At 69.9% G+C, this 55761-nt stretch carries 58 protein-coding genes and 1 pseudogene (1 of these 59 only partly in view); 29 read left to right on the plus strand and 30 right to left on the minus strand.

The features are described 5' to 3' along the window. A pseudogene (locus DR046_RS17955) lies at positions 1-647 on the plus strand (transposase); the annotation flags it as partial. A 119-nt stretch (positions 648-766) separates the two neighbouring features. Here the strand turns inward: DR046_RS17955 and DR046_RS17960 are convergent. Continuing rightward, positions 767-3343 carry an AAA family ATPase gene (locus DR046_RS17960; protein WP_115383760.1) on the minus strand — a complete coding sequence of 859 codons (2577 nt, stop codon included), beginning with the start codon at positions 3341-3343 and terminating at the stop codon, positions 767-769. Continuing rightward, the gene (locus DR046_RS17965) at positions 3340-4452 is read right to left on the minus strand and encodes a metallophosphoesterase family protein (RefSeq protein ID WP_115383761.1); all 1113 of its coding nucleotides are present in this window, start codon (positions 4450-4452) and stop codon (positions 3340-3342) included. Before DR046_RS17965 ends, DR046_RS17960 begins: the two co-directional genes overlap by 4 nt. A gap of 80 nt (positions 4453-4532) precedes the next feature. On the opposite strand from DR046_RS17965, the gene DR046_RS17970 reads away from it, so the two are divergent. The 4 genes from DR046_RS17970 to DR046_RS17985 are packed head-to-tail and all read left to right on the plus strand — an operon-like array spanning position 4533 to position 8761. After that, positions 4533-5516, plus strand: coding sequence for a membrane dipeptidase (locus DR046_RS17970; protein ID WP_209313614.1), 984 nt, complete (start codon positions 4533-4535; stop codon positions 5514-5516). Then, positions 5513-7168 carry a hypothetical protein gene (locus DR046_RS17975; protein WP_115383762.1) on the plus strand — a complete coding sequence of 552 codons (1656 nt, stop codon included), beginning with the start codon at positions 5513-5515 and terminating at the stop codon, positions 7166-7168. The genes DR046_RS17970 and DR046_RS17975 overlap by 4 nt, the downstream gene beginning before the upstream one ends. Next, entirely contained in the window at positions 7132-7755 is a 624-nt protein-coding gene (locus tag DR046_RS17980; RefSeq protein ID WP_167767168.1) for a DUF3726 domain-containing protein, read from the plus strand. The genes DR046_RS17975 and DR046_RS17980 overlap by 37 nt, the downstream gene beginning before the upstream one ends. Before the next feature lie 10 nt (positions 7756-7765). After that, positions 7766-8761: an Ldh family oxidoreductase gene (locus DR046_RS17985; protein WP_115383764.1), complete on the plus strand. Its 996-nt coding sequence runs from the start codon at positions 7766-7768 to the stop codon at positions 8759-8761. A 315-nt stretch (positions 8762-9076) separates the two neighbouring features. On the opposite strand, the gene DR046_RS17990 is transcribed toward DR046_RS17985, so the two are convergent. The 5 genes from DR046_RS17990 to DR046_RS18010 form a co-directional block, all read right to left on the minus strand. Continuing rightward, positions 9077-10087: a GGDEF domain-containing protein gene (locus DR046_RS17990; RefSeq protein WP_115383765.1), complete on the minus strand. Its 1011-nt coding sequence runs from the start codon at positions 10085-10087 to the stop codon at positions 9077-9079. Further along, complete coding sequence (locus DR046_RS17995; protein WP_167767169.1) at positions 10087-10671, minus strand: heme NO-binding domain-containing protein; 585 nt, start codon at positions 10669-10671, stop codon at positions 10087-10089. The genes DR046_RS17990 and DR046_RS17995 overlap by 1 nt, the downstream gene beginning before the upstream one ends. An 82-nt stretch (positions 10672-10753) precedes the next feature. Further along, positions 10754-12319 (minus strand): trimethylamine methyltransferase family protein, encoded by a 1566-nt coding sequence (locus DR046_RS18000; RefSeq protein WP_115383767.1) that lies wholly within the window; start codon positions 12317-12319, stop codon positions 10754-10756. A 98-nt stretch (positions 12320-12417) separates the two neighbouring features. Next, positions 12418-13131 (minus strand): HAD family hydrolase, encoded by a 714-nt coding sequence (locus DR046_RS23775; protein ID WP_167767170.1) that lies wholly within the window; start codon positions 13129-13131, stop codon positions 12418-12420. A gap of 26 nt (positions 13132-13157) precedes the next feature. Then, positions 13158-14042 (minus strand): transglycosylase SLT domain-containing protein, encoded by an 885-nt coding sequence (locus tag DR046_RS18010; protein ID WP_245190997.1) that lies wholly within the window; start codon positions 14040-14042, stop codon positions 13158-13160. Between the two features lie 275 nt (positions 14043-14317). On the opposite strand from DR046_RS18010, the gene gatB reads away from it, so the two are divergent. The 5 genes from gatB to DR046_RS18030 all read left to right on the plus strand — a co-directional run bounded on the left by gatB (position 14318) and on the right by DR046_RS18030 (position 17340). Further along, a complete protein-coding gene (gene gatB, locus DR046_RS18015; RefSeq protein WP_115383769.1) occupies positions 14318-15832 on the plus strand; it encodes an Asp-tRNA(Asn)/Glu-tRNA(Gln) amidotransferase subunit GatB in 1515 nt (504 codons plus the stop codon). Next, positions 15829-16065 carry a hypothetical protein gene (locus DR046_RS18020; RefSeq protein WP_115383770.1) on the plus strand — a complete coding sequence of 79 codons (237 nt, stop codon included), beginning with the start codon at positions 15829-15831 and terminating at the stop codon, positions 16063-16065. Before gatB ends, DR046_RS18020 begins: the two co-directional genes overlap by 4 nt. Beyond that, complete coding sequence (locus tag DR046_RS23780) at positions 16052-16192, plus strand: hypothetical protein (protein WP_167767171.1); 141 nt, start codon at positions 16052-16054, stop codon at positions 16190-16192. Before DR046_RS18020 ends, DR046_RS23780 begins: the two co-directional genes overlap by 14 nt. Positions 16193-16516: 324 nt before the next feature. Next, positions 16517-16819, plus strand: a complete 303-nt coding sequence (locus DR046_RS18025; RefSeq protein ID WP_115383771.1) for a DUF4177 domain-containing protein — start codon at positions 16517-16519, stop codon at positions 16817-16819. Positions 16820-16920: 101 nt separating this feature from the next. Then, positions 16921-17340 (plus strand): DUF4177 domain-containing protein, encoded by a 420-nt coding sequence (locus DR046_RS18030; RefSeq protein WP_115383772.1) that lies wholly within the window; start codon positions 16921-16923, stop codon positions 17338-17340. A gap of 4 nt (positions 17341-17344) precedes the next feature. On the opposite strand, the gene DR046_RS18035 is transcribed toward DR046_RS18030, so the two are convergent. Next, positions 17345-17602, minus strand: coding sequence for a BolA family protein (locus tag DR046_RS18035; protein WP_115383773.1), 258 nt, complete (start codon positions 17600-17602; stop codon positions 17345-17347). Positions 17603-17680: 78 nt separating this feature from the next. On the opposite strand from DR046_RS18035, the gene DR046_RS18040 reads away from it, so the two are divergent. Next, complete coding sequence (locus DR046_RS18040; protein WP_115383774.1) at positions 17681-18292, plus strand: J domain-containing protein; 612 nt, start codon at positions 17681-17683, stop codon at positions 18290-18292. Between the two features lie 6 nt (positions 18293-18298). On the opposite strand, the gene DR046_RS18045 is transcribed toward DR046_RS18040, so the two are convergent. Next, positions 18299-19501, minus strand: coding sequence for a T6SS phospholipase effector Tle1-like catalytic domain-containing protein (locus DR046_RS18045; protein WP_115383775.1), 1203 nt, complete (start codon positions 19499-19501; stop codon positions 18299-18301). A gap of 99 nt (positions 19502-19600) precedes the next feature. Continuing rightward, entirely contained in the window at positions 19601-20143 is a 543-nt protein-coding gene (locus tag DR046_RS18050; protein ID WP_115383776.1) for a fasciclin domain-containing protein, read from the minus strand. A gap of 205 nt (positions 20144-20348) precedes the next feature. Here DR046_RS18050 and cobS point away from each other — a divergent pair, with 205 nt between their 5' ends. Together cobS and DR046_RS18060 are read left to right on the plus strand one after the other, a co-directional pair. Beyond that, the gene (gene cobS, locus DR046_RS18055; RefSeq protein ID WP_115383777.1) at positions 20349-21335 is read left to right on the plus strand and encodes a cobaltochelatase subunit CobS; all 987 of its coding nucleotides are present in this window, start codon (positions 20349-20351) and stop codon (positions 21333-21335) included. A gap of 200 nt (positions 21336-21535) precedes the next feature. Beyond that, positions 21536-21898: a hypothetical protein gene (locus DR046_RS18060; protein WP_115383778.1), complete on the plus strand. Its 363-nt coding sequence runs from the start codon at positions 21536-21538 to the stop codon at positions 21896-21898. 12 nt (positions 21899-21910) lie between these two features. Here DR046_RS18060 and DR046_RS18065 read toward each other — a convergent pair whose 3' ends face one another. Together DR046_RS18065 and DR046_RS18070 are read right to left on the minus strand one after the other, a co-directional pair. Then, the gene (locus tag DR046_RS18065) at positions 21911-23182 is read right to left on the minus strand and encodes a TAXI family TRAP transporter solute-binding subunit (protein ID WP_115383779.1); all 1272 of its coding nucleotides are present in this window, start codon (positions 23180-23182) and stop codon (positions 21911-21913) included. Positions 23183-23307: 125 nt separating this feature from the next. Next, on the minus strand, positions 23308-24261 hold the full coding sequence (locus DR046_RS18070) for a hypothetical protein (RefSeq protein WP_115383780.1): 954 nt from the start codon (positions 24259-24261) through the stop codon (positions 23308-23310). A gap of 125 nt (positions 24262-24386) precedes the next feature. Between DR046_RS18070 and cobT the strand changes: the two genes are divergently transcribed. From cobT to DR046_RS18085, 3 genes are all read left to right on the plus strand, one after another. Then, entirely contained in the window at positions 24387-26270 is a 1884-nt protein-coding gene (gene cobT, locus DR046_RS18075) for a cobaltochelatase subunit CobT (RefSeq protein ID WP_115383781.1), read from the plus strand. Between the two features lie 364 nt (positions 26271-26634). Next, positions 26635-28422 (plus strand): aminopeptidase P family protein, encoded by a 1788-nt coding sequence (locus DR046_RS18080; protein ID WP_115383782.1) that lies wholly within the window; start codon positions 26635-26637, stop codon positions 28420-28422. A 162-nt stretch (positions 28423-28584) separates the two neighbouring features. Next, positions 28585-28926: a DUF427 domain-containing protein gene (locus tag DR046_RS18085; RefSeq protein ID WP_115383783.1), complete on the plus strand. Its 342-nt coding sequence runs from the start codon at positions 28585-28587 to the stop codon at positions 28924-28926. A 10-nt stretch (positions 28927-28936) separates the two neighbouring features. Here DR046_RS18085 and DR046_RS18090 read toward each other — a convergent pair whose 3' ends face one another. Then, complete coding sequence (locus DR046_RS18090) at positions 28937-30310, minus strand: FAD-binding oxidoreductase (RefSeq protein ID WP_115383784.1); 1374 nt, start codon at positions 30308-30310, stop codon at positions 28937-28939. Here DR046_RS18090 and DR046_RS18095 point away from each other — a divergent pair. The 3 genes from DR046_RS18095 to DR046_RS18105 all read left to right on the plus strand — a co-directional run bounded on the left by DR046_RS18095 (position 30309) and on the right by DR046_RS18105 (position 33877). Further along, on the plus strand, positions 30309-32033 hold the full coding sequence (locus DR046_RS18095) for a chloride channel protein (RefSeq protein WP_115383785.1): 1725 nt from the start codon (positions 30309-30311) through the stop codon (positions 32031-32033). The two genes, DR046_RS18090 and DR046_RS18095, sit on opposite strands and share 2 nt — an antisense overlap. A gap of 351 nt (positions 32034-32384) precedes the next feature. After that, positions 32385-33002, plus strand: coding sequence for a c-type cytochrome (locus tag DR046_RS18100; protein WP_115383786.1), 618 nt, complete (start codon positions 32385-32387; stop codon positions 33000-33002). A 14-nt stretch (positions 33003-33016) separates the two neighbouring features. Continuing rightward, on the plus strand, positions 33017-33877 hold the full coding sequence (locus tag DR046_RS18105; protein ID WP_115383787.1) for a DUF305 domain-containing protein: 861 nt from the start codon (positions 33017-33019) through the stop codon (positions 33875-33877). A gap of 83 nt (positions 33878-33960) precedes the next feature. Here the strand turns inward: DR046_RS18105 and DR046_RS18110 are convergent, their stop codons facing one another. Further along, on the minus strand, positions 33961-35274 hold the full coding sequence (locus DR046_RS18110) for a branched-chain amino acid ABC transporter permease (protein ID WP_115383788.1): 1314 nt from the start codon (positions 35272-35274) through the stop codon (positions 33961-33963). A gap of 116 nt (positions 35275-35390) precedes the next feature. On the opposite strand from DR046_RS18110, the gene DR046_RS18115 reads away from it, so the two are divergent. Continuing rightward, positions 35391-37061, plus strand: coding sequence for a calcium-binding protein (locus DR046_RS18115; RefSeq protein ID WP_115383789.1), 1671 nt, complete (start codon positions 35391-35393; stop codon positions 37059-37061). A 3-nt stretch (positions 37062-37064) separates the two neighbouring features. Here the strand turns inward: DR046_RS18115 and DR046_RS18120 are convergent, their stop codons facing one another. From DR046_RS18120 to DR046_RS18175, 13 genes are all read right to left on the minus strand, one after another. Further along, entirely contained in the window at positions 37065-38075 is a 1011-nt protein-coding gene (locus DR046_RS18120) for a branched-chain amino acid ABC transporter permease (protein WP_115383790.1), read from the minus strand. Beyond that, on the minus strand, positions 38075-38461 hold the full coding sequence (locus tag DR046_RS23295) for a hypothetical protein (RefSeq protein WP_135227330.1): 387 nt from the start codon (positions 38459-38461) through the stop codon (positions 38075-38077). Before DR046_RS23295 ends, DR046_RS18120 begins: the two co-directional genes overlap by 1 nt. A gap of 2 nt (positions 38462-38463) precedes the next feature. Next, positions 38464-39282, minus strand: coding sequence for an ABC transporter ATP-binding protein (locus tag DR046_RS18125; RefSeq protein ID WP_115383791.1), 819 nt, complete (start codon positions 39280-39282; stop codon positions 38464-38466). After that, positions 39279-40058 carry an ABC transporter ATP-binding protein gene (locus tag DR046_RS18130; RefSeq protein ID WP_115383792.1) on the minus strand — a complete coding sequence of 260 codons (780 nt, stop codon included), beginning with the start codon at positions 40056-40058 and terminating at the stop codon, positions 39279-39281. The genes DR046_RS18125 and DR046_RS18130 overlap by 4 nt, the downstream gene beginning before the upstream one ends. 63 nt (positions 40059-40121) lie before the next feature. Continuing rightward, entirely contained in the window at positions 40122-41312 is a 1191-nt protein-coding gene (locus DR046_RS18135; protein ID WP_115383793.1) for an ABC transporter substrate-binding protein, read from the minus strand. A gap of 102 nt (positions 41313-41414) precedes the next feature. Then, positions 41415-42242 (minus strand): ATP-binding protein, encoded by an 828-nt coding sequence (locus DR046_RS18140; protein ID WP_115383794.1) that lies wholly within the window; start codon positions 42240-42242, stop codon positions 41415-41417. Then, a complete protein-coding gene (gene tatC / locus DR046_RS18145) occupies positions 42239-43147 on the minus strand; it encodes a twin-arginine translocase subunit TatC (RefSeq protein ID WP_115383795.1) in 909 nt (302 codons plus the stop codon). The genes DR046_RS18140 and tatC overlap by 4 nt, the downstream gene beginning before the upstream one ends. Next, the gene (tatB, locus tag DR046_RS18150) at positions 43144-43641 is read right to left on the minus strand and encodes a Sec-independent protein translocase protein TatB (protein ID WP_115383796.1); all 498 of its coding nucleotides are present in this window, start codon (positions 43639-43641) and stop codon (positions 43144-43146) included. Before tatB ends, tatC begins: the two co-directional genes overlap by 4 nt. A gap of 25 nt (positions 43642-43666) precedes the next feature. After that, the gene (locus DR046_RS18155) at positions 43667-43894 is read right to left on the minus strand and encodes a twin-arginine translocase TatA/TatE family subunit (protein WP_115383797.1); all 228 of its coding nucleotides are present in this window, start codon (positions 43892-43894) and stop codon (positions 43667-43669) included. Between the two features lie 123 nt (positions 43895-44017). Then, positions 44018-45190: a M23 family metallopeptidase gene (locus DR046_RS18160; protein ID WP_115383798.1), complete on the minus strand. Its 1173-nt coding sequence runs from the start codon at positions 45188-45190 to the stop codon at positions 44018-44020. Between the two features lie 42 nt (positions 45191-45232). Continuing rightward, positions 45233-45853, minus strand: coding sequence for a protein-L-isoaspartate(D-aspartate) O-methyltransferase (locus DR046_RS18165; protein ID WP_115383799.1), 621 nt, complete (start codon positions 45851-45853; stop codon positions 45233-45235). Between the two features lie 24 nt (positions 45854-45877). Continuing rightward, positions 45878-46672: a 5'/3'-nucleotidase SurE gene (gene surE, locus DR046_RS18170; protein WP_115383800.1), complete on the minus strand. Its 795-nt coding sequence runs from the start codon at positions 46670-46672 to the stop codon at positions 45878-45880. A 40-nt stretch (positions 46673-46712) separates the two neighbouring features. Then, complete coding sequence (locus DR046_RS18175; RefSeq protein WP_115383801.1) at positions 46713-47495, minus strand: enoyl-CoA hydratase; 783 nt, start codon at positions 47493-47495, stop codon at positions 46713-46715. Between the two features lie 56 nt (positions 47496-47551). Here DR046_RS18175 and DR046_RS18180 point away from each other — a divergent pair, with 56 nt between their 5' ends. After that, entirely contained in the window at positions 47552-47968 is a 417-nt protein-coding gene (locus tag DR046_RS18180; RefSeq protein ID WP_115383802.1) for a PaaI family thioesterase, read from the plus strand. A 7-nt stretch (positions 47969-47975) separates the two neighbouring features. On the opposite strand, the gene DR046_RS18185 is transcribed toward DR046_RS18180, so the two are convergent. Next, entirely contained in the window at positions 47976-48278 is a 303-nt protein-coding gene (locus tag DR046_RS18185) for a hypothetical protein (RefSeq protein WP_115383803.1), read from the minus strand. 124 nt (positions 48279-48402) lie between these two features. Beyond that, a complete protein-coding gene (locus tag DR046_RS23785) occupies positions 48403-48630 on the minus strand; it encodes a DUF1127 domain-containing protein (RefSeq protein ID WP_167767172.1) in 228 nt (75 codons plus the stop codon). A 114-nt stretch (positions 48631-48744) separates the two neighbouring features. On the opposite strand from DR046_RS23785, the gene DR046_RS18190 reads away from it, so the two are divergent. The 8 genes from DR046_RS18190 (at position 48745) to DR046_RS18220 (ending at position 55426) form a co-directional block, all read left to right on the plus strand. After that, positions 48745-50181 (plus strand): aminotransferase-like domain-containing protein, encoded by a 1437-nt coding sequence (locus DR046_RS18190; RefSeq protein ID WP_167767173.1) that lies wholly within the window; start codon positions 48745-48747, stop codon positions 50179-50181. A gap of 246 nt (positions 50182-50427) precedes the next feature. Further along, a complete protein-coding gene (gene rplM / locus DR046_RS18195; RefSeq protein WP_115383805.1) occupies positions 50428-50886 on the plus strand; it encodes a 50S ribosomal protein L13 in 459 nt (152 codons plus the stop codon). A 4-nt stretch (positions 50887-50890) separates the two neighbouring features. Then, positions 50891-51391, plus strand: coding sequence for a 30S ribosomal protein S9 (gene rpsI / locus DR046_RS18200; RefSeq protein WP_115383806.1), 501 nt, complete (start codon positions 50891-50893; stop codon positions 51389-51391). A 93-nt stretch (positions 51392-51484) separates the two neighbouring features. Further along, positions 51485-51811, plus strand: coding sequence for a hypothetical protein (locus tag DR046_RS24375; protein WP_245190998.1), 327 nt, complete (start codon positions 51485-51487; stop codon positions 51809-51811). 73 nt (positions 51812-51884) lie between these two features. Beyond that, positions 51885-52739: an ABC transporter permease gene (locus DR046_RS18205; RefSeq protein ID WP_245190999.1), complete on the plus strand. Its 855-nt coding sequence runs from the start codon at positions 51885-51887 to the stop codon at positions 52737-52739. Next, positions 52739-53536, plus strand: a complete 798-nt coding sequence (locus tag DR046_RS18210) for an ABC transporter permease (RefSeq protein ID WP_115383808.1) — start codon at positions 52739-52741, stop codon at positions 53534-53536. The genes DR046_RS18205 and DR046_RS18210 overlap by 1 nt, the downstream gene beginning before the upstream one ends. Next, complete coding sequence (locus DR046_RS18215; RefSeq protein ID WP_115383809.1) at positions 53533-54603, plus strand: ABC transporter ATP-binding protein; 1071 nt, start codon at positions 53533-53535, stop codon at positions 54601-54603. The genes DR046_RS18210 and DR046_RS18215 overlap by 4 nt, the downstream gene beginning before the upstream one ends. Before the next feature lie 364 nt (positions 54604-54967). Continuing rightward, positions 54968-55426, plus strand: coding sequence for an SH3 domain-containing protein (locus DR046_RS18220; RefSeq protein WP_115383810.1), 459 nt, complete (start codon positions 54968-54970; stop codon positions 55424-55426). A 57-nt stretch (positions 55427-55483) separates the two neighbouring features. Here the strand turns inward: DR046_RS18220 and rnd are convergent, their stop codons facing one another. Further along, positions 55484-55761, minus strand: partial view of a ribonuclease D gene (gene rnd / locus DR046_RS18225; RefSeq protein WP_115383811.1) — the 3' portion only. It continues 883 nt past the right edge of the window; 278 of the gene's 1161 nt are visible here — the last part of the coding sequence; the start codon falls outside the window, past its right edge; the stop codon is at positions 55484-55486.

Here is a 55761-nt window from a genome sequence, read left to right on the forward strand (position 1 = left end):
AAGCCCGAGACCGATCCGATGCCCCAGCCCCGCCGCTCCAGCCGCAACGCCGAAGCCGGCTTCCGGCGGAAGAAGCGCTCGAACGGCGACGCATGTCTCGACCACGGACCCGGACGCGCGGGTCTACCGCAAGTCGGCCGGCACGGGCGCGGTGCTGTGCTTCATGGGTGAGATGCGGACGCAAAAGCACCGCTTTCGCAGCATCGAACGGGCGTAGCCCACCGCTGATGGAGAACCGCTCGGGCCTGGTTGTCCAGGGCGACCTGACGCAGGCCGACGGCCATGCCGAGCAGCGCGCCGCGCTCGGTATGATCCACGATCACTGCCCAGGCTCGACGCGGCGGCTGACCCTAGGTGCCGACAAGGGCTACGACAGCGCCGACTTCGTGCGCGACCTCCGCCAAGCCTGCGTCACCCCACACGTGGCGCAGAAGGCCCGGCACTCGGCCATCGACGGGCGCACCACCCGGCATGCGGGCTATGCGCTGTCGCAGAAGCATCGCAAACGGATCGAGGAGCCGTTCGGCTGGGCCAAGGCCGTCGGAGGCATAGCGCAAACCGTCTACCGCGGGCTCGAACGGGTCCGGTGCCGCTTCATCCTGACAATGGCCGCCAACAACCTCGCTCGGTTGCCCCGGATGCTCGCCGGGTGGTGCCGAAGAGGCGGATCGGGCGCCTTCGCCGAGAGGCAAAGAGTTCGAACGCACCGCCACGACATCTGAAAGACCGGGAAACTTCCCTCACGATTGGTTTCTTCAGCAGCCTGCTAGACCGGCTCGAACCGCAGCTGCGGCGCGCCCAGCTCGCTGAAGGCGCGCTGGCGGCAGCTCAGCACGACGATCTGCAGGTCGCCCGCCGCGCGGTGCAGCGCGTTGAACATCTTCTCGATCCGGTCGTCGTCGGAATAGACCAGCGCATCGTCCAGGATCAGCGGCGCGGGGCGGCCCGCGCGGGCCAGCAGACGCGCGAAGGCCAGCCGCACGAGGAAGGCGATCTGCTCCTGCGTGCCGCCCGAGAGGATGTCGAGCGGCTCGGTCGTGCCGCGCCGCCGCAGCGCCGTCGGCAGCAGCGTGTCCTCCGACCAGTCCAGCTCCGCCTCCTCCCAGAGATCGGCGAGCAGCGGCGCCAGCTCTCGCGCGACGGGGCCGAAATAGGCTTCCCGCGCCTCCGCCCGCGCCGCCTCCAGTGCATCGCGCAGCCGCCGCAGCGTGTCGCGCTCGAACAGCACCCGGTCGAGCGCCGCGCGCGCCTCGCCCAGCCGCGTTTCGGCCTCGGCCAGCCGTTCCTCCAGCCCCTCGTCGCTGCCCCGTTCGATGCGCTCGCGCAGCCGGGCGCGGGCCTCGCGCAGCGTGCCGATCTCGCGGCGCGTCTGCGCGTCCACCGCGGTCAGCCGATCGCGCCTGGCCGCGAGCGCATCGAGGTCCGGCGCCTCGGCGCGGAGCGCGGCATGCGCGGCCTCCGCCTCGGCCAGCGCCGAGGCCAGCGCGGAAAGGTCGGGGGCCTCCTGCGGCAGAGCCTCCAGGGAGCGCAGCGCGGTCGCCCTGCGCTCCCGGGCGGCGCGCAGATCGGCGGCCGCCTCGGCGGCGGCGATGCGTGCGGCTTCCGCGGCCTTCGCGGCCTCCGCCGCGGCCTCGGCGGAGCGATCCGCCTGCGCGCGCGCGGCGCCCGCCTGCGCCTCCGCCTCGCCGGCATCCGGCAGGTCATCCGTCTCGGGGACCACCTCGGGCAGCGCCGCAAGCGCTTCCTGCAGGGCGGGGATGCCCTCGGGTGCCAGCGCCTCGCGGGTGCGCCGCTGCGCCTCGGCCTCGGCCAGCGCCGCCGCCCGGTCCTGCGCCGCTGCGCGCAGCGCCGCCATCTCCGCCCAGCCGCCGGCGTCGAGCGCCTCGCGGAGCGCGCGCTCCGCCGCGTCGAGCGCCGCGCCCGAGGCGCCGGGGACCGAGACGCGCAGCCGCCCGAGGCCGGGCAGGCCGATCTCGCCGCCCGCAGGCAACGGCACCGCCCGGCCCGGCACCAAGGCCGCGCCGCCGAGCGTCACGGCGCCCTCCCCCTCGAATGTGACCGAGGGTGCGGCCGCGTCGCGCATACTTTGCTGCCGGTCGCGGGCGCGCAGAAGCTCCTCGATGCGCGCGACGGTCCTGTCGTCGGGGCCACGGCCCGCGCGGCCCGCCGCCGCGATCCGCGCCGCCTCTGCCGCCTGCGCCCTGGCGATCTGCTCCGAAAGCCGCGCACGCCGCTCGGCCGCCGCCTCCGCCTCGGCATGGCGGCGCACGGCGCGCAGCAGTTCCTCGGCCTGCCGCGCGGCCTCTCGGTCGGCCTTCGCCGCGGCCTCGGCCTCGGCCAGCGCCCTGCCGGCCCGTTCCGCCCCGTCCCGCGCCGAGTCGTCCGCCTCCAGCGCGAGACCCTCCGCCACCTCGGCCACCTTCGTCGCTTCTCGCGCCGCCTCGGCCCGGACCAGCGCCTCCCGCGCGGCGTCGCGGGCATGGCGGGCCATGCGTTCGGCACCCGCAGCCATGTCGACGCGGTCGGCGTGGCGCCGCGCCGCCTCCCAGGCCTCGGTCGCCTGCGCCAGGTCGACGCGGCGCGCGGCCTCCGCCTCAGGGTCCTCCAGCCGCGCAAGCGCCTTCCGCACCCGCTGCATCTCGTCGAGCTCGGCCCGGAAAGTCTCGACCTCGCCGCGCAGATCGGCCTCCCGCGCCTCCCAGCCGGCCAGCTCCGCCTCGGCCGCGGCCCAGGCGCCGCCGGCCTTCGCCTTGCCCGTCGCCGTCTCCAGCCGGCCCAGGTCCTCGCCCACGACCCGCAGCGCGCGGTCCATCCGCTCGCCGCCGGTGACGTCGTCCAGCGCGCCTGACACGGCGGTCAGCAGGTCGCGCCGCGCCGCCGTCTCCTCGGCTGCGAGGCCCTTGTCGCGCTTGTCGACATCCACCCGGACGCGCCCCTGACGGACCCAGAGCAGGCCCCCCGGCCCGCCCAGCGCCCCCGACATCCGCGCGCGCAGCCAGTCCTCGACCGCCTCGTCCTGATGCAGCAGCGCCCCGTCGCGCCAGAGCTGCGCCTTGCCCCCGCCGCGCTGCCACTGCTTGCGCAGCCGGAAGGGCAGGCCGTCGATCTCCAGCACGCATTCCACGGCCAGCGACCGCCCGCCCGCCTGCGGCAGAAGAGCCTGAAGTTCCTTCCCGAAGCTCTTGTATTGCTGGAAGAACAGCGCGTGGAGCGCATCGAACAGCGTCGACTTCCCCGCCTCGTTCGGCTCGCAGAGAAGGCTGACGCCGTCGCCCAGCGGGCCGATCTCGACCGGGTCCACGAAGCGCCGGACGTTCTCCAGCCGGATGCGGCGCAGCTTCATTCCACGGCCAGCGCGTGCAGGCGGCGCAGGGCGGCGGCCGCGACCGCGCGGTCACGCTCCGACAGGGCGGCGTCCCCGGCCGCCGTCGCCAGCCCGTCCCCCGCCCGGCGCAGCGCGCCCGAGGGGGCGATGGCGTCCAGGTCGACCGCCTCGACCTCGGTGCCGAGCCCCCCGTCCCGCAGCTCGAAATGCGCGAAGTCGGGCGCGAGCGCCGCCGCATGGGCTGCCAGCGCCGAGGCCTCGCGCAGGGGCACCCGTCCCCGCGCCTCGACCTGCACCATCGCGTCGCGCCGCGCGCCGCCGGGCAGCACCGCGTCCAGCCGCGCGCAGGCGTCGTCCTGCGGCACAAGGTCCAGCCCCACCCGCCGCCAGTCGAAGGCGCCGGTCACGACCGGCGTCACGACGGGCAAGGCCCCCGGCCCGGCGATCTCCACCGCGAGGCAGACGCCCGGGCCGTCATGACGGAAATCGGTTCGCTCCGGCGCGCCGGAATAGCGGACGCGCTCCGACAGCTCGATCATGCCGTGCCAGTCTCCCAGCGCTAGATAGTCGAGCCCCGCCCGCCGGTCCCGGTCGGGCGCCAGCACGTCGCCCGCCTCGCCCTCGCCGAAGGCGCGCACGGGCCCATGCGCCAGCCCGATGCGCAGCGCGCCCTCCGCCGTCGGGCAGCCGTCCATCCAGGCGGTCGGGTCGTCCACCCCGTGCCGTGTCGCGACCGGCGCGGGCATCAGCACGGCGTCGTCGCGCAGGGCCACCGGCCCCGGCGCGTCCAGCACGCGGACATTGGCATGGCCGCGCTCGGCGATCCCGTCCCAGGTCGCCCGCCCCTCGCGCAGGTTGTCGTGGTTGCCGGGCAGCAGCCACCAGGTCAACTCCTCCGCCTCGGCCATGACCGCCAGCGCCTGCCGCCAGGTCGCCGCGGCAGGATTGGGCGTCTCGAACAGGTCGCCCGCCACCAGAATCTCGGTCGCCCCGAACGCGCGCGCCGCGGCGACCAGCCGGCCCAGCACCTCGCGCCGGGCGACGCGCAGGCGGTCGGCCTCGGCATAGCCGCCGAAGCTCTTGCCGAGATGCAGGTCGGCGGTGTGAAGGAATCGCAGGGGTGCCATGGAAGCCCGATCGTGACGCGCCCGGCCCCGGACGCAACCCCAAGATTGACAGGGCCCGCCCTCCGCCGACAAGCTGCGGCATGATCGACGCCCCCCGCATCGACGCCCTGCAATACGCCAACTGGTCCCGGAAGGTCTTCGAGCAGATGCGCGCCGGCGGCCTGGACGCCGTCCACGTCACCATCGCCTATCACGAAAGCTTCCGTGAGGCGGTGCTGAACGTCGAGGCATGGCACCGCCTGTTCGAGCGCCACGCCGACCTGATCCTGCATGGCCGCGACGTCACCGACATCGACCGCGCGCGCGAGACGGGGCGCACGGCGATCCTCTTCGGCTTCCAGAACCCGTCACCCATCGAGGACGATATCGGCCTGCTGCAGGTCTGGCACGACCTCGGCCTGCGGGTGATGCAGCTCACCTACAACAACCAGTCGCTGCTGGCCTCCGGCTGCTACGAGGCCGAGGATACGGGCCTGACCCGCATGGGCCGCGAGGTGGTGGCCGAGATGAACCGCCTCGGCCTGCTGATCGACATGAGCCATTCGGCCGACCGCTCCACCATCGAGGCGGCGGAACGCTCGACCCGCCCCATCGCGATCACCCACGCCAATCCCGCCACCTGGCATCCGGCGCGGCGCAACAAGTCCGATGCCGTCATCCGCGCGGTGACGCAGGCGGGCGGGATGCTGGGCTTCTCGCTCTACCCGCATCACCTGAAGGGCGGCACGGCCTGCACGCTGCGGGACTTCTGCGACATGGTGGCGCGGACCGCCGAGACCTATGGCGTCGACCGTCTCGGCATCGGCTCCGACCTCTGCCAGGACCAGCCCGACAGCGTGGTCGAATGGATGCGCTCGGGCCGCTGGACGAAGGCGGTGGACTACGGCGAGGGCTCTGCCGACGCGCCCGGCTTCCCGCCGCAGCCCGGCTGGTTCACCGACAATCGCGACGTCCCGGGGCTCGCCGCGGGGCTGCGCGCCGTGGGCTTTTCGGCGGCAGAGACCGACGCGATCATGGGCGGCAACTGGTATCGCTTCTTCGCCGAAGCCTTCGCGCCCGCATGACCCTCGCGCTCCGCCCCCCGGCGCAGGTCATGCGGCTGGAGCGTCTGGGCGCGCTGCACCAGACGCGGCTGAGCTTCATGCGCCAGCTTACCCGCCGGATGGCCGCAGAAGGCTGGCGCTTCGCCCGGCCCGTCTGGCGGATCGGCGCGGACGGAACCGGCCACGCGGTCCTGACCGCCACCGGCCCGGCGCGGACCTATTCGCTCGTCGCCTTCGCCCACGACCTCGCCCCCGAGGCCCGCACCGACCGCGTGATCGCAGAAGCCTGGGACGCGACCTTCGCCCTGTTCGACGGCGTGCCCGGCGAGGCCGACATCGCCCGGCTGGCCCGCAACGTGCCGCTGCAGGAGGCGGGGCGCCTCGACGCGCGCTGCCTGACGCTGAGCCGCGCCAACCGCTCCGAACGCGCCTGGGACATGGTCGTGAGCGCGCTGGCCTCCGGGCGCCAGCCCGAGGCCGAGGCGCTGGCGCGGGTCGGCTATCTGATGCGGACGACGGCGGTCTACGGCTCCGGCAAGTTCGGCGCGGCCGACCGCGAGAGCTATGCCTACCGGCCCGAGCTGGCGGCGCCCTTTCAGGCCGAGATGCTGACCGTCTACCTGATCCGCGCCTTCGTCCGCGACCTGGCCGAACATGCCGCGCGCATCCGCAACCCGGACGCCCCGCGCCTCGACCCTGCGCTGGCCGAAACCCTCGGCATCGGCAACTCCACCGGGCTCGGCATGGCGCCGTTCCTCGTCAACCACCCGGGCCTGCTGAACAACTGGATCGCCGCTCGCGAGACGGCCATCGCCCGCATCCGCGCCCTGCCCGCCGCCGCGCCCGAGGCGCGTGCGCTGTTCGGCGACCTCCTGGCCCGCGCCCGCGCCGACCTCTCGCGCTGGACCACGGCGCATCCGCGGCAGGCGCCGCGCGTGGCCCGGCTCCGCCGCGACCTGACCTGGCTTTCACGCCAGCCCGACCCGCTGGGCGGCCCGGCCCCGTGGGACATGCTCTGCCGCCGCGCCGAAGGTCTCTCGCCCGAGGCCTGCGAGTTGGTGCATTCCCTGATCCTCGAACCCTATCCCGACCTCGTCGACGATCTTGCCGCGACCATGTCCTGCCCCGACGACGGGCAGGAGCCGCTCGAAGGCGCCATGCCCGTCGCGACCCTGCGCCGCCTCCTTCGCGAGACCCACGGGGACGCGCTCGACGCCGACTGGGACGCGCCCGAGGCGACCGCGCGGCTCTGGTACGTCTCCGAGGAAAAGCAGGAGCCCCGCCTCGCCGAGCGCGCCGACGAGCCGCTGGAGCAATGGGAGCAGCCGCTCGCCCCCCTGCGCGACGCCGCGCGCCTGTGGCGGGCCCTCTCGGTCCTCCCCGACGACCGCCCCGCCGCCCATCTCCTGCTCGACGCGCCGCAGCACCGCGCCGCGATCCGGCGGGTGCAGCTCGCCGCCCGCGCGCCCTATGGCGAGATCCGCGACAACACGCTGGCCGCCGGGATGGTCCCCGTCGACATGCTGCGCGCCAATCTGTCGTTCTTCGGCGCGACACGGTTCGACCCCCGCTCGGACCGCTGGCTGCGGATCTGCATGTTCGCGGGCGCGCCCTATCCCGAGGCGCTGACCGAGGCGTGCGCCGACCTCTGGGTCTACCCGTCGGCTCCGTGACCGGGCTGTCGCTCAACGAGGCCGCCGCGCTCGCGCGCAAGGCGGCGCGGGGCGCGGGGCACGACTGGGGCATGGCGGAGGAGGCCGGGCGCGCCGTGCGCTGGCTCTCGGCCCGGGGCCTGCCCGCGCTCGACGCGCTGGCTGCGATGCTGGCGGCGCCGGCCTGCGCGCCCCGCCTGCGGGAGGGGACGCTCGACGCAGATGGTCCGCTCTGCCCGATCCGCGCCGGCGCGGCGGTCTCGGACCTCGCCTGCCTGCCCGGCTTCGCGGGGCTGCGGCTCCGGCAGGTCCGGACCCCGCTCCTCGCCCTGCCCTTCGCCGCCGCCGCCGCGCGCGCCACCGGCCGCGCCGTCCGCCTGACCGGCGCCGGAGGAGCGACGACGGACGGCCATGCGCTCGCGCTCCACGGGGATTGGCTGGCGACGACCGACCTGACCCTGACGCTCTGTGACATCACCCTCGTGCCCGTGCCGCCGATCCATCGCGCGCAAGTCGCGCCCAGCGCCCTCGCGGCGCTCGATGCCCTCGCCGCGCGCACCTGCGCCCCTGCCACCGAGACCTCGCGCCGCCTCGGCGCCGGACCATGAAGGAGCCCCGATGCCCGTCCTGACCCTGCCCGAGATCGAGGCGCTCGCCTTCGACGCGCTCACCGCCGCCGGCACGACCGAGGCCAATGCCCGCCCCCTCGCCCGCGCCACCGCGCGGACCGAGGCCGAGGGCATCGCAAGCCACGGCCTCGCCTACATCCCCACCTATTGCGAGCATGTCCGCTGCGGCAAGGTCGACGGCGCCGCCACCCCCGTCGTCACCCGGCCCGCCCCGTCCATGATCCGCGTCGACGCCGCCACCGGCTTCGCCCATCCGGCCATCGAGGCGGGCCTTCCGCCGCTGATCGAGGCGGCGTGCGAGACGGGCGTCGCCGCCCTCGCCATCCGCGAGAGCTACAATTGCGGTGTGCTCGGGCTGCATACGGCCCGAATCGCCGAGGCGGGCCTGACTGCGTTGGGCTTCACCAACGCCCCCGCCTCGATCGCCCCCTCGGGCGGCAGCACGCCGGTCGTCGGCACCAATCCGATCTCGCTCGCCGTGCCGGACGGGGCGGGCGGCGCGGCGATCCTGATCGACCAGTCCGCCAGCGCCATCGCCAAGTCCGAGGTGATGAAGCACGCCCGCGAGGGCAAGCCGATCCCCGAGGGCTGGGCGCTCGACCCCGAGGGCCGGCCGACCACGGATGCGGAGCTCGGGCTCAAGGGCTCGATGGCACCCGCGGGTGGCTACAAGGGCGTCGGACTGGCGCTGATCGTCGAGACGATGGCCGCGGCGATGACCGGGGCGGTGCTGGGGCGCGACGCCTCACCCTTCTCGGGCCCGGCCGGCGGCCCGCCCCGGACGGGCCAGTTCTTCCTCGCCATCGACCCGGGGGCCAGCGGCGGCGACGCCGCCTGGACCCGACTCCGCGCGCTGGCCGAAGCCGTCCGCGCGCAGCCCGGCGCCCGCCTGCCCGGCGACGGCCGCGCCGCCCGCCGCGCCGCGGCCGAGCGCGACGGCGTCGAGGTCGCCCAGGCCACGCTGGACCGCATCGCGGCGCTGTAGGGTCCATTGCGTCTCCGCAGGATCGGCGCTACGGCGAAGGTTCGGCGCAGCACCGGATCCGGCTCCGCTGCACGCCGCGCACCGGCACCGCCGGTCGGTCGCCCCGTCATCGCCGGGCGCGACCCGGCGACCCGCCGGATAACCCACTCCCAACGGCCCGCAGACGGCTGCCCGGGTGAAACCCGGCGATGACGGGGCGCAGGGGTCCGGTTCAATCACCACCGCAGGCGCTCCCCCGCGCCCGGAGACGTCCCCAGAACCCAGCCCCCCGCGCGCAGGACGACCCGATCGGCCGATCCCCGGCTCCCCCCGCCCTCAATGCGCGGCCTGCGCAGCATTCCCGGGCCGCGCGACGCTGTAGCGCGCGCGGCCCTGGTGCTTCGACGCATAGAGCGCCACGTCCAGATCGCCAATCAGCCGCTGCGGGTCCGGGGGGTCGTAGAACCTCGACAGCGTGATCCCGATCGAGCCCGAGATCCGGCATTCGTGCCCGTCATAGAGGATCGGACGCTCCAGCTCCTCGATGATCCGGGCCGCGACCTGCTGCAGCAGCGCGAGATCGGTGCAATCCTCCAGCAGGATCATGAACTCGTCGCCGCCGACCCGCGCGACCATGTCGGCCTCGCGCACCTGCCGCGCCAGCAGGCGCGCGACCTCAGCCAGGACGTAGTCCCCCGCCGCATGGCCGAGCCGGTCGTTGATCTCCTTGAAGTAGTCGAGGTCCAGATGCATCAGCCCGAAGGGCAGCCCGTCGGGATCGTGCAGCTCCGACAGGCGGCGGTCCATCGCGCGGCGGTTGTGCAGCCCGGTCAGCTTGTCCGTCGCCGCCTGCCGCTCCGCCTCGGAGCGGGCGGCGCGCAGCCAGTCGCTGTTGCGCTTGTGCTCGGCCAGGACGACCTTGCGCGCCTCGAGAAGGAACAGCACCTCGACCGTCAGGTCGAACTGCGCGAAGTCCCGCGCCGTCAGCCCGTGCCGCGCGACGCCATCGGCCACCTCCGCCCCGAAGAACAGCACGAGGAGTGCGCCGCCCTCCTGCAGCGAATGGACGACGCCCCGCATCCGCATCGGCTGTCCGCCCGGGGGGATGTTGCGTTCCCGGCGCAGCCGCAGCTCCAGCCGCCGCCCGGTCTGGTCGATCAGCGCCTCGGGGCTGGCGATGTCGAACGGGTGGACGACCTCGATCGCCTCGAACACGCTGCGGCCCAGCGCGCCGGGGGCCAGCCGCTCGAAGGTGCGGCCGACATTCGTCACCCGCCCGGTCCCGTCGACCATCAGGTGCAGCGGGACCAGCGCGTCGAGCAGCGCGGCATCGACCCACAGGCGCATCAGGCGCCGCCCAGCGCGAAGGCGGCAGGCTCGTGGAAATGCTCCTCGAAGAGCTGGACCGAGATCGTCTCGCGCCAGCCGTCGCCCGCCCGCTCCGCCGGGCCGGTCTCGATCACGATCAGCGCGCCGTAGTCGCTGGCCAGCACGTGGAGGATGCCGCTCAGCACGCCGCCCGCCCCCGGGATCGACCAGTGCGACCGCACCTCGTAGCGATTCGCGCCCAGTTCCCGCAGGCTGTAGCTGGGCACGACCAGGTCGGGCAGCGCCATCCGGGCGCGGGCGTCGATCTCGTTGAGCGAGAACAGGAAGGTGCGGAAGGTCGTGCCGCAGAAGCGGAAGAGGCGGCGCACCGGCTCCAGCGGGGGATGGGTGCAGATCCAGGTTCCGACATCCTCCATCACCCCGGCGCAGGAGCGGTCGAGGACCTGCGACGCCGCCTCCAGCGTGCGGGCGAAGACGATGTCGTCGTAGATGCGCATCGTCTCGAAATGCGCTTCCTGCAGACCGGCGGTCCGGCGCACGCGGGCCCAGATTTCCGGCCCGTAGGTCGAGGTCAGGAACGCCTCGAGGGATTTGCAGATCATGCCGTGCATCGGGGCCGCGCGTGAAGGCTCTGGTCGCGACGGATGTGCCCCACAGGTCTTGAGATCCGGTTAATCGCGCGCCTCAAAAGTCGGTCGGCGCGCCGCCCTCCTCCTTCCGCCTGGCCACGAAGGCGGCCAGCTCCTCGCGGATGGCCGCGTCCATCGCGGGCGGCTCGAAGGCCCCGACGATGCGGCGCGACAGGGCGTGGGCCCGCTCTGCCGTCCAGGTGGCGCCGGCGGCGTCCCAGGCCTCCCAGTTGCGCCAGTCCGACAGGAAGGGCTGGTAGAACGCGGCCTGATAGCGGTCCTGGGTGTGCTGCGTGCCGAAATAATGTCCGTCGGGGCCAACCGCGCGCACGGCCTCGACGGCGATGTCGTCCTCGGTCGTGGCCCAGAGCGCGGGGTCGAAATAGCGCTGGATCTGCTGCAGCACCTCGCAATCCATCACGAACTTCTCGGGGCTGGCGATCAGCCCGCCCTCCAGCCAGCCCGCCGCATGATAGACGATGTTCGACCCGGACTGCACGGCAGCCCAGAGGGAATGTCCCGTCTCCCACATCGCCTGCCCGTCGGGCACGTTCGCCGCGCAGACGCCCGAGGATCGCAGCGGCAGCCCGTAATGGCGGGCCATCTGCCCCGTCATCTGCGTCGCGCGCATGTATTCGGGCGTGCCGAAGGCGGGGGCGCCCGACTTCATGTCCACGTTCGAGGTGAAGGTCCCGATCACGACGGGACAGCCCGGCGCGATCCATTGCAGCAGCGCGATCGCCGCCAAGCCCTCGGCCAGGCTCAGCGTCACCGCCCCCGCCATTGTCACCGGCGCCATCGCGCCCGCCAGCGTGAAGGGCGTCACGATCACCGGCTGGCGCCGGCGCGCGTGGATCATCGCGCCTTCCAGCATCGGGAAGTCGTGCTTCAGCGGACTGACGGAGTTGATGTTGGTGTACATCCGCGGCGTTGCCTCGAAGGCGTCATGCGAAAGGCCGCCCGCGATGCGCACCATCTCCATCACGTCCTCGACCCGCTCGCGCCCCAGCGAATAGGCGTGGACGACCTTGTCGGTCATCGTCAGCTTGTCGAACAGGCAGTCGAGATGGCGGACCGAGGGGTGGATCTCCACCGGCTCCACCGGATAGCCGCCGGCGAAGTGGATGCAGTTGAAATGCTGCGTCAGCTTGATGAAATCGCGATAGCGCTGCATCGAGCCCGACTGCTTGCGCGTATGGACGTCCCAGTAGTTCGGCGGGCTCGACACGTTGCCGAAGGCCATCCAGCCGCCGCCCACCCGCAGCGTGCGGTCGGGGTTGCGCGGGGTCATCGTGAACTCGGCCGGCGCGCGGGCCAGCATCTCGGTCACGAAATCCTCGTCCATGCGGATATTGGTGCCCTCCACCCGGCATCCCGCGGCCTTCAGATGGGCGACCGCCTCGGGATTGAGGAACTCGATCCCGATCTCCGAGAGGATGCGCATCGTGCCCCGGTGGATCGCCCGGACGCCCTCCTCGTCCAGCGGCTCGGTCGGGCGGTCCGGGTTGAAGGGCTGGCGGAAGGGCATCTGCTCGTGCACGGCGGTGCCCGCGCGCTCGGCATGGCCCTTGCGGCCGCCGGAACGGCGGCGGCGGGGGATGTCGGAAATCAGCCTGTCCATCGGGGCACCTCCTGCGCGCCCACGATGCGGGCAGGCGGGCGGGCGGAAATGGCGCCTTGCGACCGTCGATGTCGCTTTCGGGGCCGCGCCGGCTGGTCTCAGGCGACGGGCGCCGCCTGCCGGTCCAGCCATCCGGGCAGCGCGCGGATGTCGTCCAATACCGTCTCGGCGAAGGGCGCCAGCGCCGCGCGGTCCAGCGTGCCCGTCGTGACCGCGACCGCGCGCATCCCCGCGCCCTCGGCGGCGCGCATGTCGGTCATGCCGTCGCCGACCAGCACGACCTCGCGCGGGGCGAGGCCCAGCTCCTCGGCAAAGGCCAGCGCGCCCTCGGGCGCGGGCTTTGGGCCGTAGCCGCTGTCGCAGGCGATGACCCGGTCGAGATGCGGCAGCGCGCCCAGCGCATGCAGATGCCGCCTGGCCTCTGCCGCGTCCGCGTTGGTCAGCACGCCGAGCCGCAGCCCCCGCGTCCGAAGCCCCGCCAGAAGCGGGTCCAGAGGCGTGACCACGACCTGCCGGACCTGATGCACCCGCGCGCTCCACCAGGCCTCGACACGGGCCATGGGCCAGTCGAGCACCTTCGCCATCACCGCCGCGGTCTGCGCGTTGGTCGCGGTGACGAAGCGCCCGTCGGGCCGGATCCGGCCGGAGGCGAGGTCGATGCCGACGACATCGGCCAGCGCCTCGGGCACGCCGCCGGTCTCGGCGGCAAGCTCCCGGATCGTCCGCGCCATCCAGTCCTCCCAGGTGGCGCGAAAATCGGTGAAGGTGCCGTCCTTGTCGAACAGGACGGCGCGAATCGGCGGATGGCTCACGGGGTCGGCCCCTCCTGCGGCTGGGTTCAGCCGTCGATAGAGGCAACCTGGAAGCTGCGCCACCGGTCGGCCTTGCCCATCAGCTCCTTGTCGAGCTCCCAGGCGACGAACATCGGGACCTGCATCGCCTCTCCCGGCGGATCGCCCAGCCAGTCGGGGCGCGCGACGGGGCGGACCGAGCGGTGCAGCCCGTTGCAGAACGGCTGCCGGACCAGCCAGCGGCGCATGTCCTCGCGCTTGGCGGTGGAATGGAACGGGCCCCAGTCGGCGGCCACGCCCTTGTAGCCCCGCGCCACCACGCCGTCGCGCGGCACGGTCACGTTGAGGATGCGCACCGCGCAGGACATGTTCAGCGCGCCGTCCTTCAGCGCGTCGCCGGTGCGCGCGCGGCAACCATAGCCCCGCGCCGTGGCGGGCAGGATCTGGACCAGCCCGTACCACAGCCCGCCGCCGCCCACCGCGTTGGGGCGATAGGTGCTCTCGTGCTTCGACAGGGTCGACAGCAGCCCGGCCCAGAAGGCCTTGCGGCCCCACTCGTCGGCCTCGGCATAGGCCGGGCACCACTGCTCGATGTCGCGCGGCACGGTCTCGAGCAGGCGCTGGCCATGGGCGTCGAGCGCCTGCATCGCGGCGCGCGTCCAGCGCGAGGAGCCGCGGACATGGTCCCAGCGCAGGTCGGGCATCTCCTCGATCCGGCGCGCCTGCGGGCGGAGCGAGACGGCCGGCGCGGCCGATATCTCCGGCGCCGACCGCACGGGTCGTTGAACGACCGCCTGGGTGACGGCGGCCATCTGGAATTCACCGGTGCGGGGCACCGGTCGCGGTTCCGACAGGGCGCTGGTCGCGGCAGTCAGGCCGCAGAGCGCAGCCAGAGCGGCCGCGAAAAGCGGGCCCACGGGTTTCTTCGTCATTCAGGCACCCCCAAGGTGTCGACTCGTCCTGGCGGGAGGTGCGTCACGCCGCTCCCCAGCGGCATGGCGTCCCACACGCCCAAAGAAACCGGCCGTGATGTTGCAGACGACGGCCGATTCCCGATGTTGGGTAACAGTCGAACCCGATTTTCGCAAAACCCGGGACCCGGACGGCCCCGGATCGGCCTTTTGTCGCCCATCCGCCGGCCCGCTTCCCCGTTGAAGCCCCCGTCCGCAGCGTCTAATCGGAGACGCGCATTCCGACGGAGGCCCCGATGCTCGACCTGACCTACGACGCCCCCCGCCCCAAGGTGATCGCCGGCGAGTCGGGCGACTGGGAGCTGGTGATCGGCATGGAGGTCCATGCCCAGGTCGCCTCCAACGCCAAGCTCTTCTCGGGCGCTTCGACCCAGTTCGGCGCCGAGCCCAATTCCAACGTCGCCTTCGTCGACGCCGGCATGCCCGGCATGCTGCCCGTCATCAACGAGTTCTGCGTGGCGCAGGCCGTGCGCACCGGCCTCGGGCTGAAGGCGCAGATCCACCTGACCTCCGCCTTCGACCGCAAGAACTATTTCTACCCGGACCTGCCGCAGGGCTACCAGATCAGCCAGCTCTACCACCCGATCGTCGGCGAGGGAGAGGTGCTGGTCGAGATGGGCGACGGCACCGCGCGCACCGTCCGGATCGAGCGCATCCATCTCGAACAGGACGCCGGCAAGTCGATCCACGACATGGACCCCGCCATGTCTTTCGTCGACCTGAACCGCACCGGCGTCGCCCTGATGGAGATCGTCAGCCGCCCCGACATCCGCGGCCCCGAGGAGGCGGCGGCCTATATCGTCAAGCTGCGCCAGATCATGCGCTATCTCGGCACCTGCGACGGCAACATGCAGAACGGCAACCTGCGCGCCGACGTGAACGTCTCGGTCTGCAAGCCCGGCCAGTACGAGAAATACCAGCAGACGCAGGACTTCTCCCATCTCGGCACGCGCTGCGAGATCAAGAACATGAACTCCATGCGCTTCATCCAGCAGGCCATCGACTACGAGGCCCGCCGCCAGATCGCCCTGCTGGAGCGCGGCCAAAAGGTCGTGCAGGAAACCCGCCTCTACGACCCCGACCGGGGCGAGACCCGCTCCATGCGGTCGAAGGAAGAAGCCCACGACTACCGCTACTTCCCCGATCCCGACCTGCTTCCGCTCGAGATCGAGCAGGACTGGGTCGACGACATCGCCGCCAGGCTGCCGGAACTGCCGGACGCGAAGAAGGCGCGCTTCATCGCCGATTTCGGCCTCTCGGACTATGACGCCAGCGTGCTGACCGCCGACACCGCCGACGCCGCCTATTTCGAGGCCGTGGCGGCCGAGGCGGGGGACGGCAAGCTCGCCGCGAACTGGGTCATCAACGACCTCTTCGGGCGGCTCAAGACCGACGAGAAGGACGTGACGACCTCGCCGATCAGCCCCGCGCAGCTGGGCGGGATCATCCGGCTCATCCGCTCCGACGCGATCTCGGGCAAGATCGCCAAGGAGCTCTTCGAGATCGTCTATACCGAAGGCGGCGACCCCGCGCAGATCGTCGAGGAACGCGGGATGAAGCAGGTCACCGACACCGGCGCCATCGAGGCGGCGGTCGACGAGATCATGGCCGCCAACCCCGCCCAGGTCGAGAAGGCCAAGGCGAACCCGAAGCTCGCCGGCTGGTTCGTGGGTCAGGTGATGAAGGCGACCGGCGGCAAGGCCAACCCGAAGGCCGTCAACGAGGTGGTGGCGGCCAAGCTGGGCCTGTGAGTCTCCGCGACGAGCTCGCCGTCTGGAACGAGCGCGTCAAGCTCGCCGCGGGCTTTCTGAACGCGCTCGGACTGGGCCTGATCGGCTTCGCCGTCCTGCGCCCGGCGACCGACGACGTTGCCCTCCTCTCCTTCGGATCGCTCGGCTGGGGCATCATCGGACTGGCAATGCACGGTCTTGCACACTACGTTATAGGCAAGCTTCGAAAGGAGTCCGCCCATGACGACCTATGACATCGCCGTTCCCCTGATCGCGCTCGCCATCGGCGTCTCGATGGCGGGCTATGTCCGCTGGGCCAGCATCCGCCTCGACCGCAGGCTCGAAGCCGCCGCCCGCGAAAAAGCCGCCCGCAAGGACTGACCGGCCGGGGGCCTGGCCCCTGCACACGCTCGCTCCCCGGTTTCTGGCGCCTCCCGACCCGACAGGGAGGCAGCGCGTTGGACAGCCGCAGCCCACCCGCGTCACCGACGCACTCCTCCTCCCCGCAAGCTGCTGCGCCGCCGTCGAGGGGCGCGTAGCTGTCGGCGCATGGCTCGCGCTAAGGCAACCGCCCGACGTCCGACGCGGATCACCCGTGGATCACCCGCAGATCACCCATGGTTTCCGCGCCCCTCGGGCGCATTGTCGCCGCACGGTCCCGATCGCGCCCCCATGGCGCCGCATTGGCCCGGCAACCGTCCACCCATGAGACACGATCCCCACGCCCTCGAGCCGATCTACGAATTCACCGTCGTCCCCGCCCCGGCAAAAGCCGAGCGGGCCGAAGGACTTAAAACCGATGCCGAACGCATGGCCGCGACCTGGACGCAGCTTCTCAACGAGATGGCGCTGGATGGTTGGGACTATGTCCGCGCCGACCACCTTCCGAACGACACCTCGCGGGACCTGACCGGAACCGCGCCCAAGACCATGACATTGCTGGTCTTTCGTCGCCTCCTCTGCGAAATCGCCCCCGCCGTCACCCTGACCGCCGCGCTCCGCGCCTAGCCTGCCCGCCCGCTCCGCCCTATCGTAGCGTCAGTCGAAACGTCCTGTCCCTGCATACGGGCCGGGACTCGGGCGAAATGTGGCGATATCAGGGCGGAACGATGACGGATGACAGACCGCACCAGACCTTCGAATACCGGGTCGTCCCCGCTCCCCGAAAGGGCGAGAAGGCGCGCGGCGTCCGTTCCGGCGAGGCACGGTTCGCGCTGGCAATGTCACGCCTTTTCAACCGCATGGGCGAAGAGGGCTGGGAATATGTCCGCGCCGACACCCTGCCCTCCGAGGAACGCGTCGGCCTGACCGGCAAGGAGGTCAGGTACCACGCCCTGCTGGTCTTCCGCCGCGCGCTGGCCCCGCCCGTGCCCGCCCCCCAAGTCGTGCGAATCGAGCAACCGGAGGCGCCGCTCCGGCTCGCCGCCCCGCCCGCCGAATGGGCCGGCTTCGATGACGAGGAGATCGGCGAGGCCGAGGTGATCGAGATTCTCGCCGCCCGGGCCGAACCGAAACTCGCCGCGGAATAAGGACTTAGCCCTCCGACAGGTCCAGCGACAGCGCGTGGATCCGGTCCATCACGTCGCCCAGCGCCGCATGCACCGCGCGGTGCCGGGCGACGCGGCTCTGCCCCGCGAAGGCGGCGCTGCGGATCGCGACGTGCCAATGGCTCTCGCCCGAGCCGTCGTCGCCCGCGTGCCCGGCATGGCGCGCGCTGTCGTTGCGCACCTCGACCTCGGCGGGCGCGAAGGCGGAATGCAGCCTGTGACGGATGGTCTCTTCCATGTTCATCGAATTTCCCCGCTTGGCCCTTCCCCTTGACGCCGCAATGACTAAACTCCATCGCCTCGGACCGAAAGGGGGCGCGCCTTGACCAAGAACGATCCATTCAACTTCGACATGCGCGTCTCGACGGCGAAGAAGCGGAATCCACGCGGAAAACGCGGCATGTCCGGCGCGGTTGAGACCTCGACCCGCGAATGCGAGCACGAGGGCTGCACCGAGGCGGGCCAGTATCGCGCGCCGAAAAGCCGCGACACGAAGGACGACTACTACTGGTTCTGCAAGGAGCACGTGCGCGAATACAACGCCAAGTGGTCCTTCTTCGACGGCGCCACCGAAGCCGAGATTGCCGCGCAGGAGGCGAAGGACCAGAAGACCAAGCCCTTCCGCAAGACCATCGAGGAGCGTGCCTGGGCTCGCCTCGGCATCGAGGACCCCCATTCCGTGCTGGGCGGCAACGCCACCCGCAACCCCGGGCGCGGCGTGATCGGGCGCAAGCTGCCGCCGACCGAGCGCAAGGCGATCGAGATCCTCGAGGCCAAGGACGACTGGGACAAGGCCCAGATCCGCAAGGCCTACAAGGCGCTCATCAAGGTGCTGCACCCGGACATGAACGGTGGCGACCGCAGCCAGGAAGAACAGCTGAGCGAGGTCGTCTGGGCCTGGGACCAGCTCAAGGACAGCCGCAACTTCAAGTAGGCGGCGTCACGCGACGCGCGGCCCCTGCCCGTCCTCCGGCGGGCGCAGCCGGGCGTCCTGCCATTCCGCGAAGTCCCTTTCGAGGCCGCGCAGGGGCTCCGGCCGGTAGGGGCGGAAACCGGCATCCTTGGCCTCGAAGACCCAGCGTTCGCGCACGGCGTCATGGACGTGGTCGAACAGCGCGACCGGATCGCGAGGCCCTCCGAGGCGGCGCATCAGCGCGGCGATGGTGCCGCCCCGGGGCGGATCGGCATTGTGCAACGGCCCCATCGGGTCCGCCTCGCGCGCAAGCGCCCGGAGCACGATCTCGTCGAACTCCAGCCCCGCCTCGGCCGCGCCCTCCAGCACCCAGAGCAGCGCGATGGCCGAGAGCGCGGTGATCTCGCCGCCGCCGCCGACCGACCCGTGATCGCCCGCGAACCAGGCCTGACGGTAGGGCGTGCCCTCGCGCCCCGCGTTCAGCGCGTCGAGATTGGTCCAGAGCGTCGGGCGGAAGGACGTGCGCCGCTCGTCAACCGAGACGGCATGGCGGGCGGAGCGGACCATCGCCGACAGGTCGGTATCGTGGAAGGTGAAGCGCCGGTTGAGCAGCGGCGCTGCGGTAAAATGGCCGGGCACGCCCAGCGCGCCGACCGTGTCCCAGACGCCCAGATAGGCGATGTCGAAGGGGATCGCCTCGTCGTTGCCGAACTCGGCGTAGATGTCGGCATCGTCCGGATCGACCATGACCCAGGGCGAATGGATCGCACGCCATTCGGCGTTGCGCCGCTGACGACGGCCGGCCGGCAGGACCAGGCGCTCGGAATAGCGCGTCACCGCCTCGGGCAGCCGCGCCAGCGAGGTGCGGTCGAGCAGGCCGGTGAAGCGGATGAACCCGGCAAGGGACCGGGCGGTGAAGGCCCCGCGCGAAAAGCCGAAGACATGGACCTCGTCGCCCGGCTGGTAGAGAAAGCAGAGATGGCGATAGGCCTCGACCACGTTGTCGATCAGCCCGATCCCCATGGCTCCGCCGAGCAGCCGGTCCACGCCCCGGGTCAGCGCGGTGACGCCGCGGCGCCCGGTGCCCACGCCCTCCACATAGATCGGGACCTGCGCCACGCCGTCGGCGCCCAGCGGCGCGAGCGCATGGGACACGCGGACGACATTCGTCGGATGCTCCGCCTCGGCGAAGTTCCACGTGCCGTCGCAGAGGATCACGATGCGCTTCATCGCCCGCAGGCTAGCACGCAGGCGCGAAGACGAGAACGCCCCGCCTCCGGGCCGGAGGCGGGGCGAACCGGTCGCTCCCGGTGACGAGGGCGGAAGCGATTACTGCTTGGGCAGCAACACGCGGTCGATGACATGGATGACGCCGTTCGACTGGTCGACATCGGCGATGGTGACGGACGCGGTGCGGCCGTTCTCGTCGGTCAGCATGATCTCGTCGCCGCGATAGGTCGCCTGCAGCGTGCAGCCGCCGACGGTCTCCACCGGATGCGCGCCGCCGTCGTCGTCGATCATGCCCTTGATCGCCATGGCCATCGCGTCGGCGGCGACCACGTGGCAGGCCAGGATCTGCTGAAGCTGGGCCTTGTTCTCGGGCTGCAGAAGGGCGTTCAGGCTTTCGTCGCTGATCTGGCCGAAGGCGCGGTTGGTCGGCGCGAAGACGGTGAACGGGCCCGGGCCCGACAGCGTCTCGACCAGCTCGGCAGCCTGCACGGCAGCGACCAGCGTCGTGTGGTCGGCGGAGTTCACCGCGTTCTCGATGATGTTCCGTTCGGGCAGCATCGGCGCGCCGCCCACCATCATCTGCGCGGTGGCCGGCATGGCAAAGGCAGCGGCGAGCGCGGTCGCGGTCAGGATCGTCTTCATGGGTGTCTCCCTTTTTCTGGCGCCGCCCGGCCTTGTCCCCGGGCGGTCCTCGGCAGCCACGGCAGCGCACGGAGCAGAGTTTCCCCCGCGCGATCACGGCTGCGTGAGGCGATCCTGGCGGCAAGCGGTGCGGGGGGCGGGGCTTCCCCTTGCGACCGGTCGGCATATGTTGCAAGCGGGCGAGCGTGGACCAAGGAGGCGCGACATGGCGGACGGCAGCACCGAGATCAAGGCGAAGCCCGACACGGATATCTCCGTCCGCGAGGTGTTCGGCATCGACAGCGACATGAAGGTGCGCGCCTTCTCGGAGGCGACCGACCGCGTGCCCGCCATCGACCCGACCTACAAATTCGACCCGGACACCACGCTGGCGATCCTCGCCGGCTTCGGCTGGAACCGGCGGGTGATGATCCAGGGCTATCACGGCACCGGCAAGTCGACCCATATCGAACAGGTCGCCGCGCGGCTCAACTGGCCCTGCGTGCGCGTCAACCTCGACAGCCACATCAGCCGCATCGACCTTATCGGCAAGGATGCGATCAAGCTGAAGGACGGGGTTCAGGTCACCGAGTTCCACGAGGGCATCCTGCCCTGGGCGCTGCGCAATCCCGTCGCCATCGTCTTCGACGAATACGACGCGGGCCGCGCCGACGTCATGTTCGTGATCCAGCGCGTGCTGGAGCATGACGGCAAGCTGACGCTGATGGATCAGAACACGATCATCACGCCGCACCCGTCCTTCCGGCTCTTCGCGACGGCGAACACCGTGGGCCTGGGTGACACGACGGGCCTCTATCACGGCACGCAGCAGATCAACCAGGCGCAGATGGACCGCTGGTCGCTGGTTGCGACGCTGAACTATCTCAGCCACGACGCCGAGACCGCGATCGTCCTGTCGAAGCAGCCGCATTACAACACCGAGAAGGGCCGCCGCACGGTCAGCCGCATGGTCACGGTCGCGGACCTGACGCGCACGGCCTTCATGAACGGCGACCTCTCGACCGTCATGTCGCCCCGGACCGTCATTGCCTGGGCGCAGAACGCCGAGATCTTCCGCGACGTGGGCTATGCCTTCCGGCTGTCCTTCCTCAACAAGTGCGACGAGCTGGAGCGGCAGACCGTGGCCGAGTTCTACCAACGCTGCTTCGACGAGGAACTGCCCGAGAGCGCGGCGAGCCTGTCGCTCGGGTAGCACGAAGCGCCTCAAGCGGCTTGGGGCGGGCTCTCCTCGGACTAGGTCCGGGGATGACGGATCTTCGAACACGGGCTTTTCGCGCCTGCGCGCCTCGTTCCGGTCGCGCGGGCGCCCTCACCCTGCCATTCTTGCAGGGTATTCCGGTCGATGTACCTTTGCCGCGCCCCGTTGGGCGCGGTCGACCGGAGTGTTTGCCGATGAAGATGACCATCGGGGCCGAGTTGCCCCCCGACTACGTTCCCGCCCAGGAAGACCTCGCCTCCGCCGCGGCCTCGCTGATCGCCCATGCGCTGCTGCCGCTCTTTGCCGAGAACATGCCCGAGCGGATCGCCCGCGCCAACGCGCAGGCCGTCACGCTGGAGCTGTCCTACCTGCTCGACGAGGGCGAAATCCGGATCGGCGGCAAGACCTACCGTCCGCGCCTCGCCTTCGTGGACGACAGCGGCGCCGCGGCCGCCGGCTTCGCCCGGTTCCAGAACATGGCCGAGGCCGCCTCCGCCCCGTTCGATATCGACCCCGAGGCGCGGGTCACCTTCGAGACGCCGGAATTCCAGGACTGATCGCCCGCGGGATCAGGCGGCGCCGGCCCCCTCGATCCTGCGGCGCAACAACTCCACGTGCAGGCGCGCGTCATAGGCCGCGTCGCGATAGGCCAGCGGCAGCTTCAGACCGGCGATCTGGCGGTCGAGCCCGACAAGTTCTGCATCCAGCGCGGCCAGCCGCGCGGGATCGCTGCATTCGGCGACCTCCGCGTCGATCTCGCGGATGCGGGCGTAGTGCCGGAACACGCGCGACCGGATCCCCCAGGCATAGAGCCCCGGCAAGGCGCGCAGCAACGGCAGCAACAGGAACACGATCGGCAGCAGCAGGATCGCAAGCCGCTCGATCTGCGCGACCATCCAGTAGGGCACCAGGTCGGCCAGGGGCGAGGGGCCGTCGGACAACCGGTCGCGGGCATAGGAATGGGCGGGCAGCGAGGTGTTCTCGAGGCTGGGAAACATGCCTTCGGCTGACAGCACGTCGCCCGGGCGGTGGATCTCGATGGCGGCCTCGACCAGCCGGTCGACCAGCGCCGGGTGCAGGTCGGGCACAGCCACGATCCGCGCGACGAGGGCCAGAAGCTCCCGGTCCTGCGGCGGAAGCGGCGGCGAGAGCTGGAACGTCCCCGAGGGCACGTCGACCAGCATCGCCTGCGGCATCCGCCGCGACAGGGCCGTCGCATGCGAGACGTCCACCAGCCCGATCCCGTCGTCGGAGAGAAGCCTTACGAGATAGGGTGCCGAGAGCGGCGCGACGAAGATCGCGACATCGGCCGTGCCATCGAGCAGCGCCCGGGCCGCCGTCTCGCCGCCCAGCGGCAGCAGCGTGTTGGCCGCTGTCGGGACCTCTCCGGCCGCGAGAAGCGCCCGCGCCGCCGCCCGGGTCCCGGAGCCCTCGGCCCCCGCGGCGATGTCGAGCCCGCGCCAGAGCGCGACGTTGCGGGGGATGCGACGGTCGGTTTCGGGTTGCAGGCGCGAGAAGATCAGAAGCGGCTCGATGAAGATGGCGCCCAGGGCGACCGCGTCCTCGACTGGGCCGACGCCGCCCTGCAGAAACCCCGCCTGCACCTCGCGCGCGTCCAGAAGCGCGGCGTTCTCGACCGATCCCGCGGTCGGCACCAGTTCCAGCGCGATGCCGTCGCGCGCCAGGATCGTGCGGTAGCGTTCGGCGAAGCGCCAGTAGCCGCCGCCCTCGATCCCCGCCGCGAAGCGCAGCGTGGTGGGCGGCATCAGGTCGCGGACCGCGAGGACGGTAACGACGACGACGGCGCCCAGAACGGCGGCATAAGCGGTGAGACGAAGCATGGGCCTCGGCGGCTGGCAAGAATCCTCGTCGGATCAAGCCCCGCGTGGCCCCATTTCACAAGCCCCGAGGGTCCGGCCGGACCCTCGCCGCGAAAGGGGCCGCTCTAAAAGCGGCCCCGGATCGATCAGTTCCCGCCCATCAGGCGCTGGAACTGCTGGGGCGTCATGCCGGGCGGCAGCAGGATCACGGTCGATCCATCGCCCAGCTGCTGCACCTGCGGACGGTCCGGCGCGGCGTCGCCGAGCGCGCGGTTCATCTCCTGACGCTGTTGCTGGGCCTGCTGCTCCATCTCCTGGCGCTGCGCGCCCTGGCGCTCCATGCGCGCGCGCTGCTCGTAGGCGTCGCGCATGCGGCTGCGCTCGTCGCGCATCTGGCGCACGGCACGGGCGCGCATGTCGGTCATGCCGCTGACATAGCCGCTACGATATCCTTGCTCGAACATCTCGCGGGCGAAGGTCTCCATGTCGATGGCCATGCCCGACGGGGTGACGAACATCTCGTTCGTGCCGTAATCGCCATCCGTCTGCGGGGCCGTCGCGTCGTCGACCTGCGCCATCATGCCGCTGTCGCCGGAGTCGGAGGACGTGTCGGAACCGCTCCGCGTGGCGCTGGATCCGGCCTCTGAGGTCTGGCTGCCGCCGGACGTCCCGTCGGCCTGAAGCGGCGACGGCGTGGCCGCCAGTCGGGCCCGGCGCTCGGAGGGCTCGTTGCGCAGCTCCACGACGGTGTTCGCACCGGGTTCACGGGTGCCGCCCGGGTGGGTCCAGTCCTCATCGGCCTCGTCGGTGGCGAAGGAGGTCTCGCCATCGGCCCTACGGATCTTCTCCGCGAGCTCCGGATCGGACACGCCCGTCCCGAGCTCCGGGCCGGCACTGTCGAAGATGATGTTGCCCTGATTGTCCCGCTGGATGAAGCGGATCGAGGGCGTCGTGACGTCCTCCCAGGTGGTTTCGGCCATGTTCTCCCCGGTCATGGCGGGCGAATCGGACTCCTCCGCCGTCGAGGATTGCTGCGCCACCGCGGGCACGGCCAGGGCGAGCGCCGAGACGCAGGCGAGCGTTTTCGTCAGGTAGGTCATCGGTTTCTCCGTTCTGGTTCGTCCACTGTGCGGTCGAACCCAGAACGCGCGTCCCCCCCGTCACGGTTGCACGCGCCCGCGCGCGCGGCATTGCGCGCCCGGTGCAAACGACTAGGTTGCAGGGCATGAAGAACAGCTCCTCCCGCCCGGGCGACAACCCCGCCGACCCGTTCAAGAAGGCCCTCGCCGAGGCGACCAAGACCCTTGCCGACGACCCGGATCTGGCCGTCAGCTATTCGGTCGACCCGCCAGGGATGACCAACGATTCCGTGCGCCTGCCGCAGGTCACGCGCCGGATGACCCGCGACGAGGTTCTGCTGGCCCGCGGCACCGCCGACGCCTATGCGCTGCGCCATCGCCACCACGACGCAGGCGTGAACGCGCGCTATCTGCCCCAGGGCAACATGGCGCGAGAGCTTTACGAGGCGATGGAGACCGCCCGCTGCGAGGCCGTGGGCGCCCGCGACATGCCGGGGACGGCGGGCAATATCGACGCCAAGATCGGCGTCGAGGCCGCGCGCAAGGGCTATGGCGACATCACCGACAAGGCGCAGGCGCCGCTGGCCGCCGCTGCCGGCTACTGGATCCGGCAGATGGCTACGGGCCGGGACCTGCCCAGGGGCGCCGACAACGTGCTGGAGCTCTGGCGCGACTTCATCGAGGGCGCGACCGGCGACCGGCTCGCCAATCTGGACGAGATCCTGTCCGACCAGACCGCCTTCGCCAAGCTGGCCCGCCAGCTGATCGACGACCTCGGCTATGGCGATCAGCTCGGGGACGATCCGGACCTCGAGGACGAGGACCAGGAGGACAGCGCCGACCAGGACGACCAGGAGGAACCGGACTCGACCGGCTCCGACGACGACGACCAGGAGGACGAGCAGGCCTCGCCGGAATCTTCTCAGGACCAGCAGGACGATCCGTCCCAGGCGCAGGTCTCGATGGACGACATGGCCGATCAGGAGGCCGGCGAAGAGGCCGAGATGCCCGAGGCCGAGGACAGCCACGAGCCCCCTGTCCCGCAGCCGATCTCGGACGCGGACCCGAACTACGCCGTCTACGTGACCGCCCATGACGAGGTCGTCGGCGCAGAGGAGCTGGCAGAGCCGGCCGAGCTGGAGCGGCTGCGCGCCTATCTCGACCAGCAACTGGAGCCGCTGAAGGGCGCCGTCTCGCGCCTCGCCAACAAGCTGCAGCGCCGCCTTCAGGCGCAGCAGAACCGCAGCTGGGAGTTCGACCTCGAGGAAGGCATCCTCGATGCCGGGCGCCTCGCCCGCGTCGTGGCCAATCCGACCACGCCGCTCAGCTTCAAGATGGAGCGGGACATGGAGTTCCGGGACACGGTCGTGACCCTGCTTCTGGACAATTCCGGCTCGATGCGCGGGCGCCCCATCTCCATCGCCGCGATCTGCGCCGACGTGCTGGCCCGGACGCTGGAACGGTGCGGCGTCAAGGTCGAGATCCTCGGCTTCACCACCCGCGCCTGGAAGGGGGGCCTGAGCCGCGAGGCCTGGCTGAAGGACGGGCGGCCACAGCAGCCCGGGCGCCTGAACGACCTGCGCCACATCATCTACAAGTCCGCCGACGCCCCCTGGCGGCGCGTCCGGCCCAATCTCGGTCTGATGATGAAGGAGGGGCTCCTGAAGGAGAACATCGACGGCGAGGCGCTCGAATGGGCGCATCGCCGGATGCTGGCGCGCGGCGAGGCGCGCAAGATCCTGATGGTGATCTCGGACGGCGCCCCGGTCGACGACAGCACCCTGTCGGTCAACCCGGCGAACTATCTCGAGAAGCACCTGCGCGACGTCATCGCCATGGTCGAGCGTCGCAAGGCCGTGGAGCTGCTCGCCATCGGCATCGGTCACGACGTGACCCGCTACTACGACCGGGCGGTGACGATCACCGACGTGGAGCAGCTGGCCGGCGCGATGACCGAGCAGCTCGCCGCTCTGTTCGACGCCGATCCCCGCGCCCGCGCCCGGGTCATGGGCATGCGCCGCGCCTCCTGAGGGGGAGCAGACGTCCGATATCCGCCTCCGCGGCCAGATGCAGGCCCGACAGGGAGGCGGGATCTCCCGGCAGGTCCGTGCGCCTCCGGCGGGCATATTTGTAGAGCATCGATGGACCGCCCCTCGCGAAGAGTGAGCTCCCGCGTTCTTGACCGCGGGTTCGCCAGCGACGCGAGGGACGCCGTCCTTCGACGCTCACGGCCATCGGCTTGCCAGCCTGTCCCGCCCGGCCAGCGTCGCCGAACTTTCCTAATGCATCGTTAATGTTCCTTCGATGCTCCATAAATATGCCGGGGAGCGCGAGGGGCTGGCCCCTCGCTCCTGCCCGTGGGACATGTGCCGCGAGCCGAGACCGGAGTGCGCCATGTTCCAGACTTTCGACGTCACCGCCCGCCCCCAGGACGCGCCGCCGCGGGTGGCGCGATTGCGGGAGTGGGTGGCCGCCGAAGGGCTCGACGGTTTCGTCGTCCCGCGGGCGGACGCCTATCAGGGCGAGTACGTGGCCCCGTCGGATGCGCGGCTGGCATGGATCAGCGGGTTCACCGGTTCGGCCGGCTTCGCCGTGGTCCTGGCGGAGCGGGCAGCGTTGTTCGTGGACGGGCGCTATACCGTGCAGGCCAGGGCGCAGACCGACGCGGCGACCTTCGAGCGCGTGAACTGGCCCGCGACACCGCTTGCGACCTGGCTTCGCGCCGCCCTGCCCGAGGGCGGCCGTGTGGGGTTCGATCCCTGGCTTCACACCGTCGCCGAGATGGAGAAGCTGCGGGACCTGGACGGGATCGCGCTGGTCCCCGTGGCCAACGGCGTCGATGCCGTCTGGGAGGACCGGCCTGCCCCGCCCGCGGGCGAGATGCGGCCCTACCCGGTCGAGCTCGCCGGGCGGGCCCATGCGGAAAAGCGCGCGCAGATCGCCGAGGTGCTGAAGGCCAAGGGGGTCGCCGCCTTCGTCACGACGCAGCCTGACGCGATCTGCTGGCTGCTCAACATCCGCGGCTCCGACATCGAGCGCACGCCAATCGCGCAGGCCTTTGCGGTCCTCCATGCGGACGCGACGGTGGACCTGATCTGCGACCCGGCCAAGGCCGCGCCCGTGGCCGACCACCTCGGGCCGGAGGTCCGGGTCTCGGCGCCCGACACTCTGACGGGGCTGCTGGAGGGGATCGCGGATGCCGTCGGCTACGACGCGCATGCCTGTCCGGTCGCCCTGGCCGAGGCGCTGAGCGACGGGCGCGCGATGGAGGATCCGCTGGCGATCCCCAAGGCGCGCAAGTCCGCGGCCGAGATCGCCGCCACGACAGAGGCGCATCTGCGCGACGGCGCCGCCATGGTCCGTTTCCTGCGCTGGCTGGACCAGGACAGGCCCGGGGATCTGACCGAAATCGGCGTGGCCCGGGCGCTGGAGGGCTTCCGCCGCGACACCAACCAACTGCTGGAGATCAGCTTCGAGACCATCGCCGGCGCCGGGCCGAACGCGGCCCTGCCGCATTACCGCGTCAACGTGGAGACCGACCGACCGCTCGCCGGTGAGCCGGTGCTGCTGGTCGATTCGGGCGGGCAGTATCTGGACGGCACGACGGACATCACCCGCACCGTGCCGCTGGGGCCGCCGCCCGACGAGGTCTCGCACGCCTTCACCCGCGTCCTGCAGGGCATGATCGCGGTGAGCCGGACGCGGTTCCCGAAAGGGGTTTCGGGGTGCCATCTCGACGCGCTCGCCCGCGCACCACTCTGGGCGGAGCACAAGGACTACGATCACGGGACGGGGCACGGCGTCGGCGTCTATCTCGGCGTCCACGAGGGCCCGCAGCGGATCAGCCGTGCCTCGAAGGTCCCGCTGGAACAGGGTATGATCCTGTCGAACGAGCCCGGCTACTATCGCGAGGGCGCCTTCGGCATCCGCATCGAGAACCTGATCGTCGTGCAGGAGGCCGAGCGCCCCGAGGGCGGCGACGACCGGGAGATGCTTGGCTTCGAGACGCTGACCTGGGTGCCGATCGACCGGCGCCTGATCCGGACCGAACTGCTCTCGCCCGACGAGCGCGCCTGGATCGACGCCTATCACGCCGGCGTGGCCGAGCGGATCGGCCCGAGGGTCGAGGGCGCGGACCGGGACTGGCTGATACGGATGACGGCGCCGGTGGAGCGGGGCTAGGCGGCGCGTCCACAGGGGGTTCCGCGACCGCCCCCGCCCCGCTACTGTCCGCGCAACGGCGTCAGGGCCAGGCACGGCCCCGTCCGGCGATGCGCGCCCCTTCCGGCGCAGGCCGGGCGGGGTCGTGGCGCCTTGGGCGCCCTATCCAAGCGAGGTAAGCACATGTCCCACATCAAGGTCTCTCCCGCGTCCGGCGTCTGGACCGTCCGTACCGATGACGGCGTGCTCGTCGAAAGCCGCAATGCGCTGAGCCTCGAGGAGGGCGGCATGGCGCCGGTCATCTACTTCCCGCGCGAGGATGTCGCGATGGCCCTGCTGGAGCCGTCGGAGAGCACGACGCGCTGCCCGCACAAGGGCGTGGCGACCTATTTCTCCTATGCGGGGCAGTCGGAGTCGCTGCCGGACGTTGCGTGGAGCTATGAGGACGTCATCAACCCCGACGCCAAGGCGATCGAGGGCCATCTCGCCTTCTACCGCTCCAAGGTGACCGTCGAACAGATCTGACCGTCGCGCCTCAGTTTTGTCGGACCAGCTTGCCGGGATTCATGATGCCGTCAGGGTCGAGGGCGCGTTTGATCGCGCCCATCACGTCCCAGCCGGCGCCATGCTCGCGCTCCATGAAGTGGAGCTTGCCGAGACCTACCCCATGCTCGCCGGTGGCCGTGCCGCCGAGGTCCAACGCATGGGCGACCATGCCGTCCGACAGACGCTTGGCTTCGGCCAGTTCGGCCGGGTCGCTGCGGTCGACCAGCAGGATGGCGTGGTAGTTGCCGTCGCCGACATGCCCCAGGATCGGGCCGGGCACGGCGCTTGCGGCGATTTCGGCGGCGGCGCGGTCGATGGCCTCGCCCATCCGGCTGATCGGCACGCAGACATCGGTGACGACGGCGGTCGAGCCCGGGCGCGAGGCGAGGATCGTGTGATAGGCGCGGTGGCGCATCGTCCAGAGCCGCGTGCGCTCCTCGGCCTGGGTGGCCCAGCGATAGCCGGAACCGCCCGCCTCTGTGGTAAGCTCGCCGAAGCGCTCCGCCTCCTCGGCGACGGCGGCGTCGGAGCCGTGGAATTCGAGTAGCAGATGCGGCGCCTCGTCGAAGCTGGCGCCGTCACGGGCGTTGAGGATCGCTGCGGTGGCCGCGTCCACGAACTCGACCCGCGCGGGGCGCAGGCCCATCTGGATCGCGAGGATCACCGTCTCGATCGCCGCTCCGGTCGAGGGAAAGGCACAGATCGCGGCCGAGACCGCCTCGGGCTGGCCATGCAGCTTCAGCGTCAGCTCCGTGATGAGGCCCAGTGTGCCCTCGCTGCCGACGAAGAGGCCGGTGAGGTCGTAGCCCGCGCTCGACTTCGCGGCGAGCGTGCCGGTGCGGATCACGCGGCCGTCGGGCAGCACCACCTCCAGCCCCCGGACCTGATCGCGCATCGTGCCGTAGCGGACGGCGGTCGTGCCCGAGGCGCGGGTCGCGGCCATGCCGCCCAACGAGGCGTTGGCGCCGGGATCGACCGGGAACATCAGCCCCGTCGCCCGCAGCTCGGTGTTCAGCGCCTCGCGGGTGCAGCCGGGCTGGACGCGGACCAGCATGTCCTCGGGCCGGATCTCCAGCACGGCGGCCATGTCGCGGAAATCGACCGTCAGCCCGCCGCGCGGGGCCGAAGCGTGTCCCTCCAGCGCCGTACCTGTCCCGAAGCCGATCAAGGGCACCCCATGGCGCGCGCAGATCGTCATGACCTGCGCGACCTCTGCGGTATCCTTCGGATAGCACACCGCGTCGGGCGGCATCTCGGCGTGCCACGTCTCGGAGCGGCCGTGCAGGGCCAGATCGCTCTTCCCCGTGCTCAGGCGTTCCCCTAGCATCGCGCGCAGCGCGACCATCGCGTCATCCGGGATCATGTGTGTCCTCCCCGGGGGTCAGAGTGGATGCGGGGCGCGCGAAGGACAAGACGTGAGCGACAGCTTCCCCCTATCCCGTCTGACCAGCCGTGCACGCCGGGGCTGGGAGGTGGTGCTGACGCGCGGACCCTCGCAGATCCAGTTCTGGTTCATCGCACTGGCGGTGGGAATCGCCTCGGGCTACGCCGCCGTGGCCTTCATGCATGCCATCTCGTTCCTCCAGGCCTTCCTCTACGGAACCGAGGACGTCCGCCACATCCACAGCTTCGCGGCGACGCTGCCATGGTTCTGGGTGCTGATCCTGCCCTGCCTCGGCGGTCTGGTGGTGGGCTTCATCCTGACCCGCTTCACCCCCGACGGCCGCGTGCGGGGCGTGGCGGAGGTGATCCAGGGCGCGGCGATGTACGAGGGCCGGGTGGAGCGGCGGGCGGGGCTGGCCTCGATCCTGTCCTCGCTGATCACGCTCTCCTCCGGCGGGTCGAGCGGGCGGGAGGGGCCGGTGGTCCACATGGTCGGCATGATCGCGGGCTGGGTGTCGAACCGCATCAACGCCGACGGGATCACGGGCCGCGACCTGCTCGGCTGCGCCGTGGCTGCGGGCGTCGCGGCCAGCTTCAACGCACCCATCGCAGGTGCGCTCTTCGCGCTGGAGGTGGTGCTGCGCCATTTCGCCGTCCACGCCTTCGCGCCGATTACCATCGCGGCAGTCTCGGGCTCGGTCATCAGCCGGACCAATTTCGGCGACGTGACCGAGTTCGCCCTGCCCGGCGTCAACACGCTGGCCTTCTACGTGGAGCTTCCGGCCTTCCTGCTGCTGGGCCTGACCTGCGGGCTGGTCGCGGTGGTGCTGATGCGGTCGATCTTCCTGGCCGAGGATCTCGCCACCCGGATACAGGCCCGGATCGGCCTGCCTGCGATGCTGCGCCCGGCCGCGACGGGGCTGCTGCTGGGCGTCATGGCGATCTGGTTCCCGCATATCATCGGCGTCGGCTACGAGACGACCTCGGCGGCGCTCTCCGGCGAGCTGCTGCTGCACGAGGCGATGGTCTTCGCCGTGCTGAAGGTCGCCGCCGTGTCGATCACGATGGGCGGCCGGATGGGCGGCGGCGTCTTCTCTCCGGCCCTGATGGTGGGCGCACTGACGGGGCTTGCCTTCGGGATCGTCGCGACCGGCGTGCTGCCCGACGTCTCGGGCTCCGAGACGCTCTACGCGCTGGCAGGCATGGGCGCGGTCGCGGCGGCGGTGCTGGGCGCGCCGATCTCGACCACGCTGATCGTCTTCGAGCTGACGGGCGACTGGCAGACGGGCCTCGCCGTCATGGTCGCGGTCAGCATGTCGACGGCCCTCAGTTCACGGCTGGTCGACATGTCCTTCTTCCTCACCCAGCTCGAACGCCGCGGCGTCCACCTTGCCGCCGGGCCGCAGGCCTACCTGCTGGCGATGTTCAAGGTGTCGTCGGTGATGAAGTCCCCCGACCACCCGCGCGCCCCATCGGAGGAGCGGGTGAAGGCGGCGGTGAACGAGGCGCTCTTCGTCGCGCCCTCGGACACGCTGGAGGCGGCGATGCCCCTCTTCGAGAAATCGGGGCGGGAGTTCCTCGCCGTCGTGCGCCTGTCGGACAAGGCGGAGGGTCCGGAGATCGTGGGCGTCCTGCTGCATATCGACGCCCTGCGGGTCTACAACCGCGCGCTCGCGGCGACGGCGGCTGAGGAACATTCCTAGAGCCCCGCAGGGGGGCGCAGCTCCGGACCCACATGTAGCGCTGCAACCGTTTAGCGCTGCACCCGTTCGGAAACTCGATCCGGCGGTCAACCGGTCCCCTGGCGGACCAGAGTCAGCCAGACCGGGTGTGCCGATACCGCACGGCGGAGATCGGCTTGATGCTCCGTCCGGGAATGGCGCCCGACGTCCGTCACCTTCTGTCGAAGCAGGCGGGCACGCGAGATTTCGCGGGAACAGCCGGAGCCTGAGGCTGTTTGCTTTTGACAGCATCGAAAACGGCGGGGGCGAGGCTCCAAGCTCATTCCGCGTCGAGAGCGGCGCACCAGTCCGGTGAGGCCACAGGAGAGACCGATGACCAACAAGCTCGGAGCCGGAATTGCGATCGGTATCGTCGGCACCATCCTGGTGGCAATCGCGGTCTGGCTGACAGTCGTCTACACCGGCGTCTACAACGTCGCAGCGTCCGATCCGCATGCCGATGCCGTACGATGGACGTTCGATACCACCATGCATCGCTCCGTCGAACGGCAGTCTGACGGGATCGAGCTCCCGGAAACGTTCTCTGCCGAGCTGTTTGCCCAAGGAGCGAGTCACTACGCCGAAAGCTGCGTCCACTGCCACGGCGCTCCGGGTCAGGACCCCACGGCCTGGTCGCGGGGAATGAAGCCGCAACCGCCGCACCTTATCGAAGCTGCTGCAAACTGGAGCGCCGAAGAGATCTACTGGATCGTCGAGAACGGCATCAAGATGAGCGGGATGCCCGCCTTCGGCGACCATCATGGGCCCGAGGCAATCGCGGCGATCACCGCCTTCGTGTCGCGGCTGCCGGGCCTCTCGCCCGATGACTACCGTGCGCTGACCGCCCACGACGGGACCTCCGACACGGCGGGTGCCCTGCCAGCGTCGGGTCCTTCGGTCGAGGTGGTGACCGGTGGCGCCGGGGCAGACCCCACCGCTGCCGCAGACTGAGGAGAAGAACACCCATGTCCTATACTCGCTTCGGGCTGATGATCCTCACCTCGACGGTGGTGATGTTCATCCTGATGTACCTGAACACCTACGCGTGGGAGCATCTCTTCTTCTCGGAGACACGGACCTACATGGCCATCATGATGGGCGCCACGATGGCCATCATCATGCTGGCGTACATGCTGGGCATGTACCAGAACAAGACCCTGAACATCGTCATCTTCGTGAGCGCCGTTATCGTGTTCGCCCTGTCGCTGTGGCTGGTCCGCAGTCAGGTGACGGTCAGCGGCACGAGCTACATGCGCGCGATGATCCCGCACCACTCGATAGCCGTCATGACCTCGGAGAGGGCGCAGATCCGCGATCCCCGCGTGGCCAAGATGGCGCACGAGATCATTCTAGCGCAGCGGCGCGAGATTGCCGAGATGCGTTACCTGATCAGCGAAGTGGCCGAGGGCAACGTCGTCGAGACGATCTATCGCGACCCCCCGGCCGAGGTGGGCACGGTGGACGATGCCCTCGGTCGGGCGCTGATCTCGACGCTCGACCCCTCGCCGATGCCGGAGGCCGAGGCGGAGCAGATCCTGCGTCCCGGTCCACGCTGCGTGTTCAACCGCAGCCCGGAGACCGATCCGATCCTCTGGGCGGCGCGGGACAGCGGCCAGGGCGCCATGAAGCTCAACGGGGTCCTCGTCCCCCTGGAGGGCAGCGAGCAGACAGGCGGAACCCTTTTCTTCCAGGCGGACGGTGTCGCGATGTCCGTCCGCCTGCTGGGCGAGGAGGCGGACTGGCGCTCCAATGCCGAACTCGTCTTCGCGCTCGATCAGGGACTGACCGTCGGCTACCGGGGCTTCTACGCCTGCGAGGCCGAGTAAGGTCCCCCGTCCCGCTGCTTGAGGCTGCGAGACGTGCATCTAGACGGGGCGGCTGACGGCGCACACCCCTGCCGGAGCGGCTTCTACCGCTCCGGGATCAGGCCTCGGGGCGAGAAGCGCAGCACCAGCAGCAGGATCAGCCCCATCGTCAGCAGCCGCATATGCGCCGCGGCGTCCAGCAGATGCGTCTTCAGCCAGGTCCCGTCGGCCATGCCCGCCGTGATCCCCTGCATCAGCAGCGCGCCGATCGGCTCCACCTGAACCCAGAGCCACCAGACGAGGAACCCGCCCAGCACCGCGCCCCAGTTGTTGCCGGACCCGCCGACGATGACCATCACCCAGACCAGGAAGGTATAGCGCAGCGGCTGGTAGGTCCCGGGCGTCAACTGTCCGTCCAGCGTGGTCATCATCGCGCCCGCAAGACCGACGACTGCCGAGCCGAGCACGAAGACCTGCAGGTGACGGCGGGTCACGTCCTTGCCCATCGCCTCGGCCGCCGTCTCGTTATCGCGGATCGCCCGCATCATCCGCCCCCAGGGCGAGGCCAGCGCGGCCTGCGCCAGCCACAGCAGGATCGCCAGCACGATCAGGAACAGCGCCGTGTAGCCCAGCTTCACCGTGATGCCCGAGGCCGTCACGGGGTCGAAGCCCCAGGCCGTCACGCGGGCCACGAAGGCTTCGGAATTCTGGAGGTCGATCTCGTAAGGCACCGGGCGCGGCAGGCCGATGACGTTCTTCACGCCCCGCGCCATCCAGTCCTCGTTCTTGAGCACGGCGATCACGATCTCCGCGATGCCCAGCGTCGCGATGGCGAGGTAGTCCGACCGGAGGCCCAGCGCCGTCTTGCCGATCAGCCAGGCCGCCCCGGCGGCCAGCGCGCCGCCCACCGGCCAGGACAGGATGATCGGCAGGCCCAGCCCGCCCAGATAGCCGGTCGCCGCCGGGTTCACCGCCTCGACCGCCTGCACGCCGGCATCGAAGACGGTCCGGAACAGGAAGAACCCGCCGATCAGGATCACGAGGACGGAGCCCGCCCGGAAGCGCGTCATCCGCGACCAGGCCAGCACGGCGGCGACCACGGTCGCCGCGCCCAGCACGAGCCCCAGCAGGACGCGCAGCCCCCCGTCGGCCCAGGCCTGCCCCGTGGGCGGCATGGACACGAGCACCGCGCCCAGCCCCCCGAGCGCGACGAAGCCCATGATGCCGACGTTGAACAGCCCGGCATAGCCCCACTGCATGTTCACGCCGAGCGCCATGATCGCCGAGATCAGCCCCATGTTCAGGATCGTCAGCGTCACGTTCCAGGACTGCACGAAGCCCGTGCCGACGAAGAGCAGCGCGACGAAGCCGAAGAGCAGGATCACCCGCGTTCTGTCCGTTCCGCGCAGTCCGAGCATATCCTGACCCCTCTTCGTCTATCCAACTTGCTTAGCCCGCGAGGCGCCGGAGGAAAAGTGCTTCGGTGCACCGCTGCGTCCGTGATAGGAAGAGACAATTGATTTAGGGGCTTGTCATGGCGAAGACGACGGATGCGGTGCGGATCGACAGCGATGCCGGCGCTCAATCGGAAGCGGACGACCTGGACATGATCGCGGTCGAGGGCTTCGGCGCCCTCGCGGTCTGGCACTGGCGGAACAGCGGTGTCGCGTTGCGTCCCTTCGACGAGACCGGCGAACCGATCCTGCGCAAGTCCTTCGTGATCTCGATTTCCCCTGACCGCGACGGGTACCGCGAGGCTGGCGGGCGGGAACCGGAGGTGACCATCTCGGAGTCGGGGCTTGGATACATCGTCTGGGAAGTGGACCGGGCGCTCGATCCCGCGCCCACGACCTACGATCCAGATAACCCTTATTTCAGGCAGGACGGCGACAAGCTCTTCGTGCAGGAGGTGTCGGCGGCGCGGGGGCTGATCGGCGGTCCGCGAGAGCTTCTGACAGGCCCACTCGGCGTCGAAGGCTACGATGTGCTGGCCGCGTCGAAGGGCCTGCTGATCGCCACCGCCGAGTCGCTGTCGCGCGAGGACGGCTACCGCATCGTCCTGCGCCGCGAGGAAGAGGGCGGGGAACTGGAATCGAACCTCGTCTACCGCACGACCTCCGAAGAGGTCGAGGCGCGCGAGATCCGGCTGGACCCGCTGTTCGGAGGGCGGAACGTGCTCACCTGGGTCGATCAGGGGCGGTTCTTCGACGAGAACGGGCCGCGTTTCGAAAGCACGCTCAAGGCGCGCATCGTGACGGATGACGGGTCCGGCGCGGGGCGGACGATCAACGTGGCCGACGATGTCTCGGGCGGCGCATCAATTGCTGTTTCCGGGCAGACGCTTATCGGCGCCTATACGACGCGGAGCCCTGTTTCTGGCTCCTTCGATCTGACCGTCGTGAAGTTCGAGGGCGGCCGGCTTGAGGATGTGCTGAAGATCCCGGGCGGACGGGGGGCCGAGGTGGTTGCGCTAGAGGACGGGCGCTTCGCGCTTTTCTATCTGGCCGCCAACGCCCGCGACAGCGGGATGTTCGGTCAGATCCTGGACGCCGACGGCAAGCCGGAAGGGGCCGAGTTCATCGTCTCCGCCGTGCCCGGCTCCTTCCCTCCTGTCGCGGTGGAACAGGCGGACGGCACCGTCCTCCTGACCTGGAACGAGGAGGACTTCGGATCCTTTCGCATCAACGGCTCACGGGACGAGACTGTCTACTCGGCCGTCGTCGATCCGGATGCGGTGGGCCGGTCCTTCATCGGCGGCGATGGTGACGACGCACCGCGGCCGAGCGCGGCCAACGACAGCTTCTTCGGCGGTGCGGGAAACGACCGGCTGGAGGGCGGCGACGGGGCCGACCAGATCGACGGCGGCGCGGGGCAGGACGCGATCACCGGCGGCCGCGGAAGCGACGCCCTCACCGGTGGCGTCGATGCCGATCGGTTCGTGCTTCGGGCGGATCACGGCCGCGATCTCATCACTGATTTCGACCTCACCCAAGACGTGCTGGTCATCGACAGCGCACTTGTCGGCGGAATGCTGTCGGGGGCCGAGGTGGTCGAACGGTTCGAAGTCATCCCGAACTCGCCGGCAGGCGGTGCGTTCGGGCGGGTCCTCGACTTCGGTGACGGGAACGAGGTCTTCCTGCGCCGCGTCCTGCGCGACGACCCCGATGCCGGACACATGCTCGGCGACGCGATCCTCGTGGTCTGACGCTCAGACCGACTTTCCGGCAAACAGCCCGGTCGGCCGGAACAGCAGCACGATCAGCAGGATAACGAAGCTGACCGCGAACTTGTAGTCGGTGGACAGAAGCTGGACCAGGCCCTCCGGCTCCCACCCGCCGGGCATGGCGTAGCCGAGCACCTTCTTGAGCGGATAGGTGATCGTCACCTCGGCGAAGGCGATCACGAAGCCGCCCGCGATGGCGCCCAGCGGATTGCCCAGACCGCCCACGATGGCCGCCGCGAAGATCGGCAGCAGCAGCTGGAAGTAGGTGAAGGCCTTGAACGACTTGTCGAGCCCGTAGAGCGTGCCCGCCACGGTCGCCAGCCCCGCCACGATCAGCCAGGTGATGAAGACGACGCGTTCGGGGTTGATGCCCGACAGCAGCGCGAGATCCTCGTTGTCGGAGAAGGCGCGCATGGACTTGCCGGTGCGGGTCTTGTTGAGGAACCAGAACAGCGCCGCCACCACGATCACCGCGACGACCACCGTGATCGCCTGCGAGGTGCGGATCGCCAGCCCCTCCTCCAGGCCCGTCATCTCGCGGAAGGTGCGCACCGAGATCAGGAACCGCTCCCCATCGGCGAAGCGCTGGTCGTCCACGCCGATGATGAAGCGGACGAGGCCGTTCATCACGAACATCACCCCGAGGGAAGCGATGACGAAGGTCACTGGTGGGGCCTTCTTGGCGCGGTAGAAGCGGTAGACCGTCTTGTCGGTCGCGATCAGCAGAAGCGCCGTGATCGCGATCCCCACCGGCAGCGCCAGCAGCGCCGTGGGCAGCGGCCCGAAGGTGATCCCGGCGCCCTGCAGGCCCCAGGTGCACAGGATCACGGCCATCGTCCCGAAGGCCATCGTGTCGCCATGGGCGAAGTTCGAGAAGCGCAGGATGCCGTAGATCAGCGTCACCCCGAGCGCGCCGAGCGCAAGCTGCGAGCCATAGGCCAAGGCGGGGACGAAGACGAAGTTGGCGAAGGTGACGAGGGCGTTTACGGGGTCCATCAACTGCTCCCAAAATACTCGCAAGCGCCTGTCCATTGCGACAGTATGAACTCGCCGAGAATGTGTGTGTGCCGAGAATGAACCGCTAAACCGTCTTGCAGTATGGTCGTGGATTGGACCGCGCCAGACGGAACAGTCTCGACGAATGAAACAGCTCCCGTTCCGGTGACCGACGTGACCTGCACGAAGCCGACATTCCCTTGCATATAGGCGCCGCCTTGGCCGCCATCTTCAACGAAAAATGTCAGCTTCATTTCCTTGTTTGAGCATTCTCCATCGGAACATTCCTCGACGAAGTCGCAAACCCAAGATATCGGAGAACAATATCCGGGTGTGGCTGCAATCAAAAGCGCGGTAAGGGAGTAGAAGGCCGGGAAATGGGTCATCCTTACCCCCCCAAGAACGACCGCCGGACCTCCGGGTCCGCCAGCAGTTCCTTCCCCGTCCCGGTATGCGCGTTCTGCCCCTGCACCAGCACATAGCCCTTGTCCGCGATGGCCAGCGCCTGCCGGGCGTTCTGCTCGACCATCAGGATGCTAATCCCGGTCCGCGCGACCTCGATGATCCGGTCGAAGAGTTCGTCCATCACGATGGGCGAGACCCCCGCCGTCGGCTCGTCCAGCATCAGGACCGTCGGCTGCGTCATCAGTGCCCGGCCCACCGCGACCTGCTGGCGCTGGCCGCCCGACAGTTCCCCTGCGGGCTGGCGGCGCTTGTCCTTCAGGATCGGGAACAGGTCGTAGACCTGCGCCATGGTGCCCGAGATGTCGTCGCGGCGCAGGAAGGCGCCCATCTCCAGATTCTCCTCGACGGTCAGCGAGGTGAAGATGTTCGAGGTCTGCGGCACGAAGGCCATCCCCTTCGCCACCCGGTCCTGCGGGCTGAGCGCGGTGATATCCTCCCCGTCGAGCCTGACCGCGCCCTTGCGCAGGTTCAGCATCCCGAACACGGCTTTCATGCCGGTCGACTTCCCCGCCCCGTTCGGGCCGACGATGACCGCGATCTCGCCCTTCTCGACCGCGATGGTGCAGTCGTGGAGGATGTCGGCGCCGTTGCCATAGCCCCCGGTCATCGAATCGCCGATCAGGAAGGCGTCGGCGCTGTGCACCCGGTCTCCGCTGGCCTTGCCGCGCACCAGCGTCGAGCGCTCGCCCTGCTTGACGATGCTGAAGTCCTTGTTCGCGCGGCCTTCATAGGGGGAGCTCATGCCGCGCCCTCCGCGTTCTTGAGCCCGGTGCCGAGATAGGCCTCGATGACCTGCTCGTTCGCCTTGATCTCGGCCAGCGAGCCCTCGGCCAGCACCTTGCCCTCGGCCATGCAGATCACGTGATCGCTGATCCGGCCGATGAAATCCATGTCGTGCTCGATGACGACGAAGGTGTAGTTCCGCTCCTGGTTGAGGCGCTTGATCGCGTCGCCGATGGTGTTGAGCAGCGTGCGGTTCACGCCCGCGCCGACCTCGTCGAGGAAGACGATCCTGGCATCGACCATCATCGTGCGGCCCAGTTCCAGCAGCTTCTTCTGCCCGCCCGAGACCTGTCCGGCCTTCTGCTCGGCCAGATGCTCGATCGTCAGGAACTCCAGCACCTCATCCGCCTTGGCGCGCAGCGCGCGCTCCTCGTCGGCGATGCGCTTGCGGCCGAACCAGGTGTTCCAAAGCCGCTCGCCCGACTGGCCGCCCGGCACCATCATCAGGTTCTCGCGGCAGGACATTGAGCTGAATTCATGCGCGATCTGGAAGGTGCGCAGCAGCCCCTTGTGGAACAGGTCGTGCGGCGGCAACCCGGTGATGTCCTCCCCGGCCATGGTCACGCGGCCCGAGGTCGGTGGAAGAACGCCCGCGATCACGTTGAAAAGCGTGGTCTTTCCCGCGCCGTTCGGGCCGATCAGCCCGGTGATGGACCGCTCGGCGATCGACAGGGTCGCACCGTCGACCGCGTGGAAGCCGCCGAAATGCTTATGGAGATCCGTGACTTCGATCATGAAGCTAATCCAAAAAGCGACGGCCCCGGTCCTTCCGGGGCCGTCCGTTCGTGACCGGCAGGCTCAGCGGTAGCCCACCACCTCCAGCTCACCGTCGGTGAAGGTGATCTGGCGGTAGTTGCCCGCGGACTCACCCGGTCCGATCAGCTCGACCGCCGAGGCACCGACATAGTCGACGTCGCCGCCATCCTTGATGATCTGGATCGCCTTGGCGAGATCGCCCGGCAGGATCTCTTCGCCCGGGGCGTTGGCGACGTCCATCACGTGGTCCTTGTAGACCTGCGGATCGCTCGAGCCGGCCGCCTGCATGGCCAGCATCATCAGCGCCGCGGCGTCGTAGCTCTCGGCCGAGAAGGGCTGGGTGCCGTCGAAGCCCTCTTCGGTCGCCATGTCCTGGAAGAGCTGCGCGCCGGGCGAGTCGGTGCCAGGGTTTGCGCCGTAGGAGCCGTCGATCTCGGAGCCGAAATTGTCTTCGAGCGCCTGGGAGACCATGCCGTCCGGGAAGTAGAACGTGTCGAACGCGCCTGAATCGAGCGCCGCGCGCACGATGCCCGAGCCGCCCTGGTCGACATAGCCCGCCACGACCAGCACTTCGCCGCCCGCAGCCGAGAGGGCGCCGACTTCGGCCGAGTAGTCGGCCTTGCCGTCCTCGTGGGCGGCGCTGATGGTCACGGTGCCGCCGGCCTCCTCGAAGTTGGCCTGGATCGCGTCGGCGAGGCCCTTGCCGTAGTCGTTGTTGGTGTAGGTCATCGCGATCTCGTTGATCCCGTTCTCCTGCAGGATCTCGGTCACGATGACGCCCTGACGGGCATCCGACGGCGCGGTGCGGAAGAACAGGCCGTTGTCCTCGGCGGTCGACAGGCCGGGAGAGGTCGCGGACGGCGAAATCATCACGATGCCGTTCGGAAGCGCCACGTTCTGAAGGATCGCGCCGGTGACGCCCGAGCAGTCGGCGCCCATGATGCCCACGACGCCGTCCGAAGTGACGAGACGTTCGGCGGCGGTGGTCGCCGCAGCGGCGTCGATGCAGGTCGAGTCGGCCTGAACCGGCTCGACGGTCACGCCGTCGAGCAGCGCACCGGACTCGTTGACCTCGGAGATGGCGAGCTCGGCGCCGGCGGCCATCGTGGGGGCCAGCGATTCAAGCGGGCCGGTGAAGCCGAGGATGATGCCCATCTTCACGGGGCTGTGCGCATCGGCGAACGCGGCGGTGGTTGCGAGCGTGGCGGCAGAGGCCAGCAGCAGCTTCTTCATTGTCTTACTCCCTATCGGCGGCCCTGTGGACGGGCCGTCCTGACGCGGGACGTTATGACGGGGGCGCCGGGTTGAAAAGGCCGATCCCGCAACCAGCGAGGCTTAAAGCCGGATCCCGTGGCGCCCGGCGAGGTCCGTGAAGAACTGCCAGGCGACGCGGCCGGAGCGCGCGCCGCGCGTGGCCTGCCACTCGATCGCCTCGGCGCGCAGCACCTCGTCGGCGACCGAAAGGCCGTGGGCCGCGCAATAGCCGCGAATCATCGCAAGGTACGAATCCTGGTCGCAGGCGTGGAAGCCGAGCCAGAGGCCGAACCGGTCGGAAAGCGAGACCTTCTCCTCGACCGCCTCGGCGGGATTGATGGCGGAGCCGCGCTCGTTCTCGATCATGTCGCGGGGCATCAGGTGCCGCCGGTTGGACGTCGCATAGAAGATGACGTTGTCGGGCCGCCCCTCGATCCCTCCGTCGAGCACGGCCTTCAGCGACTTGTAGGCCGCGTCGTCATGGCTGAAGCTCAGGTCGTCGCAATAGAGGACGAAGCGATGCGGCGCCGGGCGCAGCAGCGACAGCAGGCGCCCGACGGTCTGGATGTCCTCGCGCTGCAGCTCCACAAGCTTGAGGCCGGTCGCTTCAAGGTCGCCGTGGATCGCCTTGACGAGGCTCGATTTCCCCATCCCTCGCGCGCCCCAGAGAAGGGCGTTGTTCGCAGGCAGCCCGTCGGCGAAGCGGCGGGTATTGTCGTGCAGCGTATCGCGGGCGCGATCGATGCCGACCAGCAGGTTGAGGGGGATGCGATTGACCTGCGGCACCGGGATCAGCCGGTCGGGATCCGTGTCCCAGAGATAGGCCGAGGCGGCCCAGTCGGGCGCGGGCTGCGGCGCGGGGGCCAGCCTCTCCAGCGCCTCGGCGATCCGCAGGAGCGGATCGCTCAAAGCTCCTCGTCCTCGTCCAGCAGCCCTTCCGCGCGCATCCGCGCGACGCGCTTCCGTTCGATCATGCGGACGATGAAGATCGACACCTCATAGAGCCCGTAGACGACAGTGAAGAGGATCAACTGCGAGATCACGTCCGGTGGCGTCACCAGCGCGGCCAGCAGCAGGATGCCGACGACCGCGTATTTGCGCACCGAGCCGAGCGCCTCGGCCGTGACCAGCCCCGCCGTCCCCATCAGCGCCAGCAGGACCGGAAGCTGGAAGCAGAGGCCGAAGGCCACGATCATCTTCAAGGTGATATCGAGGGATTCGTTGACCTTGCCGATGAAGCTGATCGTGATGCCCTCGTCGGTCGGGGCCAGCGCCCCGGGCGTGACGGGGATTACCGGCTCGGTGATGACGACGCCTTCGGGAACCTCGGTCGGGATGACGCCGGCGATCACCTCGCGCACGTCGGCGAAGCCCAGGAAGAACTGCATCGCCAGCGGGACAACCACGAAATGCGCAAAGGCCGCGCCTAGCGTGAACAGGACCGGCGAGGCCAGCAGGAAGGGAAGGAAGGCCTTCTTCTCCTGCCGATAGAGGCCCGGGGCCACGAACCGCCAGAGCTGATGGGCGATCACCGGGAAGGAGACGAGCAGCCCTGCCACGACCGAGACACGGATCAGGGTGAAGAAATATTCCTGCGGCGCCGTGTACTGCATCTGCGGGTTGGCGGCGCCGAGATCGCGCAGCGTCGCTTCGATGGGGCCGAGCAGGAATTCGAGGATCGGCTCGGCGAAGGCGAAACAGGCGATCATGGCGACGAGGAACGCCGCGACCGAGCGGATCAGGCGCGTTCGCAACTCCGCCAGATGTTCGATCAGAGGGGCGGAGCTGTCCTCGATCTCGTCATGGGTGCTCATGCCTTCTTAGCCTCGGGTTCGGGCGCCGGTGCGGAGGGGGCGGCAGGATCGGGAACCAGTTCCGGCTCCTCCGAGGCTTCGGCGATGTCGGCGGCCTCGCGTGCCGCGCGCTCCTCGGCCATGCGGGTGGCGTTGGCGGCGATCTTCTCCTTGGCCGCAGCTTTGGAGGCGGCGCGCTTCTCGGCAAGCGCCTTGGTGTTCGGGCCGGTATGTTCGTCCGGGGTCCAGGCGGTCAGGTCGCTGGTCGCCTCCCGGATCTTCTCGATCCCGTACTTCTTGGGATTGGCGACCTTCTTAAGATCGCTCGCTATGTCGTTGACGCCGCTGTCGTCGGCGGCCTGGTTCATGGCGGTCTGGAACTCCCGCGCCATGCGGCGTGCCTTGCCCGTGAACTCGCCCAGGGTACGGAACAGTTTGGGCAGGTCCTTCGGACCCACCACAATCAGCGCCACGACGCCCACGACGAGCATCTCGGAGAAACCGATGTCGAACATGGGACGCGCCCCCCCGGGCTAAGGCCTAGACCTTGTCCTTCTCGGCGGCCTCGGGCGTGACATCGCGCGCCGCGCGGCCATCGGCCAGCGCCTGGTCCTCGTCGTCCTTCGAGCCGTCGCTCACGCCCTTCTTGAAGGCGGTGATGCCCTTGCCGACCTCGCCCATGAGCGACGAGATCTTGCCGCGCCCGAACAGCACGAGCACGACGACGGCGATCAGCAGAAGGCCCGGAAGGCCGATATTGTTCAGCATCTGAATGCTCCCTGTCAGCGGCCCGCGGGCCCTGGTCCGTGTTCCCGACCCCTATCTACGCATTGCATGGAGGAGTTGAAAGCGGCGGACACGGAAATTTCAGCCGGCCGCCCCTGCGCCCCGTCAGCGCAGCAGGGGCTCCGGGTCCACGGCGTCGAAGCCGCGCCGGACCTCGAAATGGAGGAAGGCCGGATCGCCGCCGCCGACCGAGGCGAGGCGTTGGCCGGCGGAGATGGAGTCTCCCTTCTCGACCTGAATGTCCTTGATATTGGCATAGACCGTCAGCAGCCCGCCCTCGTGGCGCAGGACCAGGATCGGCACCTGGTCGGTGTCGCGGGTGATCGCCGCGACCGTGCCGGCCGCCGCGGCGGTCACGGGGGTACCCTCGGCGGCGCGGAAGTCGACGCCCTCGTTGCGAGCCGAGAACGGGCGCAGCACATCCCCCTGCACAGGGCGGCGCAGGCTGGACGGGCCGACGCCAGCGGCCGGCTGCGTCTGGGCGACGGGGACAGGCTCCGGCTCGGGCTCCGGCTCGGCGCTGGCCTCGGTGCGGAACTGGTCGAAATTCGGGCTCTCGGGCAGGGTCTCCTCCTCGACCGTCTGCGGCAGGGCCGAGCTGGCCGAGGGCGGGATCGGCGTCGCGCTGCCGCCGCCCGGGCTGGCCAGCCCGGGCTCTCCGCCCTCGCCCACGACCAGCGGGATCAGCAGGTACTGCCCTTCGCGGATGGCGAAATCGCTGCCCAGCCCGTTCCATTCGGCCAGCGAGGCGGGGCTCACGCCATAGAGCCGGGCGATCGAGAAGGCCGTCTCGCCGCGCGCGACCTGGTGGCGCACCGGCTCCTGCCCGGTCTGCACGGCGACCGGAGTCGCAGGGCCACCGGGGGTGGAGGCGCGGTCGATGGCCGCGCCGGCGATCTGGGTGATGTCGGGGCGCGCGGCCTGGCCCGGGGTGACGCGGCGGGGCAGCGCCAGCACCGCGTTCGCGTTGAGCCGGGAGCCCGGCTGCAGGCCGTTGAACTCCGCCAGTTCCTCGGCGCCGATGCCGACGCGCTGCGCCACGTTCGCCACGGTATCGCCGCGCCGCGCGACGGCCACCTGATAGGTTGGATAGGTGATCAGCCCGCTGCCGTCAGGATCGGGCCGGTCGGCGATGGCGGCGCGCGCCGCCTCCGAGGTGTCGAGCCCACCGGCCACGCGACCGCGCAGGTCGGGGTCGAAGCCGCCGCCGTTGCACCCCGCGACCAGTGCCGTGGCGACCATCAGACCCGCCACGCGGGCCGTGCCAATCCTTGACATGCCTGTCCCTCCGTCCGTCCTGCCCTTGGGCGGGCCCGGTCTTCAGCCCGGCTCCACCCCTTCGACCAGCGGCACGAAGCGCACTGGCATGCTCAGATCGTCATAGTCATAGCCCGCCGCCGTCCGGGTGACGATGACGAGCTGCTGCATGTGGTCGGACACCCCGACCGGCACGACCATCCTACCGCCCTCGCGCAACTGTGCCAACAGGGGGCCGGGCGGATCCTCGGCGGCTGCGGTCACGAGGATACGGTCGAAGGGCGCCTGCTCCGGCAGGCCGAGGCTGCCGTCGCCGGTAATCACGGTGATGTTGGTCAGGCCCAGCCGCGCATGGGTCTCGCGCGCGATCTGGCTCAGCGCCCGCTGACGCTCCAGCGAATAGACCCGGCGGGCGAGCCGCGACAGGATCGCGGCCTGAAAGCCGGTGCCCGTCCCCACCTCCAGAACCTTGTCGCGAGGCTGGACGTCGAGCGCCTGCGTCATCAGCCCGACGACCGAAGGCTGGCTGGTGGTCTGGCCGCTGGCGATGGGCAGCGGCACGTCCTCGTAGGCGCGCGGCACGAAGGGGGCCGAGACGAACTCGGCCCGGTCGGTCTTCTCGAAGGCCGTCAGCACGCGCGCATCCGTCACCCCCCGCTGGCGCAGGGCGAAGAGGATGCGCATCGTGTCCTCGGGCGTCACGGCGCGTCAGGCGTCGTAGTCGGGCAGCACCGCCCTGAGGTCGTTCAGCACGGCGTGATCGGTCAGGTCGCAGCGCATCGGCGTGACCGACACCCAGCCCTCGACATTGGCGCGCACGTCGGTGCCCCGCGCCGTCGGCTCGCCCTGGGCGGAGCCTCCGATCCAGAGATACTTGCGTCCCGAAGGCGAGGTCTGCGGATGCACCCCCATCCGCCCGTCGCCGCGGTAGCCCTGCGCGACGGCCGCGAAGCCCGCGACCCTGGCCGAGCGGACCGGCGGAAAATTGACGTTGTAGAACAGCTTGTAGCCGTCCCCGCCCCAGGGCGCGTCGTCCAGCAGCTTCTGGACCAGCGCGGCGCCATGGCCGCGCGACGCCTCGAAAGGGTCGGCGAGATCGACGTTGCCCGGCCCGTAGAACTGCGACAGCGCGATGGCGGGAACGCCCTGCAGCGCGCCCTCCATCGCGGCGCCGATGGTGCCGGAATAGACGGTGTTCTCGCCGGAATTGTTGCCCCGGTTCACGCCGGACAGGATCAGGTCGACACGCCCCTCGACCAGATGCCCCAGCCCTGCCAGCACGCAATCCGCCGGGCTGCCCTCGACAGCGAAGCGCCGGGGCCCCAGCTGCTGGAGCATCGAGGGGCGCACGTAGTTGATGCAGTGGCCGACGCCCGACTGCTCGAAGGCGGGGGCGACGGTCCAGACCTCGCCACCCTCGCCCGCGACGGTCTCGGCGATCTCGGACAGCACCTTCAGCCCAGGCGCCCCGATGCCGTCGTCGTTGGTGATGAGAATGCGCATGCGTGACCCCTTTCCGCGCCTCAATGCGGGGTCGGGCGGATCATGTCCAGCGGGGCGGGCGCTTTTCCAGGAAGGCTTGCATCCCCTCCTCGGTCCCCGCGTCGGCGAGGTTCTCGACCATCGCGTCCCGCGTCAGCCGGTAGGCCGCGTCGAGCGAACGGTCGAGCTGCGCGTAGAACGCGCCCTTGCCGATGCGCTGCGCGGCGGGCAGCTTGCCCGCCACCCGCTCCGCCAGGGCGCGGGTCTCCTTCTTCAGGGCGTCGTACGGCACGACGCGGTTCACCAGCCCTGCCTCCTGCGCCTCCCCAGCCGACAGGAAGCGGCCCGTCGACAGCATCTCGAATGCCCGCTTGCGCGGCACGTTGCGTGACAGCGCGACCATCGGGGTGGAGCAGAACAGCCCGATATCGACTCCGTTAACCCCGAATCGGGCCTCGCTGGACGCGACGGCCATGTCGCAGCTCGCCACCAGCTGGCATCCGGCGGCGGTGGCCAGCGCGTGGACCTGCGCGATGACCGGCTGCGGCAGGTCGCGGATCTTCGTCATGACGGCGGTGCAGCGGTCGAAGAGATCGGCGAAGGCCGCCCTGCCCCCGTCCTCGGCCTGCCGCATCTGCTGCATCTCGCCCAGATGGTGCCCGGCGCAGAAGGCCTTGCCCTCGGCGGCGAGGATCACGACGCGCGCATCGCTCGCCGCCACCTCGTCCAGCGCGTCCCCCAGTGCGGCGAGCATCCCGTCGGACAATGCGTTGAGCGTCCGCGGGTCGTTCAGCGTCAGCGTGACGATGTCGCCGTCGCGTGTCTTCAGGATCGGATCGGTCATTTGCGCCCCCTCCTCGGATCGCTAAGGAAGGTGCGGCACTCGGGAGGGGATATGCAATGCTGAAGATGGACGGTCCGGCGCTGGAGGCGTTCCTCGCCCGCGACTTTCCGCAGGTGGGGGACGACTTCGCGCTCGACCGGGTGGACGAGGACGGGATCACCGTGCGCCTGAAGGTGGCCGAGAGGCACCTGCGGCCCGGCGGCACGGTCTCCGGCCCGTCGATGTTCGCGCTGGCCGATGTCGGGCTCTACCTTGCGATCCTGTCGCGGCTCGGGCCGGTGGCGCTGGCGGTGACGACGAATTGCAGCATCGACTTCATGCGCAAGCCGGCCGCCGGGGCGGACCTGCTCTGCGAGGCGCGGCTCCTGAAGCTGGGACGGGTGCTGGCGGTTGGCGACTGCCTGCTGCGCTCGGACGGCTCCGACGCGGTGGTGGCACGGGCGTCGCTGACCTACTCCATCCCGCCGCGCTGACGGCCAGTCACGATCCGACGGGGCGGCAGCGCACCGTCGCGATCTCGGCGGGATCGATACCCTGGAAGGTCGCAACCCCGGTCGAGCTGACGGTCGTGGAATTGGCGACCGGCTCGCCCTCGGCGTCGACCGCCATGCAGAAGCGGATCGGCACCTCGATGGAGGTGAGGCAACTCACCTCCGACCCGGTCACCTCGCAGGAGAGCACCTCGGTCGGGACGTCGTCGGCGTGAAATTCCGGCGAGGCGAGCGGCTGCGCCCAGGCCGGCGCGGTGGTGAGAAGGACGGCGGCAGAGATCTGGCGAAGCATGGCGGCCCCCATTGATTGCGTCGAGAGCTCAACGCATGAGCTTCGCGCCGGGGTCCGGGAACGAAAAAAGGGCCGGTCGCCGAATGGCGGACCGGCCCAGGGGGGAACGGTTCGGGAAGGGGGGTCAGGCGGTCCAGAAAGGCTTCTCGACCTCGCGCAGGACCTCGGCGGTGGTCAGGCCGATATCGCCGTAGCGGAGCGGGTCCATCTCTCGAAGCGCCCGCCGCGTCGCGGCCCGCATCTCCCACGTGGCGACCACCTGTGCGAGCGCGGCCAGACCGCGCGAGAGCGGCGAGCGGGCGGGGGTGGCATGGGCGTTCAGGGCGGGGTGGGCGAAGACGAAGGCGGTCATGACATGGATCCTTTCGGGCGGAACTTTCCTGCAGCTTGTGTCGATACAATTTTACCGCTAGGGTGTATAAGAGAGATACAATTCCCCATTGCGGCAGACCAGCGATACATTGTCATGGGTACAATCACGGATACGAATATCATCGAGGTCGATTTCGGCGCCGACTCGCGGGCCAAGTACGTCGTCCTCGAAGGCGCGGTCCGCGCCGCCATCGAGCGCGGGGACCTGCCGCCCGGCACGCGGCTGCCGCCGGTCCGCGACCTCGCCTGGAAGATCGGCGTGACCCCCGGCACCGTCGCACGGGCCTATTCGCGCCTGACCGATGCCGGGGTCCTGACCGCCGAGGTCGGTCGCGGGACCTTTGTGGCCGAGCCCGAGGCCCCTGCGCCGCTCTACAAGGAGTTCCAGGCACCGCTGGCCGTCGATGCCATTCGTCACGGGACGGGCGGGGACAGTTGGGCCGTCAACATGCTGTCGCCGCACCTGCCCTCGGTCGGGCAGACCGCGCTGATTCGCTCCCTGCTGGGTGAGATCGCGCAGGATCCGCCCTCGGGCCTGATGCATTACCCGCATTACGAGGGCGAGGCGCCCGCCCGCGCCGCCGCTGCCGCCTTCCTGTCGGGGCCGATGTTCGGACCGGTCGCGCCGGAGGAGATCGCGCTCAGCCATGGCGGCCAGCAGGCCATCGCGCTGGTGCTGCAATGCGTGTTGCGCGGCCGGCGTCCGGCCGTCCTGCTGGAGGAGCTGGCCTATCCCGGCTTCCGCCGCATGGCCGAGGTGCTGCGCGCCGATGTCATCGACGTCGCCATCGACGAGCACGGCATCGTCCCCGAGGCGCTGCGCGCCGCCGCGCGCGACCCTGATGCGCAGATCCTTTGCGTCTCGCCAGACGTGCAGAACCCCACCTGCACCGAAATGCCGCTCGCCCGCCGCGAGGCGCTGGTCGCCGCCGCCCGCGCGACCGACATCCAGATCCTCGAGGACGACTGCTACCGCATGGGCCCCGCCACCCTGCCGTCGCTGCGCCTTCTCGCGCCGGAGCGGGTCTGGTCCGTCTCCTCCGTCGCCAAGACCGTCACACCGGCGCTGCGGCTGGGCTTCGCGGTCGCGCCTCCGGGGCGTCAGCTCGCGCTGCGGCGAGCGACGGAGTACAATTCCTTCGGTCTCGCCACGCCGATGTCCGATCTCGCCGCGCGGCTGCTGGTCCATCCCGAGCTGCCCGGCCTGATGGCCGCGCTGCGCGCCGAGGTCGCGGCCTATGTCGAGGACGCGCGCCGGATCCTCGACGGCCACGCGCTGACGGCGCGGCCCGACATCTCGTTCCTTTGGCTGCGGCTTCCCTCGGGCTGGCGCGCCTCGTCCTTCTGCCGCGCAGCCGAGGAGGCCGGGGTGAAGCTCCGTGCCGCCGAGGAATACGCCGCCCGCGACGCGAACGCCCCTCACGCGGTGCGATTCGCGGTCAATACCGGCGTCACGCGGGAAAGCTGGCAGGCGGCGCTGACACGGCTTCGGGGCCTCCTGGACCATCCGCCGGAGGGGCTGGGGGTCTGAGCCTGCCCCTCGCGGAGGGGAATCGCCTGCCGGAAGGAGGGGAAAGCGGCGCATGGACCCTGACGCCGGGTCCGCTTTCTTGCGGGCGATAATGGGGTAAAATATGACCCCATTTTCAAGTCACTGTATTATAACAGAAAGCCAAGACGCGGTCGCGTTGACACTGCCCGCGCCAAGCGTATAAGCGCGCCATCTCCGGGGCGTCCGCCTCGCCGACATTTCAACCGATCAGTTCAAGGGCAAGGCATGAAGACCTTCACCATGACCCCCGACAAGATCGACAAGAAGTGGATCCTGATCGACGCCGAAGGCGTGGTTCTGGGTCGCCTCGCCTCGATCGTCGCGATGCGCCTACGCGGCAAGCACAAGCCTACCTTCACGCCGTCCATGGACATGGGCGACAACGTCATTGTCATCAACGCCGACAAGGTGCAGCTGACGGGCAAGAAGCGCGACAAGCCGAACTACTGGCACACCGGCCACCCGGGCGGCATCAAGTCCCGCACGACCGGCCAGATCCTCGAGGGCAAGTACCCCGAGCGTGTCGTCACCCAGGCCGTCAAGCGCATGCTGCCGGGCAACAAGCTCAGCCGCGACATCATGACGAACCTGCGCGTCTATGCCTCCGCCGACCATCCGCACGAGGCGCAGCAACCCGAGGTCCTGGACGTGAAGTCCATGAACCCCAAGAACACCCGGAGCTGATCGCATGGCCGAACAACTCAACTCCCTCGAAGAACTCCGGGGCGCCGTCGACGCCTCCGGCACCGGCGAGGACGTCCTGCTCGACACCTCCGCCCCGCGCGAACCCGTGCGCGACGAGCTCGGCCGCTCCTACGCGACCGGCAAGCGCAAGGACGCGGTCGCCCGCGTCTGGATTCGCCCCGGCTCCGGCAAGGTCACGGTCAACGGCAAGGACATCAACAAGTACTTCGCCCGCCCCGTGCTGCAGATGATCCTGAAGCAGCCCTTCGAGATCACCGACCGCGAAGGCCAGTTCGACGTCACCGCGACCGTCAAGGGCGGCGGACTGTCGGGCCAGGCGGGCGCCGTGAAGCACGGTGTCTCCAAGGCGCTGCAGCTCTACGAGCCCGGCCTGCGCGGCGTGCTGAAGGCCGCCGGCTTCCTGACCCGCGACAGCCGCGTCGTCGAGCGCAAGAAGTACGGCCGCGCCAAGGCCCGCAAGAGCTTCCAGTTCTCCAAGCGCTGAGCCCTGCTCCATCCGACGCGAAGGCCCGCCCCTCCGGCGGGCCTTTTGCATTGCACCCTTGCGCCCGGCGCCGCAGGGGCCAACCTGTCCGCCATGTTCTTCTTCTCCCGCATCGCGCTGTTCCTGACGCTGGCCGCCGGCTGGGCGATGATCTTCTTCGGCGGCTGGATCGCCTGGCGCGGGGTCACGCTCTACAGCCTCGACCACGTTCTGGTCGGAACCGGGGGCGGGCTGACGCTGGGGGGCCTTCTGGTCGTGGCGCTGTCGATCGGGGCGAATGCCCAGATCTCGACCGCGCGGGACACGGCGGAGCTGCGCCGCCTGGCCGAGGCGCAAACGCGCGAGGCGGTCCGGCCGGCCCGGCGTCCCGACACGGCCGCCCTCCGGGCGGAGCCCGTGCTTCCGTCGCGCAAATCCTGAGCGGAGGCACGCAAACCGCTTGCCCCCACGCGCCGCGCGGGCAAACGTGCGGGCGAAAAGACCGGGGACGCCTTTGGATCAAGAGACTCGCCGCGGCGCTACGCTGATCGCTCCGCCGCTCCTGTATGCGCTGGCCCTTCTGGCGGTGCCGCTGGGCGCCGTGCTCGTGTTCAGCTTCTGGACGCAGGACTACCTGACCGTCGACAGGACGCCGACGCTGGCCAACTACGTCAAGGCGGCGACGGACCCGATCTACCGGACGATCCTCGGGCGGTCGCTGGTGATCTCGGGCGCGGTGACGGTTCTGACGGTGCTGCTGGCCTTCCCGGTCGCCTACTATGTCAGCTTCCACGTTCGCCCCGACCGCAAGTCGCTCTGGCTGTTCCTGATCACGATTCCCTTCTGGACCAGCTACCTGCTGCGGATCTTCCTTTGGAAGGTGATGCTGGGCTACAATGGCGTCATCAACTCGGCGCTGACCGGGCTGGGCATCATAGACGAGCCCCTGACCTTCATCCTCTACAACGCCAACGCCGTGGTCCTGACGCTCAGCCATGCCTTCGCGCCCTTCGCTATCCTTCCGATCTTCGTGGCGCTGGAAAAGATCGACCGCTCCCTGCTGGAGGCGTCGCGCGACCTGGGCGAGACCGGGGTGACGACCTTCTTCCGGGTCACGCTGCCGCTGGCCCTGCCGGGCGTGATCGCGGCGATCCTGATCGTCTTCATCCCGACGGTCGGCGACTACGTGACCCCGGCGCAGGTCGGCGGGTCCGAGGGCACGATGATCGCCAACCTGATCCAGGCCCATTTCGGCGGGCTGAACGACGCGCCGATGGGGGCGACGCTGTCGATCGTCGCGATGGCCTCGGTGACGGTGATCGCGCTGGCGCTGGTCTGGGCGACCCGCAAGCTGGGGGGCGCGCGCTGATGCTCCGGGCGTATACCATCGCCTTCCTGATCTTCCTCTACGCGCCGATCCTGCTGCTGCCGGTCTTCGCCTTCAACGACGGCACCGTCATCGCCTTTCCGCTCGACGGGTTCACCACGAAGTGGTTCGAAGAGCTCTGGACCAACGCGGAGCTTCATGCCGCGCTGGTCAACTCGCTGCTCGTGGCCTGCGCGTCCTCGGTGCTGGCGGTGCTTCTGGGCATCGCGGCGGCGCGGGCGAACATCCGCTACAAATTCCCGGGCAAGACCGCCGCGATGGGACTTATCATGCTGCCCCTGGTCCTGCCCGAGATCATCGTGGCGGTGTCGCTGCTGGTCGTCGCGATCCGGATCCTGGGGCTCGACCTGTCGCTCTGGACGGTGGTCGCGGCGCATGTGCTGATCTGCACCCCCTTCGCGGTGGCGATCCTCAATGCCTCGTTCCAGTCCCTCGACGCGAGCCTGGAGGAGGCGGCGATCGACCTCGGCTTCACCCGCGGCGAGACCTTCCGCCTGATCACCCTACCCCTGATCATGCCGGGCATCGTCGCGGCGCTGCTCATCTCCTTCACCATCTCTCTCGACGAGTTCATCATCGCCTTCTTCCTCACCGGCTCCGACCCGACCCTGCCGGTCTATATCTGGTCGCTCCTGCGGTTCCCGCGCCTCATCCCGGTGGTGATGGCGCTGGGCACGATCCTGATGGTGGTGTCGATCTCGATCCTCATCCTGGCCGAGTGGAACCGGCGCCGGGGACTCCGGCGCGCGGGCGTCGCAGACAAGGGAGGTTTCCTGTGACGGAGCCACTGATCCGCCTGAAGGGCATCCACAAGTATTACGGCGACTACCACGCATTGCGCGGCATCGACCTCGACATCCGCGCGGGCGAGTTCTTCTCGCTGCTGGGGCCGTCGGGCTGCGGCAAGACGACCCTGCTGCGCACCATCGCGGGGTTCGAGGACGTCTCGAAGGGGACCGTCGTGATCGGCGGGCAGGACATGACCGCCCTGCCGCCGAACAAGCGGCCGACCAACATGGTGTTCCAGTCCTACGCGATCTTCCCGCACCTGACGGTGGCGCAGAACGTGGGCTTCGGGCTGCGCAAGGCGAAGGGCACCAGCGAGGAGAAGGCGAAGCGCGTCGCCGAGGCGCTGCAGATGGTCGGGCTCGCCGGCTATGGCGATCGCGCGGCCCACGCGCTCTCGGGCGGGCAGCGGCAGCGCGTGGCGCTGGCCCGGGCGCTGGTGCTCAGGCCGAAGGTGCTGCTCCTGGACGAGCCGCTCTCGGCGCTCGACAAGAAGATGCGCGAGCAGATGCAGGTCGAGCTCATCCGCCTGCAGCGGCAGGTCGGGATCACCTTCATCCTCGTCACCCACGACCAGGAAGAGGCGCTGGTCATGTCCGACCGCATCGCCGTCATGTTCGAGGGCGACGTGGCGCAGATCGCCGAGGCGGAGACGCTCTACCGCCGCCCCGTCTCGCGCCGCGTGGCAGAGTTCATCGGGACGATGAACTTCCTGCCCGCGACCGTGGGCGGCGACGAAGTCGTCGTCGCCGGGCTGGGCCGGATGCCGGTCTCGTCGCTGCAGAACACGGCGACGACCGAGGGCGAAAGCGTCGCGGGCTTCCGCCCCGAGACGGCGACCCTGCTCTTCCCCGGGCAGGAGGCGACCGACCGCATCGCCGAAGGCACCGTCACAGAGGTCGTCTATTACGGCGACATGACCTATTACGACGTCCGCCTGACCGGGGCCGCCGACCCGGTGCGCATCTCGATGCGCAACGTCTTCGGCCGCCCGGTGCTGGAGATCGGCGCTCAGGCGAGGCTCAGCTGGTCGCCGGGGGCGGTCACCCTGTTTCGCTAACGGCACCCGGCTCCGCGCCGGACAATCTGGTCGCGCCGTCTCGCGACGCGAGGGTCCTGGGAGAGCGAGGCGCGACAGGGCCCTTGCCCTGCAACATCATCTCCCGGCGCGTCAGATTCCTCACCGCTCCGGGCCGGGGTGACCTTCCTCCTTCCTGTGGCCGGAAATACTCCGGGGGTCCGGGGGCTGGCCCCCGGTCCCGCCCTCTCCGTTCCGCGCGGCCGGTGACGTCCGCCCCAAGCCACGCGGGCAGCGAGGACACGCTGCGCCGGCGATCGGTGCGGACGGGCATGCGCCCCGTTGATCCGCCGCTCCGGTCGGGCGACGCTCCGCGCGACGCCATCCCAGATCAGGACCCGCCGCCATGCGCCTCAAGACGCTCGCCCTGCTCCTCTCGCTTTCGCCGCTCGCCGCCGCCGCTCAGGGGCTGATCGTGGCCGAGAACGAGGAAGGTTACCTGAACCTCCGCAGCGGGCCGGGCACGCAGCACGCCATCGTCGAGAAGATGCGTCCGGGCGACCGAGTCACGGTTCTGGAAGAGATGGGGAAATGGGCACGCATCCGCACCCCCCGGGGCGCGCAGGGCTGGGCCTCGCTCGACTATCTCGACCGCGCGGCGCCGAGCGGAACGGAGGTGCTTTATGTCGCGCAGGGCAGCGCTTGGCTTAACCTGCGCGCCGCCCCCGGGACGGACGCCGCGATCCTGCGTCGGATGTATCCCGGCGACCGGCTGGAGCCGCTCTCGCGCGAAGGGGACTGGCTGCGCATCCGCCACGTTTCCGGCGCGGTGGGCTGGGCGCATGGGGACTACCTCACCCGGTGAGCCCCGGCTCCGGTCGACCGAAGGCGCGCCGGCGGTCCACCGCCGGCCTCCGCGGTCTCAGCCGAGCGGCACGATCCGGACGTCCTGTCCCTTGCAGGCGAGCGCGATCTTGCCCTCGCAGAGCCGCAGCGCATCGGTGCCGAACACCTCGCCCCGCCAGCCATGGGCCCAGGCCCCGTCGCGCGTGCCCGACGCGATGTCGTCGAGATCCGAGGCCGAGGCGATCAGCTTCTGCGCCACGCCCGCCTTCTCCGCCTTGGCCTTCAGCAGCACGCGAAGAAGGTCGGCCAGGGCGCCGTTGATCTGGTCCCGGGCCTTCTGCTTCGGCGGCGCCG

The organism is Jannaschia formosa (genome assembly GCF_003340555.1).
Lineage (GTDB): Bacteria > Pseudomonadota > Alphaproteobacteria > Rhodobacterales > Rhodobacteraceae > Jannaschia > Jannaschia formosa.

Coding starts and splice junctions, on each gene's coding strand:
- DR046_RS18095 (WP_115383785.1), top strand. CDS start 30,309: ATGTGTGTCCTCCCCGGGGGTCAGAGTGGATGCGGGGCGCGCGAAGGA.
- DR046_RS17975 (WP_115383762.1), top strand. CDS start 5,513: ATGACCCTCGCGCTCCGCCCCCCGGCGCAGGTCATGCGGCTGGAGCGT.
- DR046_RS18220 (WP_115383810.1), top strand. CDS start 54,968: ATGCGCCTCAAGACGCTCGCCCTGCTCCTCTCGCTTTCGCCGCTCGCC.
- DR046_RS18080 (WP_115383782.1), top strand. CDS start 26,635: ATGTTCCAGACTTTCGACGTCACCGCCCGCCCCCAGGACGCGCCGCCG.
- rpsI (WP_115383806.1), top strand. CDS start 50,891: ATGGCCGAACAACTCAACTCCCTCGAAGAACTCCGGGGCGCCGTCGAC.
- DR046_RS18110 (WP_115383788.1), bottom strand. CDS start 35,274: ATGCTCGGACTGCGCGGAACGGACAGAACGCGGGTGATCCTGCTCTTC.
- DR046_RS18000 (WP_115383767.1), bottom strand. CDS start 12,319: ATGGACAGGCTGATTTCCGACATCCCCCGCCGCCGCCGTTCCGGCGGC.
- DR046_RS18065 (WP_115383779.1), bottom strand. CDS start 23,182: ATGCTTCGTCTCACCGCTTATGCCGCCGTTCTGGGCGCCGTCGTCGTC.
- DR046_RS18035 (WP_115383773.1), bottom strand. CDS start 17,602: ATGAACATGGAAGAGACCATCCGTCACAGGCTGCATTCCGCCTTCGCG.
- DR046_RS18180 (WP_115383802.1), top strand. CDS start 47,552: ATGCTGAAGATGGACGGTCCGGCGCTGGAGGCGTTCCTCGCCCGCGAC.
- surE (WP_115383800.1), bottom strand. CDS start 46,672: ATGCGCATTCTCATCACCAACGACGACGGCATCGGGGCGCCTGGGCTG.
- DR046_RS18060 (WP_115383778.1), top strand. CDS start 21,536: ATGAAGATGACCATCGGGGCCGAGTTGCCCCCCGACTACGTTCCCGCC.
- DR046_RS24375 (WP_245190998.1), top strand. CDS start 51,485: ATGTTCTTCTTCTCCCGCATCGCGCTGTTCCTGACGCTGGCCGCCGGC.
- DR046_RS18050 (WP_115383776.1), bottom strand. CDS start 20,143: ATGAAGACGATCCTGACCGCGACCGCGCTCGCCGCTGCCTTTGCCATG.
- DR046_RS18090 (WP_115383784.1), bottom strand. CDS start 30,310: ATGATCCCGGATGACGCGATGGTCGCGCTGCGCGCGATGCTAGGGGAA.
- tatC (WP_115383795.1), bottom strand. CDS start 43,147: ATGAGCACCCATGACGAGATCGAGGACAGCTCCGCCCCTCTGATCGAA.
- DR046_RS18025 (WP_115383771.1), top strand. CDS start 16,517: ATGAGACACGATCCCCACGCCCTCGAGCCGATCTACGAATTCACCGTC.
- DR046_RS17965 (WP_115383761.1), bottom strand. CDS start 4,452: ATGGCACCCCTGCGATTCCTTCACACCGCCGACCTGCATCTCGGCAAG.
- DR046_RS17985 (WP_115383764.1), top strand. CDS start 7,766: ATGCCCGTCCTGACCCTGCCCGAGATCGAGGCGCTCGCCTTCGACGCG.
- DR046_RS18070 (WP_115383780.1), bottom strand. CDS start 24,261: ATGACCTACCTGACGAAAACGCTCGCCTGCGTCTCGGCGCTCGCCCTG.
- DR046_RS18135 (WP_115383793.1), bottom strand. CDS start 41,312: ATGAAGAAGCTGCTGCTGGCCTCTGCCGCCACGCTCGCAACCACCGCC.
- DR046_RS23780 (WP_167767171.1), top strand. CDS start 16,052: ATGACGACCTATGACATCGCCGTTCCCCTGATCGCGCTCGCCATCGGC.
- DR046_RS18175 (WP_115383801.1), bottom strand. CDS start 47,495: ATGACCGATCCGATCCTGAAGACACGCGACGGCGACATCGTCACGCTG.
- tatB (WP_115383796.1), bottom strand. CDS start 43,641: ATGTTCGACATCGGTTTCTCCGAGATGCTCGTCGTGGGCGTCGTGGCG.
- DR046_RS18160 (WP_115383798.1), bottom strand. CDS start 45,190: ATGTCAAGGATTGGCACGGCCCGCGTGGCGGGTCTGATGGTCGCCACG.
- DR046_RS18030 (WP_115383772.1), top strand. CDS start 16,921: ATGACGGATGACAGACCGCACCAGACCTTCGAATACCGGGTCGTCCCC.
- DR046_RS18120 (WP_115383790.1), bottom strand. CDS start 38,075: ATGGACCCCGTAAACGCCCTCGTCACCTTCGCCAACTTCGTCTTCGTC.
- DR046_RS18010 (WP_245190997.1), bottom strand. CDS start 14,042: ATGACGAAGAAACCCGTGGGCCCGCTTTTCGCGGCCGCTCTGGCTGCG.
- DR046_RS17960 (WP_115383760.1), bottom strand. CDS start 3,343: ATGAAGCTGCGCCGCATCCGGCTGGAGAACGTCCGGCGCTTCGTGGAC.
- DR046_RS18085 (WP_115383783.1), top strand. CDS start 28,585: ATGTCCCACATCAAGGTCTCTCCCGCGTCCGGCGTCTGGACCGTCCGT.
- DR046_RS23295 (WP_135227330.1), bottom strand. CDS start 38,461: ATGACCCATTTCCCGGCCTTCTACTCCCTTACCGCGCTTTTGATTGCA.
- DR046_RS18155 (WP_115383797.1), bottom strand. CDS start 43,894: ATGCTGAACAATATCGGCCTTCCGGGCCTTCTGCTGATCGCCGTCGTC.
- DR046_RS18045 (WP_115383775.1), bottom strand. CDS start 19,501: ATGAAGCGCATCGTGATCCTCTGCGACGGCACGTGGAACTTCGCCGAG.
- DR046_RS18100 (WP_115383786.1), top strand. CDS start 32,385: ATGACCAACAAGCTCGGAGCCGGAATTGCGATCGGTATCGTCGGCACC.
- DR046_RS18210 (WP_115383808.1), top strand. CDS start 52,739: ATGCTCCGGGCGTATACCATCGCCTTCCTGATCTTCCTCTACGCGCCG.
- DR046_RS18130 (WP_115383792.1), bottom strand. CDS start 40,058: ATGATCGAAGTCACGGATCTCCATAAGCATTTCGGCGGCTTCCACGCG.
- cobT (WP_115383781.1), top strand. CDS start 24,387: ATGAAGAACAGCTCCTCCCGCCCGGGCGACAACCCCGCCGACCCGTTC.
- DR046_RS17995 (WP_167767169.1), bottom strand. CDS start 10,671: ATGATCTGCAAATCCCTCGAGGCGTTCCTGACCTCGACCTACGGGCCG.
- DR046_RS18185 (WP_115383803.1), bottom strand. CDS start 48,278: ATGCTTCGCCAGATCTCTGCCGCCGTCCTTCTCACCACCGCGCCGGCC.
- DR046_RS23785 (WP_167767172.1), bottom strand. CDS start 48,630: ATGACCGCCTTCGTCTTCGCCCACCCCGCCCTGAACGCCCATGCCACC.
- DR046_RS18190 (WP_167767173.1), top strand. CDS start 48,745: ATGGGTACAATCACGGATACGAATATCATCGAGGTCGATTTCGGCGCC.
- gatB (WP_115383769.1), top strand. CDS start 14,318: ATGCTCGACCTGACCTACGACGCCCCCCGCCCCAAGGTGATCGCCGGC.
- rplM (WP_115383805.1), top strand. CDS start 50,428: ATGAAGACCTTCACCATGACCCCCGACAAGATCGACAAGAAGTGGATC.
- DR046_RS17990 (WP_115383765.1), bottom strand. CDS start 10,087: ATGCGCCTGTGGGTCGATGCCGCGCTGCTCGACGCGCTGGTCCCGCTG.
- DR046_RS18125 (WP_115383791.1), bottom strand. CDS start 39,282: ATGAGCTCCCCCTATGAAGGCCGCGCGAACAAGGACTTCAGCATCGTC.
- cobS (WP_115383777.1), top strand. CDS start 20,349: ATGGCGGACGGCAGCACCGAGATCAAGGCGAAGCCCGACACGGATATC.
- DR046_RS18115 (WP_115383789.1), top strand. CDS start 35,391: ATGGCGAAGACGACGGATGCGGTGCGGATCGACAGCGATGCCGGCGCT.
- DR046_RS18105 (WP_115383787.1), top strand. CDS start 33,017: ATGTCCTATACTCGCTTCGGGCTGATGATCCTCACCTCGACGGTGGTG.
- DR046_RS18165 (WP_115383799.1), bottom strand. CDS start 45,853: ATGCGCATCCTCTTCGCCCTGCGCCAGCGGGGGGTGACGGATGCGCGC.
- DR046_RS17970 (WP_209313614.1), top strand. CDS start 4,533: ATGATCGACGCCCCCCGCATCGACGCCCTGCAATACGCCAACTGGTCC.